Origin of the sequence: Streptococcus suis YS161, assembly GCF_002760245.1 — a bacterium.
In the GTDB taxonomy this organism is placed as follows: Bacteria; Bacillota; Bacilli; order Lactobacillales; family Streptococcaceae; genus Streptococcus; species Streptococcus suis_I.
Window position 1 is genome coordinate 1 of sequence record NZ_ASCA01000017.1, and the last position, 57,671, is coordinate 57,671.

The window sequence follows — 57,671 nt, forward strand, 5'->3', positions numbered from 1 at the left end:
TGATTGTTTTTTTATTCTAGTGTACAGGTAAATCCACGAATTCTCAACTGGGGGTCTTTACATATTGTCTATAAAAGAGTAAAACCAGCAAATCTACTGACTTGCTGGTTTTTATGCTTTAAAAAATTCTTCAATATCTGCCAGTTCTATGCCAATCATGGGGTCGATGGTTAGTAGGTTGTCTACAGTCAAAATGTATTCTGTGGGTTGGGGACTTGTTTTTTCTGGCTGGTCTTGATCAAGAAGGGAGAGTTGTTGGTTGTTTTCTTTGACTGCTTCAACCTGTTCTTTCCTGTCTGGCTGTGTAGAGGGCTGGGTTTGTGTGGTTGTAGCTGTTTTGCTTTCGTTGTTTTCAGTCAGGCTTTCCTTGCTATCCTGCTCTGCCATTTCTCCTTGGAAACGTGGGACCAGATAGGTTTTGCGGACGGTGCCGGCGTTTTTGACGGCGTAGTCGAAGGCGGAGATTTCGCCCAGGAGGATGAGCTTGCTCTTGGAGCGGGTGATGGCGGTGTAGACCAGATTGCGCTGGAGCATACGGTGGCTGGTGCGAGTGATAGGAAGGATAACGACCTGAAACTCGCTGCCTTGGGACTTGTGGATGGACATGGCATAGGCCAGGGTAATCTTGTACCATTCGTTTCGGGGATAGGTGACCTCGCTACCGTCGAAGTTGATGGTAATCTCGTCCTGCTTGGAGTCCGTATATTTGGCAGGTAGGAGGTCAGTGATGTAGCCCAAGTCGCCATTGAAGACATTGGCTTCGGCGTCGTTGACTAGATGAATGACCCGGTCGCCTTGGCGGAAGGCTTGCTCGTTATGGAGGAATTCTAACTCTCCCTCTTCCAGTGGATTGAGCAGGGCCTGGGTCATGGTGTTGAGTTGGTCAATACCTGCAGCACCACGGTACATGGGAGCGAGGATTTGAACTTCGTTTGCAGGAATGCCCGACTTGATGGCTGCGCCGACAATGCGTTCAATCAGGGCTGGAATTTGTTCGTTTTGCGCTTCAAAATAGGAGCGGTCAGCCTTTTTCTCACGGAAATCGCTCGGCAGAGCCCCTTTGCGAATCTGACTGGCTAGGGTAACAATGGTCGAATCATCGGATTGACGATAGATGCGTTCCAGAGTGATGCTGGGTAGCTTGTCAATTTTCAAGAGGTCAGCAAGTACTTGACCGGGGCTGACAGAAGGTAATTGCTCCGCATCGCCGACAATGAGAACTTGGGTTTGGGAGGAGATATTCTGGAAGAGTTGATTGGCCAACCAAGTATCTACCATAGAAAACTCATCCACGATGATAAAGTCGGCATCCAAATAATCATCTCGGTAGGATTCTTCCTGTCCTTCTACCAGACTGAGATGGCGGTGGATGGTGGCAGAAGGCAGACCTGTCAACTCATTCATCCGTCTGGCTGCTCGTCCAGTTGGGGCGGCAAGGAGGACAGGGCATTCCTCTCGGTTGCGTGTCAAATCAATCTTATGCAAGATGGCATAGACCGCGATAATACCGTTGATAACCGTTGTTTTTCCTGTTCCTGGTCCGCCTGTCAGAATGAAAAGAGGATTGGTGATGGCTTGGACGATGGCTTCTTTTTGAATGTCATCATAGGTTAGGGAGGACATGTTTTCTAGCTCTGCTATGGCAGCCTCAACGTCTGCGCGTGGGAAGGGCTTGAAGCCATTTTTTCCCATCAGGCGGGTCAAGTTTTTATGGATACCATGTTCGGCAAAGTAGAGGCTGTTGTCAAAAATCTTTGTGCCTTCTTGCTGTACCTTGTCGTCTGCAATCAGTCCCGTCAACTCGTGGGCAACCGCGGCAGGGTCCAGTTCTGTATGGCGGGATTTTTCCAGCAGTTCAAGGGTTGCTTCCAGCAAGTCTCTGGCCTCCACATAGGTATCGCCTGTTTCCATGGAGCGATGGATGAGGCTAAAGAGCATACCTGCCCGAAAGCGTTGGGGGGAATCGCTGGCAATTCCTAGATTTTCCGCAATCCTATCGGCAATGGTAAAGCCGAGCCCTTGGACATCTTCGACCAGTTGATAGGGATTTTCTTCAATAATCTGAAGTGTTTTTTCCTTATACTGGTCTTGGATTTGAAAGGCCAATTTATTGGGAATGCCATACTCAGCTAGTTTTGCCAAGATCAGCTCGGTGCCATAATTGAGGCGGAGTTTCTCCACAAATGCCTGCATGTTCTTGCTGGATAGGCCTGTGATTTGGGTTAGTTTTTCAGGTTCAGCTAAAATCTTATCAATGGTATCTTCGCCATAGAGTTCAACGATTTTTTCAGCTGTTTTGCGTCCAATTCCCTTGAAATGGTCACTGGAGAAATACTTGACAAGTCCGGCAGAAGTAGGCTTGCTGCGCTCGTAGCGGGTGATTTGCAGTTGCTGACCATACTTGGGATGGGTGACCAGATTGCCATAGAAACGATAGTCTTCTCCTTCAATGACATCGGCAATCGTTCCGGTCACAATAATTTCGTAGTCGTCATAGTCTGCGTCAGTTTCCTCGATTTCAAGGAGGAGGATTTTATAAAAATTGCTAGGATTTTCAAAAATAATCCGGTCAATGGTGCCGGTAACATACACTTCGTTCATAGAATTTAATTCCTAAAATAATGAAAAAGAAGTTTGGAACGGCTTGATCCAAACTTGTTTGTATTAATCAACAGTCCCAATACGGTTGAGAGGCCACATGCGAAAGACAACTTCTCCTTTGATGTTTTCACGGGAAAATGTTCCTACACTACGACTATCTAGTGAGACAAGGCGGTCATCTCCCATCAGGTAGTATTGTCCTTCTGGAACTGTCACGGTAAAGTCTACGTAACCATTGGCATCTTGTGTGAAAGCTTCAGCGGATTGGGCCACAGCTTGGAATTGTTTATTGTAAGAATAGACTTCTTGAAGTTTATCTTTCTGGAATGCAGCGAGATATTCATCTAAGTAAGGCTCGTCCACTTTTTGGTCGTTAACATAGAGGACATCGTTTTCGTAGCGAATGGTGTCACCTGGCATACCAATCACACGTTTGACAATCAGTTTTTCCTTGCCATCGCTGTCTGTCTCGCTGGCTACAACAATATCAAAGTGGTCGATAGAGGTCGTTTTTAGCATGATGAGTTTTTCTTGGTGTTGAAGCGTTGGGTCCATGGAATGGCCATCGACAGAGACAGGATTCCAGATAAAGTAACGACTGGCAAAAAAAGCTACCATAAACAGTAAAAAGATGCCCCATTCAGCTAAGAAGGCGACTAGTGGTGAGCGTTTTGTTTTTTGGATTGCTCCCATATTTTTTCCTCATTTCAATAATTTTTGTGCTTTTTGCGTATTAGCAAAGTGAAGTTTTGCAGTCTCATTGAGACCAGCCATGCCATGTCGTTTCAAGATACGGGCGGCAACATGATCTGATTTACTGCCTGCACCAGACGGCAGATTCATCCCAACTAGTTGACCAAGCTGGACAAGATTTTCTAAAAACATACTTCTTGCAATAATAGAAGATACTGCCACAGCCAGGTACTTGCCCTCAGCCTTTTCTTCTAGAGTGACGGGGTTGGCAAATTGGTTGGCTTCCTTTTTCAAGTATTTTTGATAATTTTGACTGGAAGTGAAGGCGTCAATGACAATCTTCTCAGGCTGGACACCCTTTTGCAAGAGTAGGAAAATAGCCTGATTGTGCAGGGCGACCTTGACAGACACCGCATTGTAGCCTTGCTCGATGACTTCGTTGTATTTTTTCGGTGACAATAGCAGAGCTTGGTGGAGGATTTTCTCTTTTAAGAGAGGAGCGATTTGGCAGATTTTTTGGTCTGTCATTTTTTTGGAATCATCGACACCAAGCGACTTGAGAAAGGCATGGTCTTCTGGGCGGACAAAACTAGCAACGACTGCCAAACCTCCAAAATAAGACCCGTTTCCAACCTCATCGGTACCAATCATGGGCAGGTTTTGACCAGGTATGGTCGTCTGTCCAGACTTTTCTGGCTCATAGCCCCAGAGCCCTGCTTCCTGCTCTGCCATTTCCCCCTGAAAAACGACTTTTCCAGAAGTGTAGATGGACAGGCTGGCACCGGTCAGTTTGAAAAATGCTTCTATGTAAGGATTTTTGCTGGTCTGCCGATAGCGGTCATAGTGAGCCATCATGGCTTGTTTTTGCTGAGCAGATACCTTTAGTACAACAGTGTTCATCTTCTTATTGTAACACAAATGCTAGTTAGAGTGTGCAGAAAAGGGTGGAATTTACTATAATGGTAGAAGAAAGTGAGGTAGACTATGGAAGTTCAAATGAAGTATAAATGGGCGACTCTGGGAACTGGTGTCATTGCCAACGAATTGGTTCAGGCCTTGCAGGCTATGGGAGGAAATCTTTATTCGGTGGCTAACCGTACCTATGACAAGGGTGTGGAATTTGCGCAAAAATATGGCATCGAGAAAGTTTATAGAGAAATCGATGAAGTGTTTGAGGATCCTGAAGTGGATATTATCTATATTTCTACACCTCACAATACCCATATCAATTATTTGAGAAAGGCCTTGAAGGCTGGAAAGCATGTCCTCTGTGAAAAGTCTATTACGCTTAATTCAGAAGAATTAGCAGAAGCCATTCAACTGGCAGAAGAAAATCAGGTCGTCTTGGCGGAGGCCATGACCATTTTCCACATGCCAATCTATCGACAGTTGAGTGAGGTCATTGCCAGTGGTAAGCTTGGAGATTTGAAGATGATTCAGATGAACTTTGGCAGCTACAAGGAATACGACATGACCAACCGCTTTTTCAATAAGAACTTGGCCGGCGGTGCCCTCTTGGATATTGGTGTCTACGCTCTGTCCTTTGTCCGTTGGTTTATGACAGAAAAGCCAAATCAGGTTTTATCCCAGGTTAAATTAGCTCCGACAGGTGTGGACGAGCAGGTAGGGATTTTGCTCAGCAATGATGCGGGTCAAATGGCGACCATCGCCCTGACCCTCCATGCCAAACAGCCAAAACGGGGTACTATTGCCTACGACAAGGGCTACATCGAACTTTACGAGTATCCTCGTGGTCAGAAGGCAGTCATTACCTATACTGAAGATGGTAGCCAAGAGGTAATCGAAGCGGGCGAGACAGCTAAGGCGCTATCTTATGAAGTGGCGGATATGGAAAAAGCTGTCGCAGGGATCGAAAACACCATGCACCTAGCATTTACCCAAGATGTCATGGACATCATGACCCAACTCCGCAAAGAATGGGGCTTGGTTTATCCAGAAGAAATGTAGAGAAAGGTTATTAGAATAAGAACTAAGGAACAAGTCATGGGTTGTTGGTGGTCTCCTACTTGTTCTTTTTTCTTAATGTGTCGGTTATGTGACAAGTATATGGATTTGATGACGAAAAATGTCTAAGATTACATAGTGGATACAGTTTATTTAAAAGCTCTCTAGGTGCTTGTATTTCAAATCGGATTCAGATATGATAGGATTATCAAATCAGAAAAGGAACAGAAAATGAAACGTAAAAGAATTACAAAGCCCAAGCATATGCGTCGCAAGAGAAAAACACCTATCATGAAAAACAATAAGAAGATGTTATACACATCTTCATTGGCTCTTTCCCTATTTAGTACAGGGATGATTTCGACAAATGTTTTAGCCATCGAATGGGCTCCGCGTACTGTTTCTGAAATTAGCCCAGAAATTGTACAAGAAGAAGGAAGGATGACCTATACTGTTCAGTATGGAGATACCTTATCTGCCATCGCCTTAGCTATGAATATTGATATGGATTTGCTGGCGAAAATAAATCAAATTGCAGATGTCAACTTGATTTTCCCTGATACGGTACTGACGACGACTGTTGACCAAAACAATCAAGTGACTCAGGTTGAGATTGAAGCTCCTGTTCAGGGAAACACAAATGAGACCGTTCAGGCAACTGTTGACCTAACAACCAATCAAGTAACGGTTGAGGATACGGTTGTTCCTTTGGATCAAATTTCATCAGTTACCGACTCAGCACCTGTAGAGGAAGTTGTAGAACAGCCTGTAGCAGAAGCACCTGTAGAGGAAGTTGTAGAGCAACCTGTAGTAGAAGCGCCTGTAGAGGAAGTTGTAGAACAGCCTGTAGTAGAAGCGCCTGTGGAGGAAGTTGTAGAGCAGCCTGTAGTAGAAGCACCCGTAGAGGAAGTTGTAGAACAGCCTGTAGCAGAAGCGCCTGTAGAGGAAGTTGTAGAGCAACCTGTGGTTGAGGCACCTGTAGAGGAAGTTGTAGAGCAGCCTGTAGCAGAAGCACCTGTAGAGGAAGTTGTAGAGCAGCCTGTAGCAGAAGCACCTGTAGAGGAAGTTGCAGAACAACCTGTAGTAGAAGCACCTGTAGAACAGCCTGTAGTTGAAACTCCACAAGTGACAGCCCTATCAACCACTACAACAAGTACAAGTGCTTATGATGTCGGTTTGCAACCTCAGGTAGCAGCCTTCCGCGCAGAAGTAGCTAATGCCTTCGGTATTACTTCTTTCTCAGGTTACCGTCCTGGTGATTCTGGCGACCATGGTAAGGGATTGGCAATTGACTTTATGGTGCCTGAGAGCTCAGCTCTAGGAGATCAAGTGGCAGCTTATGCAGTTGCAAACTTAGCTTCTAAAAATATCAACTACATCATTTGGAAACAGCGCTTCTATGCGCCGTATGACAGTATCTATGGTCCAGCCTATACATGGAATCTGATGCCAGACCGTGGTAGCATTACAGAAAACCATTATGATCATGTACACGTGTCATTTAATCCATAAAATAATTATAGCCAAACTCACGGTGAGCTTGGCTATTTTTGCGTGCTTATTAATTGGAAGGTATGGGATACAAGTTTCTTATCTTATCTCCAGAACTTGTCATAGCCCTTCTTCTCATCCATGTTAAAGGTGATGATAGTGCGGAGCAGGTCCCAGTTGACCTCTTGGTCTTCTCTGATTTTGAAGAGGTTGGAAGTCGCCTCGTAGCCCGCCTCCTTGATGTCCTTGGCAAAGGTTTCCATAGTAACCGTTTCAGGTGCAATGGAAATATGGGCCTTAGCAGCAGAGAATCCAATGATAAAAGTTCCGTCCATGATAAACATGGGTTGGTTCCATTTGATTTCTGTGGTTAGACTTGGAAATTCCTGCTGGATTTGGGCAAAGATTGCTTCGAGCTTGTCTTTCAAGACAGGATTGTTGACCTTGTTCAAAAATTCTTGGAGCATGAGTGGTTCCTTTCTTTTTTACAGGATAACATAGAAGAGTAAAATGGTGTAGAAACAATCAGCTTGCTTTTTTCCGATGAGCAATCATACTAAGAAGGATGACGATGAGATAGGCTAGACTTGCAATTGGAGAAACGTCAACTCCGTATTCGCCTCCGAACAAGCTGGTTTGATTATCAAAAAGAAGGATGGAAGTGGAGAGATTCCAAAGGGAGTGGACTAAAATACTGGATAGAATACTTCCTGTTTGCAAAGTAGCAAGCGAAAATAAACTTCCAACTAAGGTGCCAGCAATGAGTAATTGTAGGGCGGTGAGTGAGCTAACGGATCCGTTTAATAGGTGAACAAGTCCGAAAAATACGGACGGTCCCAGAATAGCGACTTTTCTTGAAAAAGATTGTTCTAGTAGATGCATCATGATACCACGGAAGCACATCTCTTCTACAATCGGAGCAGCGATAGCGCCCATAAAGATAGAGTTTACTAAATCGTCCGTCAAAGTCACTTTTCCACCTAGTAAATACAAAACGAGCAAGACAGTTAGTGGGAGAAAGATTGCAACGACTAACCAAAATTGACTTGGTTTAACGAGTGTTATCCGAAATTGTATTAGGCTCATTTCTAATCGACGAGATAGCCATTTGGCAAATAAATAATACAAGAAGATGTAGAGCCCTGCCATGAGTACAGTTGTAACAATATTGTCACCAAGTGCCAGTTGCGGAAGAAAGGCAATCAGGCCACTTGTCATCATAGCCCCAAACGCAAGTGTACAAAATCCGATACATGTTAGTTTAGTGAGTGGTTTCATTTATTTGTCCTCCAATTTTTGTAGAAAGGTCAAATGCGAGAGCAAGGATTTTATCGCTGATAATAGGGGCATTCATGCTTTCAAAAAGTTTTTTAAGAAGAGAATTTTTCGTAGAAAGTCGTCGGGAGAGAGTTCCGTAATTCGTAGGCCAATAATGAGGTTGAAATAGACAATCAGAAGTTCGGCAATTTCTTCAGGAAAATCAGTCGGAATACTTCCGTCTATCACACCTTCTTGTACGATTTCTCGGAATTTAGGAATGAGCAGTGCGTAGGATAGTTGGTATTGTTGAGCTAAAATGCTAGGGCTTTTCAGGGTAATCTGCGATGCCTGCAAGAAGGATAATTTTTCAATGTCAGAAAGAGAAGATGTGAGTGCATATTGGATTTTTTCAAGAGCGGACTCTCCTGGCCACTCTTTTGATAATAAATTCTCATCAGCATCTCCAATCAGAGCATCCAGAATGGCTCCTTTGGAGGGGAAGTGGTGATACACAACTCCCTTGGTCATGCCACCAAGCTGAGAAATAATATCAGTAAGACTGGTCTGATCATAGCCTTTTTCTAAAAATAATGCTCTTGCGACATCGAGGATGAGCTGTCTGCTTTCCTCAGGATATTTGTTTTTTGTCATACCTTTCCTTTTTTACATACCGACGGTATGTAAAAGTATATCAAAAAATTCCCTACTTTACAATAGGGAATAAATAGTAATTATTTCACCAAAATCGCCAGAGCCTGATAAGGCTTGAGAGTGATTTTCTTACCTAACTTGCTGTTAGGGTAGTTGCTGATGAGGACTTGTCCGTGGGCGTAGTCGTCTGCCAGGTCGAGCTTAACCTCTTCTGCGAAGAAATTGTTGAGGACTAGCAGTTTTTCACCGTTCAGCAAGCGTTCGAAGGCATAGACTTTCTGGCTGTCCTTGTAGGCAGCCTTGTAGTCTCCTTCTGAAATGAGAGGAAGTTCTTTCCGCAGGCGAATGAGTTCTTGGTAGAAGGTAAAGATTGGACCTGTTTTTTCCTGCTCAACGTTAATCGTTTGGTAGGATTTGCCAGCCTTCAGCCAAGGAGTTCCTGTTGAGAAGCCTGCATTGTCAGAAGCGTCCCATTGCATCGGGGTGCGGGAATTGTCACGGGACTTGGCCTGGATAATCTTGAAGGCCTGATCAGGCGTGTGTCCTTGGTCCAAGAGCATCTGATAGGCATTGATAGATTCCACGTCCACGTAGTCGTCCATACTGTCGTAGTCAGGGTCAATCATGCCGATTTCCTCGCCCATGTAGATGTAAGGCGTACCGCGGGACAGGTGGATAGAGGCTGCTAGCATGGTTGCTCCTTCGTTACGGAAATTCTCCACATCAACAAAGCGGTTGAGGGCTCGAGGCTGGTCGTGGTTGTTGTAGAAAAGGGCGTTCCAGCCATTTCCGACGGACATCTCTTCACCCCAAGTATGGAAGAGGTGTTTGAGTTCTTCAAAGTCAAAGTCCATGATGGTCCATTTTTGCCCGTCCTTGTAGTCCACTTTCAAGTGGTGGAAGTTGAAGGCCATGGACAATTCTTCCCGCTCAGGAGCTGTGTAGAGAATGCAGTTTTCAATGGTGGTGGCAGACATTTCCCCAACGGTCATGAAGCCTTTTTCTGCCCCAAAAGTGGCATTGTTCATCATCTTGAGGTAGTCGTGGGTAATTGGGCGGTCGGTATAAGCTGGCTTGCCGTCATTGATTGGGCAATCTTCGAGGACTTCGTCCTTACCAATCAGGTTGATAACGTCGAAGCGGAAGCCTTTGACACCCTTGTCTTTCCAGAAGTTGACCACCTTGAACAGTTCTTCACGGACATGAGGATTTCGCCAGTTGAGGTCGGCTTGGGTCACGTCAAAGAGGTGGAGGTAGTATTTCCCAGTATCTCCAAAAGGAGCCCAGGCATTGCCACCAAACTTGGACACCCAGTCAGTTGGCTGGTCACGTAGGATAAAGAAATCTTGGTAATATTTGTCGCCGGCTAGGGCCTTTTGGAACCATTCGTGGTCTGTCGAGCAGTGGTTGAGGACCATGTCTAGCATGAATTCGATGCCCAATTCTTTGCCGACAGCCACCATTTCTTCAAAGTCAGCCATGGTGCCAAAATCAGGATTGACGGCTGTATAGTCTGAAATGTCATAGCCGTTGTCTCGTTGAGGACTTGGGTAGAAAGGGTTGAGCCAAATCATATCAATGCCTAGCTCTTTTAGATATGGAAGTTTTTCAATAATTCCTCGTAAATCCCCTACACCATTTCCAGTTGTATCCTTGTAAGATTTTGGGTAGATTTGATAAACAACCTTCCGTCTGTCTATTGTCATTTTGCTCTCTCTTTCTTGATTTTTCCTTCTTGCATAAGCAATGATAGGAGGAGGCTGGGCAAAAAGCTTAACCTCGCTTCTCAGGGTTCGTGTCAACATCTCAGCGCAGTGGTTGATTGGCAGATTTGTTCGTGTTTTACACTCCAAATCTGACCATTACGACTGATGCGAACAGAGTTCGCTTCATTTCCAACCTCCAACAGTCACTACTCTGACTGTTGGAGCTATGCGGGGGTGGGAGTGAAACAGTCTGGGGATAGACTGTTTCAGCTCAACAACTTAAAACGAAAAATTGTTGACGAACTCTTTTTTTGACCAGTCGAGTTCTTTCCCGCTCCCCCTCCTAGAACATTAATTCTTTGTAACTGTCAGAATAGCTTCGCCTTGCGAGATGGCACGAGGAAGATTTCCGATAACTTGAGTGTCAAAGTCAGTTTGGTTGGTCACGATAACTGGTGTTTCAGCGGCGAGACCAGCAGCCTTAATGACATCGATGTCAAAGCTAATCAATTTATCACCAGCTTTTACCTTGTCGCCTTGTTTGACGTGAGCTGTGAAGCCTTTGCCTTCCAAACCGACAGTATCCATACCAATGTGCATAAGGAGCTCAACTCCGTTTGTAGCAGTGATACCAACAGCATGGTTAGTAGGGAAGAGGACAGATACTTCACCATCGACTGGAGCAACCAAGATACCTTCGCTCGGGTCAATAAGGACACCTTGGCCCATGACACCTGATGCAAATACAGGGTCAGTAGCTTGTGACAATTCTTTTGCTTGACCAGTTAGTGGGCTGATCAATTCGATAGCAGAACCAGTTTCAACGACGGTTTCAGCTGGAACTACAACTTCTTCAACAGTTTCTTCTTTTTTTGAAAATGCACCTGTACGTTTGAAAACAGCTGTCAAAATCATTGGGACAACAATCGCAACTACCATTGCTAGCAAGAATGGACCCCAGTACTTCGCCTTGATAGACAAGATACCTGGAAGACCACCGATACCGATAGAAGCAGCTTGGATGTTAAAGGTTACAGAAAGTAAGCCAGCGATACTTGAACCAATCATAGCCGCTACGAATGGGTAAACGTATTTTACGTTGACACCGAAGAGGGCTGGTTCAGTAACACCTAGGTAGGCAGAAATAGTTGCAGGAAGTGAAACTTGCGCTTCTTTTTCATTGTGACGGTTCATGAGGAAGTAAGCAAATACCGCAGAACCTTGAGCAATGTTAGAAAGAGCAATCATTGGCCAGAGACCAGTTCCACCAGCATCCGCAATCAATTGTGTATCGATGGCATTTGTCATGTGGTGAAGACCAGTGATTACGAACGGTGCATAAAGGGCACCGAATACCGCACCGAAGAGCCATTTCAATGGACCAGTCAAACCAGCTAATACAACTGTTGACAACCATTGCCCGATTGTCCAACCGATAGGACCAAGGACAGTGTGAGCCAAGATAATTGCTGGAAGAAGTGATAGGAATGGTACGAAAATCATTGAGACCACTTCTGGAATCACTTTACGCCAGAAGATTTCTAGGTAAGACAGTGCCAAACCAGCAAGAAGGGCAGGGATAACTTGTGCTTGATAACCGATACGGGCAATACTAAATGCACCGAAATTCCAAGACCAGTCGCTGGCAATGGTTGCTGCATCTGTACCAGGTACAGCATAAGCGTTGAGCAACTGTGGAGAAACCAAACAGATACCAAGGACGATACCAAGGATTTGAGAAGTTCCCATTTTACGAGATACGGACCAAGTGATACCTACTGGCAAGAAGTGGAAGATGGCTTCACCTGGCAACCAGAGGAAGTGATTGACACCATTCCAGAAAGGAGAAACCTGAACGATGGTGTTCCATACAGGGTTACCATCAGCATCGAAGACCAACTGCCCATCTTTCATAGCTTGTCCAAGCCATTCCATCTGAACACCTTCCAAGACGTTACGGAAACCGAGAATCAAACCGCCGACGATAAGGGCAGGAATGATTGGTGTGAAGATTTCCGCCAGCATGGTCATAACACGTTGGATAGCATTTTGGTTGCTTTTAGCTGCTGACTTGGCAGCTTCTTTTGATACGCCTTCGATACCAGACACAGCTGTGAAGTCATTGTAGAAGATTGGTACATCGTTACCGATGATAACTTGGAACTGACCTGCGTTGGTAAAGGTTCCTTTTACAGCAGGAATATCTTCGATGACTTTTACGTTTGCCTTTTTCTCATCCGCAAGAACAAAACGCATACGTGTCGCACAGTGTGTTACTGCATTAACATTTTCTTTTCCACCAATAGCGTCCAATAGCTGTTTGGCTTCTTTTTCAAATTTTCCCATATATTTTTCCTTCTAGACAGCTTATGGAATCTGTCACTCTATATTTTTTAGACATCTCCCAAAAGTATGTCTTTTTTGAAATTTGTACGGACAAATTTCTTTTGTGTTATCATTGTATCCGATTTCAAAAAATAATGCAAGCGTTTTTGCTTAGTTTTTTTAATTTTGAAATGAATTTTGTTATAATGTTGATAGTTGTATGTTATTTGACAGATGAATTTGCGAGGAAATGATGAAAAAATACCAAGAAATTTATAATGACTTAAAAGAAAAAATACGGACAAATGTTTATCCGGCAGAAAGCTCCCTACCGACAGAACAGCAGCTTCAGGAAATCTATGGTGTTAGTCGTGATACGGTTCGTAAGGCGTTGGCGATTTTGACTGAGGGAGGTTTGATTCAAAAAGTGCAAGGGCGTGGTTCAATGGTCCTTAAGCAAGAAATTCTCAATTTCCCAGTTTCAGGTTTAACTTCCTATCAGGAATTGACAAATGTTCTCCAGCTTTCTACCAAGACAGATGTTGTCAGCTTAGATATGATTACCGTTAATAGTAGCCTTTCGCACTTGACAGGCTTTGAGCCGTATAGCAAGGTGTGGAAAGTTGTCCGTACACGTTCGATTGACGGTAAGGTCTCCGTTGAGGATACAGATTATCTTGCTGTCGATGTCGTGCCAGAGTTGACAACTGCTATTGCTGAAAAATCCATCTACGAATACCTAGAAAATAAGTTAGGCCTTGACATTGCTTATGCACAGAAAGAGATTACGGTAGAGCCGACCAGTCGAGAAGAGCGAGATTTGATGCAGATTCAGGATGATTATCTGGTGTTGATAAAATCCAGGGTCTACTTAGGAGATACGCGACAATTTCAATACACTGAAAGTAAGCACAAGATTGATAAATTCCGCTTTGTAGATTTTGCTCGTAGAAAGCATTCTTTATAGGAGAGATTAGCCAAATCAAGTTTTTTACGCTATAATAGATAGAAGAAGAGGTAAGATATGGCAAACTTAAATCGATATAAATTTACATTTGGCGAGAAGCAATTAACCTTGACAACTGAGCATGACAATCTCTTTATGGAAGAGATTGAGCGTATTGCACAGGAAAAATACCAAGCCATCAAAGAAAAGATGCCGACGGCGGACCCTGAAACCCTCGCGCTTTTGTTGGCAATCAATGCTCTATCCGTTCAACTAACGCGCGAGATGGCATTTGAACAAAAGGAACAAGAACTTGCAAGCGTCAAAGAAAAGGTCTTGAAAAAGAATGTGACCTTGATTGACTTAGATGAGCTTGAGGACAAGGTATGATTTCATTAGCAATTATTCTCATTTTGGCATGGAGTTTCTACATTGGCTACAGCCGTGGTCTAGTTCTACAGGCCTTTTATAGCATGGGAAGTATTATTGCTCTGGTGGTTGCAACGGCTACTTATAAAAAATTGGCATCCTTCCTTTATCTCTGGGTGCCATTTGCCAATGCTACTCAGGGGAGCTCCAACTATTATTTTGATGAGAAATATCTCTTTGACCTAGATATGGTATTTTATGCGGGATTGGCCTTTCTTTTGATATACGTCTTGGTTTATGCTATTATGCGTTTCATAGGAATATTTGTCCATCTATTAGAGGCTTTTAATCCTGATACAAAAACGACCAATCTCATAAGTGGCGCCTTGGCTGTCTTGGTGACTTTTATTTCTCTTCAGATTGTCATGGTCTTGCTATCAACTATTCCGTTAGCGATGATTCAAGATAAATTGCACAGTAGTCTTCTTGCTAACATCATGATTCAGTACACACCATTCACTAGTAGCTTTTTAAAATCTCTCTGGTTGAGTAATATAGCAGGGTAAGGGAGACCTTATCCTTTTTTGACTAAGTAGGAATATATGAATAATAAAATTATTGAAACCCTTGAATTTCACAAGGTAAGACAAAAAATTGAGCCCTATCTCTTGACGGAACAGGGCTTTGAAGAATTACGACAGTTGGAGCCCATGGTGGAAGTCCACCGTATCCAACAGGCCTTTGACGAGTTGACAGATATAGCGCAGATTTTTGTGGAAAATCCCTATTTCAGTCTGGCTGCTACTAGTGACATCGGTCCAGCCATGCGTCGTTTGGAATTGGATACAGACCTCAATATCGCTGAATTATTAGCTGTTAAAAAGGTCTTGGAAGTTTCTAAATCTCTCTTGGATTTTTATGGAAATCTGGAAAATGTCAGTCTTAGCCAGCTGGATAAGCTCTTTGAGAAGATTGAGCTTTTTCCAGATTTACAGGGCTCCCTCCAGTCCATCAATGATGCTGGTTTTGTAGAGGATTTTGCCTCAGAAAAGCTAGCCCGTATTCGAAGAAAAATCCGTGAAGCTGAAGATCAAGTTCGTCAGGTCATGCAGGATATTTTGAAGACCAAAGGCGACATGCTGTCCGATAGCATTTTGGCAAGCCGTAATGGACGCAATGTCCTTCCTGTTAAAAATACCTATCGCAATAAGATTGCGGGGGTTGTCCATGACATTTCAGCTTCGGGTTCGACCGTTTATATTGAGCCGCGGGCAGTGGTGACCTTGAACGAAGAAATCAGTCACCTATGTGCAGAAGAACGCCATGAGCTCAACCGTATCTTGCAGGAATTGTCGGATATGCTCCGTCCGCATAGTGGTGTGATCCGTAACAATGCCTGGCTTATCGGGCATATTGATTTCGTCCGTGCTAAGCATCTCTTTGCGCGTGATCATCAAGCAGTTGTACCCAAACTATCTGAGAAGCAGGATATTGCCCTTCTCAACGTTCGCCATCCGCTGATTGCTGAGCCCGTTCCAAACGACCTCTATTTCGGTAGTCAGTTGACGGCTATCGTGATAACGGGTCCCAACACGGGTGGCAAGACTATTATGCTCAAGACCTTGGGATTGACCCATCTCATGGCTCAGTCTGGTTTGCCTATTTTGGCTGATAAGGGCAGTCGGGTAGCTATCTTCAAAGAAATTTTTGCGGACATTGGGGATGAACAGTCGATTGAGCAGAGTTTATCCACCTTCTCCAGTCACATGACTCACACGGTACAGATTTTGGCGGAGGCGGATCAAGATTCTCTGATTTTATTTGATGAGTTGGGGGCAGGTACCGATCCACAGGAGGGCGCGTCGCTGGCCATGGCTATTTTAGACGACCTTCGCCTACGGGGCATCAAGACCATGGCAACTACTCACTATCCGGAGCTCAAGGCTTACGGGATAGAAACCTCTGGTATTGAAAATGCCAGTATGGAATTTGATACCAACAGTCTACGCCCGACCTATAAGTTTATGCAGGGTGTTCCTGGTCGCTCCAATGCCTTTGAAATAGCAAGACGTTTGGGCTTGTCGGATATCATCATCCAGTCGGCTCAGTCATGGACGGATACGGACAGCGATGTCAACCGCATTATCGAGAAATTGGAAAGTCAGACGGTTGAAAGTCGTCAGCGTCTGGATAAGATTCGTGATGTGGAGCAAGAAAATTACAAGATGAACCGAGCCCTTCGCAAGCTCTATGACGAGCTCAATCGTGAGCGGGAAAATGAGCTCAACAAGGCACGTTTGGAGGCCAAGGAAATTGTAGATATGGCATTGGCAGAAAGCGAGGACATTCTTAAAAATCTCCATGCTGCAGCCAGTCTTAAGCCCCACCAGATTATTGAAGCCAAGGCAGAACTGAAAAAGTTGGCACCTGAAGTGGTAGATCTGTCTAAGAACAAAGTCTTGAAAAAAGCCAAAATTCAGCGGGAAGCCAAGGTGGGCGATGACATTATCGTTACAGCTTATGGACAACGTGGGACCTTGACCAATCAGCTTAAGGATGGGCGTTGGGAAGCTCAGGTTGGCTTGATTAAGATGACTTTGGCCAAAGATGAGTTTGAGTTAGTCAAGGCGGAAAAGGCAGAGCAGCCTAAGAAACGCCAGGTTCACACAGTCAAACGTGCCAATGTACGAGGACCAAAAGCCCGCTTAGATCTCCGTGGCAAACGCTACGAAGAGGCTATGATGGAGCTGGATGAATTTATCGACCAGGCCCTGCTCAATAACCTAGCCCAAGTCGATATTGTTCACGGTATTGGTACAGGGGTTATCCGAGAAGGGGTGACCAAGTACCTTCGCCGCAACAAGCAGGTCAAGGAATTCGGCTACGCCCCACAAAATGCAGGTGGCTCAGGCTGTACTATTGTGACCTTTAAGTGAAAAAGCAAAGCACTTGCAAGTAGCAGGTGCATTTGAATACAGTTGCAAAACTCAAAAAAATAGTAAAATAAAATGAGGAGGTTTATATGATTATCAGAAAATACCAGCCAGCCGATGAGAAGGGCTGGGTCTACTGTAAGGCACTCAGCTACCTCTTCTCTCCATTCTTTGATGATAGAGAAACAGAGAAGCCCGAACTAATGACAGACGTTTATGATTATCGTGTGGAGTGGGTGGCTGAAGTAGACGGACAAATTGTTGGTCTAATCGATATCGATATTTACACTGAGGAGTGCAGCCAGTCTTATATTTACGCACCAAGCAAGCGAACAGCCTATTTTACTAACCTAGCAGTTCACCCTGATTTTCAAGGGAAGGGCATTGCCCAGGCACTTTTTGAAAAAGCAGAGCAGGAATTGCGTGAACAGGCTGTCGAGAAATTAGCCATCTTTACCCGAGAGGGAGATGTAGCCAATCATTTGTATCAAAAATGGGGCGGGCAGCTAGTGTGTTCAGATTACCTAGTCATCGGTACACCCAAAGACACACCTTATGTCCGTTTTGGTGTAGACCTTTCCAATGCCAAATTGGCCTTTACAGATGAAGCAGGTCAGTCAGTTCCTTATTATTTAAGAGAGGGTGTCTATGTAGTCAGTGAAGAAGCTGGCTTGGAGCTCTTTGACATAGAAGATGTCTATCAAGAATTAACCTATGTGGTGGATTTAACAGAAAAAAGTTGAAACATTTTCAACTTTTTTCTTTTTTGTAAATGAATCTGGTACGTGATTCCCCCTCGTCCTCCTGCGGTCTAGTTTAGCTATACCCATTTTTTTACAACTGAAATTCTTATAGGTACGTTTATCTCATGCTTCATTCCGTAGCAAATATTCGCATTCTCTTTTCATTTGGTGTAGAATGTTGGTAGAAAACAGAAAAGGAGAAACCTATGGTACAAGTAGTAACAGATGCAAACTTTGAAGTTGAAACACAAGAAGGCGTAGTCCTTGTTGACTTTTGGGCACCTTGGTGTGGTCCATGCCGTATGCAGGCACCAATCTTAGAGCAATTAGCAGGCGAAGTGGACGAAGATGAATTGCGCATCTACAAAATGGATGTAGATGAAAATCCAAACACAGCTCGTCAGTTTGGCATCATGTCTATCCCAACTCTATTGTTCAAAAAAGACGGACAGGTTGTGAAACAGGTTGCCGGTGTTCACACCAAAGATCAAATCAAAGCAATCTTGGCAGAGATTGGTTAATTGAAAATGAAAGCAAGTGGTGGATTGACTACTTGTTTTTTTACAACTGTGAGTCATACAAAGATATCAGATTGTGAAGGTTGGCACAAGATGTTATAATAACCTTATCATTGTCATTTTAGAAAGGTTAGACATGTCAACTATTAGTTACAAACCATTAAATCTCTATCGTCAGTTTAAAACAGCAGCTAAAGAGTTTCCACATGTTGCTATTTATTTTGACAAACCCTACGCATCCTTCCCTGAATTAGGATTGGAAAATACCTATCAAACAGTTTTTGAGGCCATTCAAAAAAGAGCTGCCCAATTTGCAGCGGCAGGTATTGGTTATGGGGATAAGGTAATTCTGTATAAGAGCCCAGCTTTTGACACCTATTTGTTAGCAGTAGCGGTAACAGCCTTAGGGGCTGTTCCAGTTATGATTTCCTACCATCTGCCATCTTCGAATCTAGATGTGTTTGCGGAGCGATTGGAAACGTCTTTCATTGTATACGACCAAGAAACGGAAGAACGTGTAGCAGGAATGACTCGAACTGACCTGGTCACAAAGGTATTTTTGCCCCACGTCCTAGTGCAAGAAGCAGATACATTTGAAGAAAATCTCCTGCCAGAAGATGTCATTCAATACATGACTCATACTTCAGGAACGACAGGTGTTCCAAAACTAATCTGCCACACAGCACAGACCATGGGCTGGCGAGTAGCTTGGCAACAAACTATTTTTGACAAGATGACGGAGAGAGGCTTGCTGGCCTTCCATATCTCTCCTGTACATTCACGCTATAATATCGGCGTGTCGTCGGCGATTGGGCTTGGATTCCCCCTCTACCCACTTTCTTCTGCAAGAAAAGATGATGTTGAACGGGCGCTTGCTCTACATCGTCCAAGTGCCTTGGAAACCCATCCTAATAACTTTGTCCAATGGGCAAGACTGGCCAAGGAAAAACCAGAGGTCTTTAGCAGCATTCGTTATTACCATTCAACCTTTGATGCTATCAATATTGGTTCGCTTCGTGCCTTCTTGGAGGCTTCTAAAGAGCAAGATCCAGTCTTTATGCAGGTTTATGGTCAAAGTGAATGTGGTCCAATGATTCTACGTTACCATCGTTTGGAAAATCTAGGCACAGTTAGCGGACGAGATATGGGGATTGGTTTGGAAGGTTACACAGAAGCACGCATCACAGATGCCCAAGGGAATCCTCTCCCAGCTGGAGAAAACGGCCATATCCAGTTTCTGTCAAAAGGCCGTGCTGTGACCTACTATAAAGAAGATGCCCGTTTCCAAGATAATGTGTACGGTGCTTGGTGGGATAGTGGTGACTACGGCTGCATGACTCCAGAGGGGACACTTCTCCTAAAAGACCGTCAGGTTGACCTCATTGAGCACATCGACAGCAACCTTGCCTTGGAAGATTTATTGCTGGATAAATTGGACTTTTTATCAGAAGTCGTGATTATCCGCGATGTCAATGGTGCACCGCAGCCGATTATCGCTCTGGCAGAAGATGCTGAGATGAACTGGGAAGCTTGGTGGGCCATGGTTGCAGATCTTCCACTATTGAAAGAACCCATCTTGATGGCTTATGACGACATTCCACGTACTGCGACCATGAAGGTTCAACGCCTCAAAATGGAAGCAGAAATGAAAGAAAAAAATCTGTAAGGGTGACGAAACCACGCTTGCAGATAAGAAGGAGTTCACATGAAAGAAATCTACCTAGCAGGCGGTTGTTTCTGGGGGATGGAAGGCTACTTTTCCCAGATCGATGGTATTCTTGACACCAGCGTTGGCTATGCCAATGGACAGGTGGAGACGACCAATTATCAACTCCTCAAACAAACAGACCACGCAGAGACGCTCTATCTAGCTTATGATGAGACTCGTATCAATTTGCGGGAAATTCTCCTCTACTATTTCCGCGTCATTGATCCCTTCTCTGTTAATCAGCAGGGACCTGACAAGGGGCGCCAGTATCGGACTGGTATCTATTACACCGATGAAGCTGATTTTCCGACCATCGAGCAAGTCATGACGGAGCAGTCCCAGCTCTTTGGCGGACGCCCCCTAGCCGTTGAAGTGGAGCCACTCGCACATTACATCCCCGCTGAAGATTACCATCAGGATTATCTCAAGAAAAATCCCCAAGGGTACTGCCATATCGATCTTGGGCAGGCAAAAATCCCTCTGATTGATGTTGCAGACTACCAAAAGCCAGACCAGCAAGTCTTAAAAGACAGCTTGACCGACCTCCAGTATCAAGTTACTCAAGAAGCTGCGACGGAAAGACCCTTCGAAAATGAGTTTTGGAATAGCGACCAAGCTGGCATCTACGTCGATATTACGACTGGCGAGCCCCTCTTTCTCTCGACAGACAAATTCGACTCAGGCTGTGGCTGGCCCTCCTTTACCAAACCAATCAGCAAGGAAGTTGCGACTTATTTCCAAGATCTTTCCCACGGCATGAACCGTATTGAAGTCCGCAGTCGGGCTGGTCATGCTCATCTAGGTCATGTCTTTGATGACGGACCACGTGATAAAGGCGGTCTCCGTTACTGTATCAACTCAGCAGCCCTTCGTTTCATACCGAGAGAGGAAATGGAAGAAGCAGGATATGGCTTGTTTTTGGATTTGCTTAAATAAATTTAGGAACGTAGAAAGTCTATTCGCAAAGAATAGGCTTTTTGTGTCGAAATAGTATATTTAAATATATAATTTTGATATAATAATCTATATAGAGATTTTTCTTAAGGGATATATATGGAAAGGTTATGAAAATGATTCTTAGTAGACGTTTTAAAAATAGAAGAAAGGAACTTGGCTTTACTCAAAAGGAACTTGCAGAGGGAATTTGTGAGCAGAGTTTGATTAGTCGAGTTGAAAAATTAGGAGTTGCTCCTACATCGGATATATTATTTGCCTTATCACAACGCTTACAGGTGTCTATGGACTATTTTTTTGATGAAAGTGTATCAGATAAAGCACCTGATATTACGGTATTTAAACGATTGGTGGACAAAGCTCTGTTCACTCGTTCCTATGATCAACTGGCTTATCTTGTAGAGGTAGAGAAGCAGAAAGAAGCTGTTCATTCGCAGGAAAGCAGTGAATATTTAACTTATCTGGCTTGTATAGTGGACTTCCATCATTATCATAAGGAAGATACTGCAATTGTATGTATGGAAGAACTTAGTCATCGAATCAGTAAGAAATCTAGTTTTTATCTGGATGTATACAATAGCTTGGTTAATTTTTATGCCCTGACTTCTCGAGATGAGGATTTAGACGGTTTGTATGAGGGGATTTCAGAAAAGCTTAGCCACTTGGATATATCAAACACAGAGAGTTTTCATAAGTATATCAAGATTCGCTACAATCACGCTCACTATCTTTTTAAAAGGAAGAGGCAGTCACAGGCAATTGATGAATTGACAGACCTAATTGAAACATTGCGAGACAAGAAGAGTTGTTATCTTTTGGCAGATACGCTTTGTTTAATCGCAAATGTCGGAGAGGGATTTTTGTCAAAGGATGAAATTCTCTCCTACTATAGAGAAGCGGAATGTCTATTCAAATTTTTTGGTCCGCAAAATAGTTATCTTAGCTTGAAAGAATATCTATCAAAAGATATTTAATAATCAAGTATAGATTCTTTTATAAAAATAATTAAAAAAGGTTGAAAATCGACTGTTAATATGTTAAAATAAAAAAGCTATATCAACGAACGTTTGAAAACATGTTGATTTTGGTTACGGGTTCTAATGATAGGGAGGTGGTGGAGTCCACCTCCTTTTTGTGCAAATGGGGTTCGTTATGAAAAAAGTATTTACTTATTTATCTACTTTTAGCGTCTGTCTCTTCTGTATGTGGTTAGTGAGTCTGCAACTCGATTCTTTAATTTATCATTACTATCCATCGGTTTCCATATTAAGTCGAGGGGAAGAAGTGACCTATGAAGAAGTGTCGGATGCCCTGACAAATTTAGCTGAAAAGGAAAATAGTCTAATTGCTAAGACAATAACAGAAACAGATGATAGTGGGCGAACTACTACCAGTTATGATGTTTTTGGGAAGGGGGAGCTTCCACAGGGCTTGGTCAAAGCGGATAGGTTAGTAGCTAGTCAGGCCAACTTAGCTGAAAATTACTATGTTGTAAAAGGGAATCTGGACATCAAAGCGGTAGAAAACGTCTTACAGTCACTGGGATTGGTGGATAGCTATATTTATAGACCGACCCTATTAAACAGTTTAAGTCTATTTCTTGGTAGAGGAGCTCCGAGCTTAGGCCTTATTATCTTTATACTCACCAATATTGCATTGACAGTAGTTGGGCAGATTGTCTACTTGCGGTCAGCAGGGATAGAGATACTTTCAGGTGTGAGGAGTTGGCAGATTGCTAGTCGTTTTTTAAGAGTGGATGGAAGAGATATAGCATTGGCTACAGTAGGGGCGCTTGTTTTCGGACTGATTGCTATTTTAATTTTGGGTTGGCCAATGGTATACTATCGTTTTGTAGCAATCGGTATTGCCTTTTATGCTTGTTTGCTTTTTTTCCTATCTTTATCGACAAGTGTTGGATTCATGATTGCATTAAACATTTCTCAGTTACAAAAGCTAATTAAGGGATCCTTGCCTCTCAAGGCGATTTTTGCTATTTTACTAGTAGGTCAGTGTTTAGCGGTTTGTATCATCTCTATTGGTGCTAGTCGAACGTTGACATATGTTGGAGTTCTCCATACACTAACGATAGGAGAAAAGGCTTGGCAAGAAAGACAAGATGTTTTTAGTCTGTCTTTGAATCGTGAAGCATTCATAGCTGATGAAGCGATGGCCCAGCAACAAAGAATGGCTTGGTCTCATGTAATTTTAGAATCATATGCGAAAAATAATGTAATGTTAGTCCAGCACCATTTACGGCATAACACAATAAAAGAACATACCATCATTGAATCCAGCAAGGAAATTCCTCTAGAAAGGGTGCTGTATGTGACGTCGAATTATATACAATCAGAAGGTGGGCTGTACGATTTCAATCAGCTGGAAGAGATAAAGCAATTAGCTAAAGGAGAAATTGCATTATTATTACCAAAGAGTTTGCAAAATGATGCGAGTGTTTACCAAGCGTATTTTGAGGACATGGTAGGAAAATTGCTTGCGGATGGAGAAAGATCTATAAGTTTGCATTCAAACGTTTATTACATTTCAGACGAGAAGCGATGGTTCATTTACAATCATACTCCGATAAATTATGAGCAATTTTTACAGGCTCCGTTGATTGTTGTTCTATCACCTGAAAGTTTTGAAGAAACGTCCTATTTTTGGGAAAATGCGTTACCAGATTTTGTATTTTTCAAAGATAAGGAGATGCTGGAACAACTGTTGGACAAATACAATTTACAAAACACAATAGGTAGCTTGTTATCTAGCAAGCAACATTACAACACCCTGAGAAAAAATGTTCAACTTGAAATTCTTATGACCCTATCTCCGACAATCCTTGGAATATTCACTTCCATACTATTGTTCAATACGATGAATCTTCTATACTTTGAGACCTTCAAAAGAGAAATAGCTATCAAGCGGATAGCAGGGATGCGTTTTGTCGAATTGCATGGTTCTTATCTAGGAGAACAAGTCGGCTCCGCTCTTATTGGGATGGGTTTGGCAATGTTTATGACAAAGTCAGTTATTGTTAGCCTAGGAGTAGTTGTGACTTTGTTGATAAATAGTTGGATGTTACTGAACAATCAAGCGAAGAGGGAAGAAAAAATCCAGTTGAGTGTATTAAATGGCAGATAGTTAATGAGGTGAAGTTAGAATGAAAGGAAAATTTGTACTTGTATCGACTATCATTCTAGCCGTCTTTATGATTTGGTTGGGGGTCAGCCAAAAGGAGACTATGCTAGTTCATTATTATCCTTCTGTGACTACCTTGTCGGTATCTGAGGACGTGACTTACTCAGATGTACGACAGCGATTAGAGGACTATTCTCAACAGACGGATAGTATCATTGCCAGACGAGTGATTGAGCCAAGTACATCAGGCGGACGTACCTTTTCTTATGATAATTTTAGTCAAACTCCCCTACCAAGAGGACCAGAGGAATTTCAGGCATCAGAAAAAGTGGAGTCTGCACTTTTAACCAAATATTTTATTTTCCAAGGGAAAGCGACGGTAGAGGAGCTTCGGTCTCTTCTTGTTTCGCTTGGATTTGATGAAGTTCAGATTAGGAAGCCTTCGACTATTGCTACTTTACTCGCATTTCTGACCCAAGGAGGTCAATTCTTAGCCATACTGGTCTTTCTCATTACCTATATGGCTTTGGTCGTGATTGCTAATGTAAGGCAGTTGCGTACAGCAGGTATCCGTTTGATTGCAGGAGATTCACGTTGGCATTTATTTCTACTATCTCTACAAGAAAATGCGAAAGAGATAGCTCTAACTATCCCATTTGCGGTTCTTCCAGCAGTTGGACTGGCCTACCTCATTGGATTAGATGGCTATTCTGTTTACTATCTGGTCGCAGCCTTGGTGGGCTATCATTTCTTGCTTGGTTTGATTGTCCTTTTTTTCGCTACTACATTTACCTTGGGCATTCGGACCTATCACTTTTTACCCTTGTTAAAAGGGAAGATGCCCCTGCAAGGAATCCTGACCATTATGGTTATGGGACAAATGCTGGCTCTACTGGTGGTGTCATTTGGTGTGGCTCAAACCGTCTATTATTCAGGGATTTGGCAAGAATACCAAGCGGGTGCCCAGCAGTGGGAGAATGAAGGGGATTACTATAGTTTAGCTTGGAATATTTCTGCGGATGGTCGCTCAGGACTAAATTCGCCTGAAAATTGGTATCCTTTACTAAGGCAAGCTTTGGAGGAAGACGGCGCACTCTTTGTCAAAAGTAATTTGAATGCCTATTTAATGGGCTCCCAACTGGAAGATGGGACACGCCTTGATAGCTACCATCCAGCAGGAAACACCCTCTATGTTAGTCCAAATTATTTGCAGATACAGGATGTAAACTTAGCAGAAGGAGAAGTAGCGCTCCCTCTACAAGAAGGAGAATTTCAACTTCTGTTGCCTGAAAAATTGCGCCCTGAAAGCGATACTTATCTCCATCTTTACCAAGATTATATCAATCGTATGGTTAGACCTGCTAATCAAGCACGCTCAGCTACCATTAAGGGAAAAGTTGCCTATCTAAAAGATGGGCAGAAGCAGTTTATCTACAATCATCGTTCTGGTCAACATGTGCAATATCTGACAGACCCTATTTTAGTTGTGCTGGCACCGTCAAGTCTGGGAAAAGAATCTGCTGACTTTTGGTTGAATGAAGTAGATAGCAGTATCTTATTTAAAAATAGAGATAAACTGTTGCGCGAATTGAAGGCAAGAAATCTGTTTCAGTTTGTCAATGAAGTTAAAAGTAGTTCCTCCCTCTTTACGGAACTTTTAGATCGTATTCGGATAGAGACCATTTCAACATCTATGGGTGCCATTTTAGGGAGTGTGACATCAATTGTCCTGTTTAATACCATGAATCTTCTATACTTTGAAGAATTTAAACGTGAGATTTTCATCAAGGAAATTGTAGGGATGGGTTTCTTGGGAATCCATAAGAAATACCTAACGTTCCAACTGCTTTCCCTCTTGTTGGCTCTTGGAGCAAGCATGGTAGTAACAGGTCACATTTTTATAAGTAGCATCAGTTTTGCCTTGTTTATGGTCAATGCCCTCTGTTTATTGAGGTGGCAGGCGAGGAAAGAAGGAGCTTGGAATATCCGTATTTTGAAAGGAGCCTAGTATGTTTTCTATCCAATCAATTCAAAAGAAATTTGGGAAGCGCAGCTTGTTTTCTGATGTAACGCTAGACTTGCAGGCTGGAAAGGTCTATGCCTTGATAGGTGCCAGTGGTAGCGGAAAAACGACCTTGCTGAATATTTTAGCCAAGTTGGAGTCCTATGATGCAGGCGACATTCTCTACAAGGGAAAGGATTTGAAAAAGTTGAAGCCCCATCTCTTTTTTAGGGAGGAATTAGGCTATCTCTTTCAGAATTTTGGTCTTTTAGAAAGTCAGACAATCAGAGAAAATCTGGATTTGGGACTGATTGGTCAGAAATTGTCCAAAGACGAAAGGAAATCGAGGCAGGAAGCGGCACTTGATGCAGTGGGTTTGTCTTATCTGAACCTGTCCCAGCCTATCTATGAACTCTCAGGAGGGGAAGCCCAGCGGGTAGCTCTTGCTAAAGTCATTCTGAAAAATCCTCCATTGATTTTAGCAGATGAGCCGACGGCTGCCTTGGATCCTAAGAGCTCCCAAGAAATTATGGATATTTTGTTATCCTTGAAGAGCCCAGATCGGTTAATTGTGATTGCGACCCATAATCCTTTGATTTGGGAGCGAGCAGACCTTATCATAAAAATGGAAGACTTGTAAAAATTCATACTCTTCGAAAATCAAAATTATCCGTTGTCAACTTACCTTGATGAACTCCAGTTCTATCTTCGGCTTCGTTTCCTAGGCTACTTTTGATTTTCATTGAGTATCAGAAAATATTCTTGATTTTTTCGTGAAATTAGATTAAAATAAAACTAGATAAAACTGAATAATCGGTTGATATTGGGTAGAAGGGAAACTGACTGTTCAATGGACGGAACTCTGGAGAGACCATTTTGGCACCGAAGGGGCAAGGTAGTTCTGCTTGGAAAAGTGGACCTACTGAAACTCTCAGGTAAAAGGACAGAGCGTTGAAAAATAGGCTTTTTCTATATTTTCACGTTGATTCTAGAGGTTGAAGTGTTCAGCCTCTTTTTGTTTTTTCCGGCAGCTTTATCGGATTAGAAACGCTTAGGAGGAACTATGTTAGAACTATTTAAAGCTATCAACAATCTTGTTTGGGGACCGCCCCTCTTGTTACTATTGGTCGGAACGGGTGTTTATCTCACTCTTCGTTTGGGAGTATTTCAGATTGGCAAATTGCCGACGGCTTTTCGTCTGATTTTCTCCAGCGACCAGTCTGGTCAGGGAGATGTGTCCAGCTTTGCGGCCCTTTGTACAGCTTTGGCAGCGACAGTTGGTACAGGAAATATTGTCGGAGTTGCGACAGCTATTACTACAGGTGGTCCTGGGGCTCTTTTTTGGATGTGGGTTGCGGCCTTTTTCGGAATGGCAACTAAGTATGCGGAAGGCTTTTTGGCCATCAAATATAGAACCAAGGATGCCAACGGTCAAGCAGCAGGCGGGCCTATGCACTATATCACCTTGGGGATGGGCAAAAAATGGAAACCTCTAGCAGTCTTCTTTGCTATTTCAGGTGTTTTGGTTGCTCTTTTGGGAATCGGGACCTTCTCACAGGTAAATTCCATCACTGCTTCTTTGGAAACGAGTTTTGGATTAGCTCCCCAGTTGGTTAGCATTGTGACAGCTATTTCAATTGCTTTCTTTATCTTTGGTGGGATTGAAAAAATCTCTGACGTTTCGACCAAAGTTGTTCCTTTCATGGCGATTTTGTATATCTTAGCAAGTATTACTGTCTTGGCCGTGCATTGGGAACAACTCTTGCCAACCCTTGCCTTAGTTTTCAAATCTGCCTTCACTCCAGCAGCTGCGATGGGTGGTTTTGTAGGGGCAACGGTAAAAGAAGCCATTCAACGCGGAATTGCTCGCGGAGTCTTCTCCAATGAATCTGGTTTGGGTTCGGCGCCTATTGCGGCAGCTGCAGCCAAGTCGGATAACCCTGTGGAGCAGGGATTGATTTCTATGACAGGGACATTTATTGATACATTAATTATCTGTAGTTTAACTGGTTTGTCAATTTTGGTGACTGGTCAGTGGACAGTAGAAGGACTTGAAGGGGCACCACTGACGCAGGCAGCCTTTGCGACTGTTTTTGGCAGTACAGGATCTATTGCCTTGACGATTAGTTTGGTACTTTTTGCTTTTACAACTATTCTCGGATGGTCTTACTATGGTGAACGCTGTATCGAGTTTCTATTCGGTACCAAATCTATCTTGCCTTATCGTCTGTTATTTGTGGCAATGGTAGCCCTTGGTGGTTTCCTCAAGCTGGACTTGATTTGGACCATCGCAGATATTGTAAACGGCCTTATGGCCTTACCGAATTTGATTGCTCTGTTGGCTCTCTCTCCTGTTATCATCAAGGAGACACGCCAGTATTTTGCAAAGAGGAAATAAAAAATAAGTGCAAAGGATTTTATTCCTCTGCACTTTTAATTATTGGAAACTTTCATTTTTATAAAGAAAAGTTTTTAGATATTTTGACAATATTTTCAGGTTATATAGAAAGGAAATCAATTCTTATTCTTGTTATAATAAGGGAAAATATTGTATATTATTGAGGTGTTTGTATGAAAAAGACAAGCAAGTACGTTTTACTTTTATCAGCAGGATTATTGTTGGCACCAGTTGCTCTAAACCATATTGTAGATGTACCGACTGTATATGCAACTGAAACAGTTGCGAGTAAGGAACTTACGATTTCTGGCGGTCATTATGGGATGGGGGTTGCTATTGAACCATTCACTATGACGGTTAAGGTAGGGGATACAATTTCCATTGATGATATAAAGGCAAAGTTTAACATTACTGCTACTACCCAGTCATTTGAAATGACTGACAAGGAAGGTGCTCCGACAAAAAGGTGGAATCCAGGAACAACTAGCATTGTGGTTACTGAGGAATTGCTAGCGTATGATACTCTTAGTATCACATTTGCCTCATCTTTGTCTACTCCACAACCGGATCAGGGACATTTTGCCTATTATCTTAACTTGGTAGATGGTTCCATTATTAGACCCAACGAAATTAATCCAAAGGATTGGAATGGGGCGCCTCAGATTCCTGGTTACATTCACGTAGCTTTGTATGGTGAAGGGATGATGGGGAGAAGTGTCGGCATATGCTATTATGTACCAGAGGGAACGGACCTAGCTACTGTACGTAGGCTAATTGATGAAAAAGGGTTGGGGAATTTTGTTGTTAAGAACTTAGATAGCCTATTTTTAACAGAAGTGGCCCCTGTAGGAAATGAAAGCAGTCAGTCGAGCAATACTGGAAATACGGCTTTCGTTGAAACACCGGCATCTGACATAGGGATAAAGGCTCTCTTTAAAGCTACAGATTTCCCAGGTTATAGTGAGGAGCAGGTTTTGGCAGCTCAGGTGGCCTATACTCTTCATAAGATAGGTGGAGAAGCAATTAGCCCTCTTTTTGCAAGTGGGGTAAAAACAACCTTTTCTTCCAAAGAAGCTGGTAGCCAAGCGACAAGTTTTGTACCTAATGTTATATTGCCTAAAAAAACCTACTACATTGAATCGGGTCTTACTGGAATAATTACCTACTCCACTGTCATTACCTACTCAGATAATGGAGATGGGACGATAACGGTCTATTCAATTCCTGATAGCCTTGATCGGTTAGGTACAACTCTAGCAGAGCAAGAGGAAAAGCTGAATCGCTTGTTCAATGAAGGATGGGTTGTTTCTGTATTGAAACCAAGCAAGGAAGAGGTTCTCAGCAGGTTGCAACAAATGGTAGGTGGGGGTTCATCTACTTCAACTAACTCAACAAGTAGCGGTCAGAGTGAAAGCCAGTCTGGTCAGATACCATCAGGAACAGTATCTTCCGATTCAGAAAGCAAAAGAACAGGTGCTCAAGGAAAATCTACTGGCCAAACAAAGGCTACTGATAAGGCTACAGATAAAAAAGCAGATAAGAAGAACTTGCCGAAGACAGGTCAAGTGAACTCAGGGTTAGCTCTAGTAGGTCTAGCATTGTTACCAATGGTAGCATACTTCCATAAGAAACAAAAGAAGAATTAAAGTTGACGGTTTTCTAAGAAACAATAGGGAACTGAGGAGTTGCTGTCTGACTTTGCAAGGTGATAATTGTTAGTAAACTGGATTTGTCTGTCAGAAAAAAATAAGTGCAAAGGATTTTATTCCTCTGCACTTTTTTTCTGGCTTTGTGGTAGGAAATCCTGCCAAAATTCATTCCAGGGTTTGACAATGTAGGCATAGCCTGAAGACGGGAAGGTCCAGTCGATATTTTCAAAGTAGGCCATGGTGGCGTTAGGTTCGATACGGTCGATGTTAGAAATTTGTTTGTTGAAGCTACCGAAGTTTTTCAAGGTCAGGCAGAGTTTGCGTTTTTCATTGGTCCGAATACGGACAGTGACCTTGAAACGTTTTGCCGGAGAATGCAGGCGAAAACTGCCGAAACGGATGGGAAAGCTGGCAAAGTACTTGGTCTGCAAGTCAATGTGGTAGAGTTCAGAAGCAGGAAGATTTTCTACTAAGAGGCTACGTTTGTAAGGGAAGCGATGTTTTTCAATATCCAAGTCTTCGTCCAGAACCTGCACCCTATCGGAATAATCGATTTGGTTAATTTTTAGACTGATAAAGTGATTATTGCTTCGTAAGGCAGCTGTAGAGTAGAAGGTGTTTAGGATAAATCGGTCCTTGTGAGGATGGACAGGATTGGGATAGTGGGAGATGAACTGCCGTTTGACTAGGACTTTATATTCTTTTTTCTTCATATCGGGATGGATAATGATGTCCCGTTCGTAAGATTGGTAATAGCGTCCTTGTTGGATAGCTTCCTCTAAGTCCTGATTGAAGTGGAGGCTATCAAGGAGGGAGGTTTCTTCTTGTTGGCAGTTAAGGATATTGGGAACATGGATAAGGGAAAAGAGGATGGTTGATGCTATATAGTGGGCATATTTTTCCTGATCATAAAAAGAGTGTAATCTTTTTTCCTGTTCCAAAAATAGTTGGTTTTCAGAGTTGGGTACATTTGTTTGCTCACCAGCAACATCATATAATTTTTTAGCAATACTAATAGTCGATGTTTCTGTATATTGCATCATTCGCTGCGCAAATTTCTCTACGATTTGAGAAAAATCTTGTTGCGCCAGATAGTTCTTGAGTTTCTGAGGGATATTTTTCCTTCCGTTGAAATACTTAGAGCAATCCGAAGTGCTAACATAAAATTCCTCTTCTTCCTTGCCAGGGACTTCTAGAAATTGAAAGATACTGTTAACAATAGCTTCTTGCTTAACCCAGCCGACATTTTTCTTCTTTCTCTTATTGACAGTTAGTATAACCTGTAAAATTTCGCTAAAGTTTAGGTGTTTCATAACTTCACCTCAATATATATATATATATGCATGTATATATTATAACAAAAAATATTTCGGAAGTCATCTAATTATGTGCTTGGAAAGTTTCTTTTTTGATAAGGAAAGTTTATATCATAATTTATAAAAATTTCATTTCTGCAAAGCAAGGACAAAGCTTGTTTTAACTTATATAATAACAATTGAAATTAGTGATTAGCGTCAATAATAAAGGAGTGTTTTATATTAGATTGTTAGTCAATATTCTTAGATGCTAATAAGCATAAGAAATATACTAAAGTAATTTTAGAAGGAGAAGAATTATGCTGAAAGTAGCTGATTATGTTCACTTTAGTGATGGAAGACTTTCCTTTGTTGGTCGTGGAAATATTTGGGTACGTAATAATTTTGATTCCGGATCAATAGGAAACTTACTTCGTTATCTCTTGTTACATGCCCTACAAGATACTGCTCCTAACCAGTTGGAAGTGGTATGTTTTGATAATACACTATCAGGTTCATTTGCACCCTTTGCAAGTTTTACTTCTGGGGAAGTCAAATTATTAACCGTTTTGCATTCAGAGATGGATTTGGAAAAATATTTATTCCATCTTTTGGACTATATTCAGATGGTACAAAATACCCTTCAAGGGATGGCAGATAGTTTGTTAGAGTATAGGGAAATGTTACAAACTCCTGTGGAAAGTTATAAGCTAGTCTTTTTATATGTTGATTTTGAAATGCTAGACAATAGGATTCGCCATTTACTGTCGATTCTCATGAAGCGTTCAGTTCAAGCAGGGATTACGATTGTTGTGGTATCTTACTATGAAGATGAGTACTATCCAAATTATTTTGATTCTAATATTCAAAAATTAGAAGTATCTGGAAATACAGTAATTAATTTAAATACTAATTCTGTGTATTCATTCTTACCTATATCGGTTAATCATATTTTGGGAATCACGGAAGAGTTGGCGACTAAGTGTAAAAAAACAGCGTACCCAACAGTAGCTTTCGATTCACTCCATCCATCTACTAATTCTGGTTTTTGGAGAGAGAAATCAACAGAAGGTATTCGTTTTTATATTGGTAAAAATGGTTCTGAGATTACAGAAATCGTTATAGGCGATGATGTAAATCAACGTCATAATATTCTTGTTACAGGTGCGGTTGGACAAGGAAAGTCGAACTTACTTTCTGTAATAATTCATAGTATTTGTTATCATTATTCACCAGATGAAGTCCGGCTGATTCTTCTTGATTATAAGGAAGGGGTTACTCTAAAACCATACTCTAATTTGCATAAGGAAGATTACCTTCCTCATGCAGATGTTTTGGCATTAGAAAGTGATATAGAATTTGGAAGTGCTGTATTGATGCACTTGTATGCTGAATACAAAAGGAGGTTGAAATTATTCAAAAAGTACGATGTCCAAAATATTCAGAATTATAGGGAGAAAACAGGATTTGTATTACCGCGCTTAGTAGTGATTATTGATGAGTTTCAGTTGATGTTTGGAGATGATACAGTTCAGGCGGCTAAAATAGCAGATATGTTAGAAAAATCAGTGCGTCTATTTAGGGCGGCAGGGATACATTTTATTCTTTCTTCACAAAGCATAGGAGGAATTAGTGCCCTTATTGGGAAAACTACAAATATTTTCGGTCAAGTTCCAATTCGATTGGTTCATAAGAATTCTCTCAATGAATCTTATCAGAGTTTGTCATTGAATAATAATGCTGCAGTCTATTTGAGACCGCGGGAAGCAATTGTGAATTTAGACTATGGGGAGGTATCTCAAAATAGAAAATCTGTGATAGCATTTGCTGATGAGAGAATTTTAGCTCCACTAAGGAAAGAGTGGTGGAACTTGGCAAAGGCTAAGCATTCGCAACCGATGACATTTGAGGGAGAGCGTAGATATTACTATACAGATTCTGAAGTGAAAGTATTGTCATGTCAGGGAAGCATAGGTAAAATTGTTTCAGTGGATGATAGGGCGGCTAGTCTTGCATTCCCAAGCGAGAGTGGACGAAATTTACTTATATTAGGAGTGCCGGATCAGGAGAATAATACCGCACTAGGTATGGTTTTGGGGTTGTTACAGTCCTTGAAAGATTCCACTCCAGATTGTAAGTTTATTATCTGTGACCTTACAAGGAATGAGTATTTTTATAAAAAAGTAAACGCCACTGTTCCGAACGTAATATTTATTGAATCCAATAATTTACAAGACAAGGTCGAAGAAGTTTTGACAACTCATAGTGCAGGTAAATTGTTCATAGTTGGATTAGGACTTGATAAATGGACCTATACTAAGCAATTTAGTGCCAGTCCACCTTTGAGAAATTTAGTGGAAAATGGTCCGAATGCAGGTATTCATTTTATTGGTTGGTGGTTAAAAGAGTCTAAAATGAAAGAACATTGTATTGGCTTTGAAAGTAATGATATCTTTAATACAAAAATTTTTCTTAGAGTAGATGAGAGAGTGGTTCAGAGTCAGACATCTTCATTTATTCATTGGCAACCACAGGCGAATCGTGCCTTGTTATACGATGAAATTGATTATTCAGGAAAACAAGTGATTATTCCATTTTCGTTGGAGGGAGAATAGTATGCAAAGTATAGGTGAGATAAAAAAAGGAATTCTGAAATTGGCAGATGATTTTCAAGAAATCATACCCCTTAATCGAGATATTAACCAATCTTATAATCAGCTGCTGGGAGATTTAAGTTGGCTTGGAGAGGGCTCAAGTTCGGATGAGATAAAGAAAGTAATGGATGGCATTTCTAGGGCAAATGTAGAATTGGAACAACAGAAGCAAAATATGCTAACTGCTGTTATGCGAATGCAAAATATAGCCAATCGTTTATAGGAGCGTAGTTATGTCTATACAGAGTATTATTGATACAATTACTAAATTGGAAGATGATTTAGAGAAGAATATTGACCGTTATAATCGAATTTACGAAACAATTCGGCAAAGAGGGCATGCTATTCAAGCTTTACTAGAGGGTAATCGAGTGCAAGCGGAAATTGGTCAACAACTTCAAATTATTCTGACAAGTATTGAAAATTCAAAACAGATTGTACAAATCGAAACTACAGAATTATCCCAGTATAAGCAAAAATTGAGGAATTAACAATATGGTGAGAAGACTGAGGACAGTAATAAGTTATACTAAAATTCAATATAAACTATTGATTAGAAAGTTTTTGTCAGAGTCTCTCTCTGTACTTCAACAAGAATTATCAGCTATAAGTAGAGAACGGAGGGAATTGGAACTGTTGTTGGCAGGTAGTTCTTTTTCTGCTAGTCATAGGCTATTACACAGGATTACAGAGAGTGAAGGTGTATTAAGGGCTATTGTACAGTATCTTCAGTGTTCCTCCACAATGATAGATGATTTGGAAGAAACAGAAGAAAAGTGGGTAGAGGAGGATTGAGGTAATACGAGATGTCGGTTGAAGATTTGAATCGGAAATTACATATGATTAAAAGTGGTTTAGATCAACGAAATATTGTTCCAGAACAATTAGAATCTATGAGTAGGGTGATGGGGTTACTGTCTGTTTTTAATCGTGGAAGTACAGTTACAACTAATGTTGAAGCGGTACGGGATAACTTGAAAAAGTATACCATGTTAAGAGAGGAAATAAATAGAAGTTTGACGAACTGTATTAATAACAATAAAATATAGATAATCGAAAAATAAATTTATACTCTTCAAAAATCAAAATCAGATCTTGTTGACTTGATATGATGACTGAAATGATCCATTGGAGGTAGTCTGCTTTTGATTTCCATTGAGTATTATTATTGTTTTGCTTATCAAGATGTTATATGAACTGAAGTGTTATAGTAGCTTGTAATACTTAAAGTTATATCAAGGGGCGCTCGCTTGATTCTATCTTATTTGAGCCACATGAGCGTATTTGTGGCGGAGTGTTTATTATGGAGAATTTAATTAATTTTTATGACGAATTGAATATTGCACAGAGCCTATCTGTAGAACAAATTAAAAGGAAACTAGAAGAGAAGAAGAGTGTTGCTATCAGCCGTCTTCAACAAACTCCCGATATATCAAATAGAATCTTGGACTTGGTTAAGCAAGCGTTTGAAGTGTTTTCTTCAGAGACAACTAAAGCCAAATATGATGAGCTATTATTACAAGCACCTATAGTCGAAAAGAAAGTGGTGGATGAGGATAAAGTTAAATTCGATATGTGGCTAGAAAAGGCTGCGAACTATTATAACGAAAAACAATACGACCTGGCAGTAACAGCCATGCAAAAAGTTTTTGAGTTTCGGAAAGACGATACAGAGGTAGATAGTTTAATTTTAGCTGGATGGGTGTATAATGATGCTCACCATTATAAGGATTCTTTACGCTATGTAAATGAGGCACTTATTCTACGTCCTGAAAATCCTGCGATTTATCGAAGTAAGTATATTGCTATGTATAACTTAATATTTACTGGCGAGGAGGAAATGGATAAGATTACGGCAGCTTCCAAGGGAAATGAACTAGAAACATTATTGAAAAATTACCTACGTTATACCGAAGAGATAGGTATTGAATTTTTTATTGAAGAAGCTAAAGCTTTCATTTCTGGTCAGTATTTTTATAATTTATCTGGTTTTATAGATAGGACAGAAAGCGATTCATATTATCCTTTAAAATTAACAAATGATGATATGGCAAGAAAAGGGTATGGAATGGCATTGGAGGTTCCGGAATCGAGTAAAGGAAAGAACGTCATAGCTTGTCAATCAGCAGCCACTAGATATGCAAAAGCAAAGGGTGATCTCTCTAATGCTAAGTTAGTGGATTGGGGATTGTTGTTTAATAAATTCACTGGTATCGTGTTACTTTTACTTTGTGTATTTCTTAGAAGTTCTGGAATTTTTCTGAGTATCTGTATTGCAATAGGTTTGGCTTTTTACATTCATAGCGCCAACAGTTCTTATACACAAGCAAAAGAAGCAGAGGAATCTACTTGGAGAGAGATTGTTAAGCTCTATTCAGAGTGGAAAAAAATGTAGGAGTGAGGCATTGTCATTAAGCTAGCTATAGGTAGTTAATCCGAAGTGTTCTTCTAATCGAATACTTCGGATTTTTTGTAGTACGACGGACATGTCGCCCATCTGAGAGGGAAGTCTTCTAGGGACTCCTTATATCGGTGACCTTGATAGCAATTTCTAAGTCTGATGCTAGAAACCAAGATAGTGAAGGGATAACGAAATCGTAGCATTACGAATAGAAACGTGATATGAAGACGTATATAGCGGGTAAGATGGTTAAGAAGAAAAATCAAAACCAAACTATTTCTAAAGGTTGGGGAATAGTTTCGAAGTTGGAGCTAAAACGAATAGTTCGTTTCGGCATGTGGAGATAGAACATTTGTTCTAAGCTAGCATGGTTTGTTTTTGATTTTTGTTAAGTATAAGTTTATCAATTTATCAAATTTATCAATCTGAGAACTCTAAAGTTATTTTAGGAGTGGGTTATTGACACTATAACTTAAAGTTGTCATTTTCCTAATTCAAACTACTATACCTGTCGTCGTTCAGGCGGGAAGGCAGTTACTCGACGGATAAGATAAGCTATTTTTTAAAATTGATGAGCGCACCAAGGGGTGAGTCTGCCCTTTTTTAGAAAATAGGAACTGTTCTTCCTATTTCACCGAGTCTTAATGGTAATAAAACGTTAAAATCCTCAGAAATGATTGGGAGTGGTTCTCATTTCTGAGGATTTTTTGTTATGTAGGAGAATCTTGAAGAAGGTGTGAATGATTTAGGATTGAGTTTGTTTTCAGTTTTTCCCCATTTTTCTGCTATAATTATCTCATGAATGATTTTATTACCAAGTATTTGTCTCAATTTAATATTGAGGCCATTGTGACAGCAGGTCTAAATAAGGTTTTATCGCTTGTTTTACTCTTTGTTGCATTTTACATTATCAAGAAGATAGCCAAATCTTCTGTGAAAAAGGTTTTGGTTCCCTCCCTAAAGGTATCTACACAAGACATTGGTCGCCAGAAGACCATCAGTCGTCTGGTGGAAAGCATCCTAAATTACCTACTCTACTTTATCCTTATCTACTGTATTTTGAGTATCCTCGGTTTACCGGTGTCCAGTCTTCTTGCAGGAGCCGGGATTGCTGGGGTAGCTGTTGGGCTGGGCGCACAAGGTTTTCTCTCAGACTTGGTCAATGGATTCTTTATCTTAATTGAACGACAGTTTGACGTCGGAGATGTGGTTAAGTTAACCAACGGGCCCATTACCATTTCAGGAACCATCGTTAGCATGGGAATCCGAACAACACAAGTACGTGATGCAGATGGGACATTGCATTTTATTCCCAATCGCAACATTCTAGTGGTGTCCAATCAGTCAAGAGGGGACATGCGTGCTCAAATCGATATTCCGCTCAAATTTAATACCGATTTGGAACAAGTCTATCGCGCAATAGAAGAGGTCAATTTGAGAGAAATCAGCAATTTTGACCAGATTACAGGTGTGACTGTATTAGGTCCCCAAAACGCTATTTCGGGACAGTTTGTATTTCGTATTAATCTTTTCGTAGCCAACGGTCAACAGAACAAGATCTATCATCAATTCTTTGGTTTTTATCAAGATGCCCTGCGTCAAGCAGGAATAGATTTACCTTCAAGTGGGCCAACCGTTTTAAAATAAGGAGTTTATGATGCAAACAAAAGATTTTGTCGTTGAAAATGGGCAGATGTATTATAAGAAGAAACCCTTGCACAAACAGCCTCTCTTTTGGACAACCATTGCTGGTGCAGTCCTTTCTTTCATCCTAGGAGTAACCTGTTTTATTTTTATGATCGGTTTAAGCTTGTCAGGTACAAGTGATTCTTGGGATTCAGAGGGTTATTTCGATGATACGAAGACCTACACAGAATATCAAGTGGGAGATGCTGTTGATTTTTCAGATGGTCTTCATGTGACAGTAACGTCTATGGGCAAAGACGATAGCGTAGAACTAGTAGATAGCTACTATAGCACAGCTTATGTTGTTGAAATGGAAGTTGAAAATTCGACCGCAGAAGAACTCTATTTTGACGAATACTATTTCAGTCTCATGGATCCCGTTAGTCAGATTCCCTTTACTCTGGATTTGCGGACCTATGATGTGAATCTAGTTGAAAAGCTGAATCCAGGAGAGAAAGTACAAGTAAAACTTATCTACGGTATAGATAATGAAACAAACTTTGGTTTTACCTACGAAGATGCCATGTGGACGGAATTAGTCGCAGAAGGTATCTAATTGCTGTAGAAAAAGTTTTAAATACTGCACAATTTACGGGTTTACAACGCCCCTTGGTTCAGATTGTTCGGCTTGGTAATTGTACTATATCCGACCTATCTGTTATTTTTACATTTTAAAAAGGAGAACATGTTTATCCACTGTTCTCCTCTTCTTTTAATGAAAAATACCCCCAAAATTGGCACGTCAATTTTGGGGCATTTTTATTATAGCTTAGTAAACTAAAAGTAAGCTTATACCAAACCTTGGGTAATCATGCTATCCGCAATTTGTTCAAAGGCTGCGATGTTAGCACCTGCAAGGTAGTCTGTACCAAGGTCGTATTTTTCAGCAGTTTCTTTAGCGGTGTTGAAGATGTTTGCCATGATGTCTTTGAGACGACCATCTACTTCTTCACGAGTCCATGAAAGACGAAGGCTGTTTTGGCTCATTTCAAGGGCAGATACGGCTACACCACCAGCGTTGGCAGCTTTTGCAAGACCGTAAAGAACGCCGTTTTCTTTGTAAACTTTGATAGCATCAAGGTCAGATGGCATGTTGGCACCTTCAGCCACACAGTATACACCGTTTTTCACAAGGGCAGCAGCTTGCTCGCCGTTGATTTCGTTTTGAGTCGCACATGGAAGGGCAATATCAGCCTTGCCATCGTAGTTCCATACAGAACCTTCGAAGTACTTAGCAGTTGCTTTTTCTGCAGCGTATTCTGTCAAACGAGCGCGGCGTTTTTCTTTGATGTCCACCAAGAGGTCAAAGTCAATACCAGTTTCATCGATGATATATCCATTTGAGTCTGAAACAGAAATAACTTTTGCACCAAGTTCAGTCGCTTTTTGAACAGCATATTGGGCAACGTTACCAGAACCTGAGATAAGGACAGTTTGGTCTTTGAAGGATTTACCGTTTGCTGCCAACATATTGTCAGTAAAGTAAACCAAACCGTAACCAGTTGCTTCTGGGCGGATTAATGAACCACCGAAGCCAAGAGGTTTACCAGTCAAGACACCTGCATCAAACTGGCGGAGGCGTTTGTATTGACCGTACATGTAACCAATCTCACGACCACCGACACCGATGTCACCAGCAGGGACGTCAAGTGAAGGTCCGATGTGTTTTTGCAATTCAGTCATGAAGCTTTGGCAGAAGCGCATGATTTCAGCATCAGTTTTTCCTTTAGGATCAAAGTCTGAACCACCTTTACCACCGCCGATTGGAAGACCAGTCAAGACGTTTTTGAAGATTTGCTCAAAACCGAGGAACTTCAAGATGGATTGGTTTACAGTTGGGTGGAAGCGAAGACCGCCTTTATAAGGACCTACAGCTGAGTTGAACTGAACACGGTAGCCACGGTTGACTTGGACATTTCCATCTTTATCTGTCCATGGAACACGGAAGCTGATGATACGCTCAGGCTCAACAATACGGGCCAAGATGTTTTCTTTGATGTATTCTGGGTGTGCTTCAAAAACAGGCTCAAGTGTAGAGAAGAGCTCTTCTACAGCTTGGAGGAATTCTGTTTCATGTGGGTTGCGGGCTTTGACTGCTTCAAAAGAAGCTTGGATGTAAGCTTTGGCATTTGACATAGGGTCACCTGATTTCTTTTTTATTTATTAAATTGTCTGACAATTTAATTTATCTGATAATTATTATAGCACCATGATTTTTAAATGTAAAGAAAAAAATGCAAGAATTTTAAAAAAATTAATAAATTTTTATTAAAAAATCCGAACGTTAGTAGTAAATGAAGAAAATCCGTTTGTTTCTTATGATATAATCAAGAAAGAATGACCTATATGGAGGATAAGATGGTTTCAACAGCAACGACACTCGGTGGATTTACCTTTGATAATTGTTTGATGAATGCGGCAGGGGTTTGGTGCATGACCAAGGAAGAATTGGATGCGGTTAAGAACTCGAAGGCGGGTACTTTTGTGACAAAAACAGCAACCTTGGACTACCGCGCGGGTAATCCAGAACCACGTTATCAGAATGTTCCGCTTGGTTCTATCAATTCGATGGGCTTACCAAATCAGGGCTTGGCTTACTATTTGGATTATCTACTAGAATTGCAGGAAACGGAGCCAGAACGCACATTTGTTTTATCTTTAGTTGGAATGTCGCCTGATGAGACTCACGAGATTTTGAGAACTGTAGAAGCCAGTGATTTTAAGGGGCTGACAGAGTTAAATCTTTCTTGTCCCAATGTCCCTGGAAAACCGCAGATTGCCTATGATTTTGAAACGACAGAAACCATCTTGCAGGAGGTCTTCACTTACTTTACCAAACCACTCGGTATTAAGTTACCACCTTATTTCGATATTGTGCATTTTGACCAAGCAGCCGCTATCTTCAATCAATTCCCGCTCAAGTTTGTCAACTGTGTCAATTCGATTGGAAATGGTCTTTATATCAAGGATGAGTCAGTTGTCATCAAGCCTAAAAATGGTTTTGGTGGTATCGGTGGAGAGTATATCAAGCCGACTGCTCTTGCCAATGTCCACGCTTTTTGCCAACGTTTGAAACCGGAGATTCAGATTGTTGGGACTGGTGGCGTCTTGACAGGTCGGGATGCCTTCGAACACATTCTCTGTGGAGCTAGCATGGTTCAAGTTGGAACAACCCTGCAAAAGGAAGGTGTGGCAGCCTTTGAACGCATTACGGCTGAATTGCAGGCCATCATGGCTGAAAAAGGCTACGAGACCATTGAAGATTTTCGTGGCAAGCTACAGCACTTAGATGATTGAGAACATCTGTTGAAGACATAAAAAGAAGCTAACATTGTACTGTTCTCCCAGATAGTCTTTTAGGGAGTCACGAGGGGATAATGTTAGCTCTTTTTAAATGGTCTGTGAAGATCGGTTTGATAATCGTTTGAGGAATGGAATACATAGTCAGAAACATATATTTTTGGGATGGAATTCTGATTTTATTTAGATTTTTTAGCAAAAATGTCGTATACTAATATTAGAACCTCTATTTATAAGTGATGTACTTTTATGGAAGAAATATTTTTTTGAGGGACTACTGACTGTATTTTGAACAAAGGTTCTTAAGTAGGGAGTATGAGGGTAAAGGTATGGAGAAAAGAGCGAACTATATTCGCAGAAAACGATATGCGTCCTATCGGACAAAGATGCATTTGTTTTTTATTTGTGGCTTAGCGACTATTATCTTGGCGATTATTATTGTAAGCGAGCACCTAGTTCCTAGGCTGAATCAGGCATCAGAATCAATGCACTCAGATAATTCTGTTCGCATCATGGCTCATGGGGATTTGCTCTATCACCTTCCCATCCTTCGTGGGGCGGAGTTGGCAGACGGTCAGTATGATTTTTCGGAGAATTTTACCTATGTCAAGCCCTGGATCGAGCAGGCTGATCTGGCCATTGCTGACTTTGAAGGGACCATTTCCCCAGATTTTGAGCTAGCAGGTTACCCACTTTTTAATGCGCCTGCCATTGTCGCCAACAATATCCATGATGCAGGCTACGATTTGGTGGACTTAGCCCACAATCATATTTTGGACTCACATCTATCAGGGCTAATTTCCACTGTCAATACATTTAGAGATGCAGGTGTGGATACAGTCGGTGTCTACGCCGAAGGCAATCGGGCAACTGCACCACTCTACATTCGGGAAGTCAATGGTATCCGTATAGCTGTCCTAGCCTATGCTTACGGTTTCAATGGGATGGAGGCTTTGCTGAGTCAGGAGGAATATGATGCCTATTTATCGGATTTTGATCAAGAAAAGATGCGGGCAGAGATTGAGCGAGCTGAGAAAGAGGCAGATATTACCATCGTCATGCCTCAGACGGGTGTGGAATACCAGTTGGAGCCTACGGGGGAACAGACCAGTTTGTACCATCAAATGATTGATTGGGGAGCAGACATCGTTCTTGGTGGGCATCCGCATGTAGTCGAGCCCGCAGAGATTATTGAAAAAGATGGTCAGAGAAAATTGATTATCTATTCGATGGGAAATTTCCTGTCCAATCAGCGTATTGAAAGCATGGATGATACACCAAATTCCCAGTGGACCGAGCGGGGTGTCTTGATGGATATAAGGATTCAAAAAGAGAATGGGCAGACAAGTATTCAAACTGCTCAAGCCCATCCAACCTGGGTGAATCGTATCTCTCAGGGAACGTATTCACTGGATGGTTATGAGCGTTTTAGCTATCAGACCTATGTATTGGAAGACTGGGTCGCTGGTGGTCCCTACTATGGGCAATTGGATGCGGCTACTCAGGCACGGATAGAGGAGGCCTATCAGGAAATGAATGCATTTGTAGGATTAGAATGGTAAGGAGAAGACGATGGAAGTTGGATTGATTGCGACCGAAGTAAGAGTTCGGTAATTGATAAAACAGAATATAGAGAAAGCCTTGGAAGTAGTTGTTTCCAAGGCTTTTTATCTATCCTCAGCAGTAGATGGGTCAAAGGGAGAGGTTGAAGGGAAGGATGACTTCTCATTGAGACACCCTTGATTTGTAAATCGTTAAATTTTAGAGAAATATTCCCCTTATTTTTTATTTACCAGTTTATCAAAATGGCTAGTATAGTGTAATTTTAACTTGTCTTCTCCTAAAAGATTGAGCACTTGTATGGCTTGTTTCATTTTTTCAATTCCTTTACCTGATCGCTTAAATTCAAAGTAGCCAGTAGCATAAAGAAAAACAGTTTGTTCATAAAAGTTTAGTTCATTGTCTAATAATTTTTTTATCTCACTAATCAAATAGGAACAATTTGAAAATTTTTCCATATCTATGCTAAGAATGAAACAATTTATAGCTAGCTGAGTAACGATTTGCTTATTGGTTTTATTTAATGAAGAATAGATGTAATTATGTAGCATTTCTTTTGTTAATAGGAAGTAGGAGTCGTAATTAATTGTTCGCACACAGTTACCTAATAAAATGATTTCATAGTAACCCCAGTTTTCAATTTTAAAGAGATAGTCTGTTAGTTGAAGCAACTCTTCATCTGATGGAACAATGTTACTGTCTAGTGTATGTAGAATGGACTTTACCATAGTTCTCACATACGGATTTAAATTATATTTTGAAGAGTTTGAAAGTAATGAGGCTATATTATCTATATTTTGCGATGAATATTGTTTACGAATATACTGCATTAATTTAGCAAATGATTCTGTGTTGGTATAATCACTATCATGAAGAATAAGAAATTCATCTAGAGAAATGTTTAATTTGTCTAAAATATTGATAAGTCGAACACAAGATATTTCTGACTCTCCACGTTCAAAACGAGATATTTGTGATTTAGAAAGATGCTCATCTGCTAGAGAACATAGACTGATTTGTTTTCCTTGTCTTACTTTTCTCAAAGTTTTTCCAAGATGTAATTTCATCGGATTTCCCACTTTCCCAACAAAAAATTGAACTAGTTTTATTTATTGTACAATAAATAAAAACGGAAAGGAAGTCCAAGTATGAAGAAAATATCAAAACTTATCCCGATTTTGGTATTGATTATGGACATCATTATCATTGTTGGTGGGTAAATCGATTAGGTGTACACCTAATTCTTTAGGCATATGCCTAAGGTTACTTTTAAATCAGGACTAGAGAAAATAGAGCCTATAATTATTGGGTTAAGTTCTAATAATTTATTACCAAGTTCTTTTAAGTTAAATCATTTATATCGGAATATACAGCAATCGGATTATTATAATAGTGGAGCGGCAATTGCTGAATTTTTATTTAGTATTTATGGAAAAGATATGAAACAAGATGAGTTTAGGAAAATCATTGATTATATAAAAGAAAGAAGTAAGTGGAAAGATGCAGATTTTCAAACTTGGAGATTAGTTTTAAAAAGAGCATTGAGTTCGCCAGCAACAACTTTAGAAGAATTTATTATAAATGAAGAGGGGATAGAATGAATAAAAAGCGAACAATAAGTTTTTTTAGACAATTAATTAAAAGTATAGGAATTACTCAAGTTTGTATCTATGTAGGCATCATAGTCATTTTATTCTTATTGATAGGAATCCAGCCTTTTTTAATATCTGAACTTTTTTCATTTACTAAATCAACTATAGATTATACTTATCTATTCTTACTTTTATTATCATTTTTATCTGTATCATTTGTAGCGTTTCCGAAAAATTATATGTTGCAAAAAGTCAGAAAAGTTTCGAAATCTATTGTTTTTAAGGACATATCAGATAAAAGTTATTCTAAGTTCGTTGATATGAATTTAGGAGAAGTTCAAAATTTAGCATCTGAAATTTCATACTCAGCTAGATCGCTACAGTATGAAAGTATTAGTTTTATTTTAAATGTTATATTGATTATCTCTTTGTACGCATTTTCGCTTATAACCTATGATATTTTTATTGGTGGCGTTTATATATTATTTTGTAGTCTTTATCTATGGCTATCTATTGTATTTTCAAAAGATAATGTTCGCCTGATTCAAGATGCGTTGGATTCAACTAGTGAGACCAATTCCTTTTTTGTTGATTATTTTCAAAATGTAGAGGTAATTATTTCTACATTTAGACAATTTTTTGAAACTAAGAAATACGATACAATTTTAAGCGAAGAGCAAAAAACATATTTTAATCTACAAAAAAGGATAGATAGTCATCAGTTATTGTTACAGTTAATTCTATCAGTTATGACTGTTGTCATGATTGTATTAGTATTAAATAAAAGTAGTGATGGTAGTATGGCTTATATCCTAGTCTTAGTTTACTCATCTATTCATATGAACGGATTTGGCAAACAATTTTTATCTGTTTTAGAATCCCTAGATCGATTAGATTTAGCTTTAGATAAAATTGATTTTGGTAGATTAAATAAGGTATCTATATCACATGAGAATACAGATACAGATAGTTTGATTTCTTTAAAAAATGTTCAATTTTCCCATGGTGATAAGAAAATTTTTGATAATTTAACATTCAGCATTCGAAGAGGAAAATTTATTTTAATTAGAGGAAAAAATGGAACGGGAAAGTCAACTTTATTAAAGTTAGTAAAAGGGATGATTACTCCTGATTCTGGAAGCGTTACGCATTATTTATCTTCAGAACAAATAGGGTATTTATCACAAAAGATGACTTTATTTGATCGTACTTTGAAAGAGAACATGATATACCCTTTGGATAAGGTTGATGATGCCTTGTTAATGAACCTAATCGCAGAATTAAAAATGACAACTCTTATTCAAGATGTACATGGATGGTCTGAAAGAAAACCAGGTGATTTTGGGGATAAGTTGTCAGGTGGGGAAAAGCAAAAGATATTGATTGCCAGAGGTATAATCAATCAATATGAAGTTTTATTATTGGATGAAATAGATTCTGCTTTAGATTTAGAAATGCAGACTCAATTAATGACTATTTTAAAAAAATATTACCAAAATAAAACCGTCGTTATGGTAAGTCATAGGAAAATAGAAGAGTCGTTCTTTGATGATATAATTGATATTGAAACGATTAATTGAAATTAGAATAAACATTAGTTGTTCGAGTCAATTTTTTAGTGACTATAAGATTATTCATAGTGGTAATAAAATTATTCGATTGCATTGGTGAAGTTAATTCTCAATACTCACAGGTATGTCCCAAAAGAATAGTTAGATTTTATTGGGGTAGTGATATAGACCACGGAGTAACTTTGGATGAACTAAAAAATTTATTGATAACTAAAGATATTAAGAAATGTCGAAAAAATACACTTTACATTCTTCGGTAGCATTAAAAAGCCTCTCTTAATTTTTGGGGATTATGTTTCATGCTAACTGTGTGGTATAATAAAAGAAATTATACTAGGATTTAAGATGCACACCCTACATGGTTTTTGCACCCCCTTGAAAGGGAAAGGTTAGATTGTATGATAAAGTTGATTGCGACAGACATGGATGGGACCTTTTTAGATGGTCAGGGGAGTTTTGATAGAGAGCGATTTTCACGGGTTTTGGATCAACTAGATCAGAAAAAGATTCCTTTTGTTATCGCTAGTGGCAATGGAATAGGTAGATTACTACAATTATGCCAAGGATTTGAAAATCGACTGATTTTCGTGGCTGATAATGGTGCCCATGTCTATCATCAGGGTAAAACACTCATTCGTCGGGCTATTCAGCAAGTGGAAGTCGAAGCAATACTGCATTTTTTCAAAGGCCGTTGGGCGGATGTATGTCTGATGTTGTCGAATGATGATAATATTTATATGCAGGCTGGGGCAGGTATGCCATTTGCAGGGACGGATTTGCCAATAGAACCAGCTCAGATGGCTGCCTTCCAAAATCGTGTGATATATTTAGACGACCTCAGTGCCTATCCAGTTTCAGAGTCAATATACAAGGTTGGTCTCTGGGTTCCTGAAGCGCGTGTAGAATCGATAACGGAAGAGTTTAACCAGGCTTTTCAAGGTCAGCTGATGGCAGTGACCAGTGGCTATGGCTCGGTGGACATTTTGCCGGCGGGGATCCACAAGGCCTGGGGCCTGGAGCAGGTCTTACAGGACTTGGGAATACAGGCAGAGCAGGTCATGGCTTTTGGAGATTCGGACAATGATTTGGAACTCTTAGCCTATGCTGGGCATTCCTATGCCATGGAAAATGCAACAGACAAGGTCAAGGCAGTAGCCAAGTACCGAGCTCCCAGCCATCTGGAGGCAGGGGTCATGCAGGTCTTGGAAAATTGGTTGTCGGAAACCAAGGGAGAGTAAAAAATCCTTGAGTATTTTTATATATCCTCATGCTCTAGTATAAAAAACAAGGTCTCTCAAGCACTGAGAGCCTTGTTTTAATTTCCAACGCTGGTAAACTTGGTCATGCCGTAGCGGAAGAGTTTATAATTGATAGAAAATAGGACCACTACCACCAGTGGCAGAGCCAGTCCCCACATAGACAGGTCTAAGAAGTAGAGGGCTGGGAAATAAGCGGTAAAGGCGTAGGGGAAAACAAATATTAGCAGGATTTGAATGATTTTTGGATAAATATTGAGTGGGTATTGAGCCATTTGATTGAGGGAGAAAATCCCCATGGTCAGAGGGAAAGATTCAACAATCCAAAAGGCTAGGGCCGTGGGCCCTAATTGAATGGTCGCATAGAGTAGGCCGATACAAATGGCAATAAAGATTAGTAAGGCTAGTTTTCCAAGACTCCATTCCATGCCTAGCTCATTTGAAGCCTGAACAAGTGCAAGGGAACCGATAATGGTTGTTCCGATTCCTTGAGGTTGAATTCGTTCACAGATAAGCTGAAAAAGAGGATTGACAGGCATGAGGAGGAGGCGTTCAAATTCGCCTTGTCGGATGTAGCGACTGCCAAACATCCAAAGGTTGTCAAAGAATATCAGGTGAATGGATCGTCCGACGGTGGCTATTCCATAGATGAAAAGCATTTGACCGTAGTTAAAACCAGCGATTTCCCTGATATTTCCAAAAAGAATATTGAGGAAAATCAAGTAGACAATTTGTTCAATCAACGAGGAGAAAAGCCCGATGAAGAAGTCCACCCGAAAGGACATCTGGGCCATCATGTAGACCTTGATATTATAGAGATAGAGGCTGATATATTTCTTCATGTTAACCTCCAAAAATGACAATACGACGCTTGGCCTGAGACCAAAGAGCAGCGATGAAGAGAGCGAGGAATGGTATCCAGACAACTTGCAACCCCAAAGCCCTTAGATCGCTTTCCTGTCCCAATAAAATGGAAACTGGAACGTTAACCGCATAATTATAGGGAAGGAGTTTCAAAAAGTTTTCCACAGCCTGTGGATAGAAGCTGAGTGGCAATAGTGCCCCAGAGGCTAGATTGAAAAGTCCCATTCTCAGAAGCATGACTCCCCAGGCATTAACAGTAAAAAATGCCAAAAAACCGAATGCCATATCCAGTAGTTGAACGATAAACATACCGAGGATGGAGCTGACTAGAAAGAGCAAAATGGTCTGGCCATCAGGCAGGTAGAAATCTTGATGAACAAGCAAGATACCGATAAATACGATAGCAAACTTTATCAGTTCCAAGAGCTTATTTCCAAGGTCTTTGAAAAAGAGGGCTAGAATAAAGGAATAGGGTCTGAGAAATTCTCCAGCAATGCTTCCTTTTAAAATGCTATGGGACAAATCTTCTCCGAGTGAGAAAGAATTTAAACTGGCTAGTAGATTAGCAAAGATGATATATGTAGTAAAGGTTTGTAGGGTAAAGCCATTGACTTCTGGTTGAGTGAAGAAAATGGTTTTCCAGACATAGAGAGCTACCAAAATCTTCACTGCCAGTGAAACGAAAGTCGCTAGAAAGAAAGCCTTATACTGCATAGCATTCATCATGGTCAGGCGGGTCATGTAGAGATATTTACGCATGGATACCCTCCTCATAAATCTGACGGACCATGGTTTCAATTTCCAATTCCTTCATGGTGACATCCTCAATGGCATAATGATTGAAAACTTGCTCAATTACCTGGGCACTGGTCCAAAGCTTGCTTTGGTAGTGGATTTCAAAGTGAAAGTCATCCATTTGTTCAAATTTCCAGCCTTCTAGTTGCAAGTCTTTTTCAATCGGCTTTTCTGTGGAAAAGAGAATGGTTTTCACTGTGGAAAAGCGTTCTTTGAGGACGGTCAGAGAACCATCGTAGACTTTTTTTCCCTTATCAATGATAAAAATCCGTTCACAGAGGCTTTCGATGTCCTTCATATCGTGGGAGGTAATCAGAAAAGTGGTCTGGTATTGCTGGTTCATATAGCGGATGAAGGAGCGAATGGTCTCCTTGACGCTGGCATCCAAGCCGATGGTTGGTTCGTCCAAAAAAACAACGGCAGGCTGGTGGATAAAGATAGCCGCAAATTCACAGCGAACCCGTTGGCCGAGTGACAGATTACGGATTGGTTGCTTCATAATATCAGCCAAGTCCAATAAATCAATCAAGACAGCTAGTCTTTCCTTAAAAATCGCATCTGGGACATCATAAATTTTTGCGTGGAGAATAAAGGATTCCTGGACAGGTAAGTTCCAATCCAAGTGAGATTTTTGTCCAAAGAGAACGCCGATTTGCTTATTGACAGCCTTGCGGTTTTCTTGTGGGTTGAGCCCATTGATGCGGACGGAGCCTTGGTCTGGATAGAGAACACCAGTCAGCATTTTGATGGTGGTCGACTTACCGGAACCATTGGAGCCGATATAGCCGATGATTTCGCCTTTTTTGACCTGCAAGGAAATATCTTGGACGGCAGGAATTTTCTTTTTCTTGGGTTTGAAAAAGGCCTTAATCGAACCTTTGAGACCGACTTCCTTATCTATGATGGAATAGGTTTTTGATAGATGTTCAGCTTGAATCATTTTATCATCTCCTTTAAGAAAACGTTTGCACGATAAGACTATTATACCATATTTCTTAAGGGGGTGAAGGTAGAAAATAATGATTACGGTAACATTTTGATTAGAAAATCGGTCATATATTGAGGAGATTCTTGCTTTCCATTTTTTATCCAAACCTGCATGATACCGAAGAAGGCATGCGAAAAATAGATGCTGCTGTATTCTTTTTCAAGTGGAGATAAATCTTCTTTTCCCAAACGCTCAGCTAAATCGTTTGCGATCAATAATCTAACTTTATTGATAAGAAAATTTTGGATTTCTTGAGTTCCGTTATGAGTTAGTAGGGCTGAGAGTAATTTTTCACGATAGAGCAATTCGAAAATTTCTAAAAATGATGATTGGCGATTGCCATCATAACGGTCAAATTTTGCCTCTAATTTGTGAAAAAGTCCCTGTTGATAGGAGTCAATCAATTCATATTTATCCTTATAATGGGTATAAAAACTAGAGCGACTAATTCCTGCTGTTTGAGCGAGGTGGGTGGTTGTAATTTCGTTAAATCCTTGAGTTTCTAGGCAAGTCACCATTGCTTCTAAAATGGCTTGACGAGTTCGTTCTTTCCGATTATCTGTTCCCATTTTGCTCCTTTTATACATTTTTAGACACATTGTCCAAAAAAACGATTCATATTACTTGATTTTGAAAATGATACTTGTATAATATATTTTATCAGTTTTTGGACAGGATGTCTAAAGGAGGTTCTTATGTCGGAAAAAGTAAAGAATTTTTTCAAAAAACCAATGACCTTGATCACCATTCTCGGTGTTTCCTGTGTCCCAGCCTTATATAACATTAGTTTCCTAACCTCTATGTGGGACCCTTACGGCCGACTAGACCAGTTGCCTGTAGCAGTTGTCAATCAAGACCAGTCGGCGAGCTTTCAAGATAAAACCCTCACCATTGGTGATGATATGGTGGATAATATGAAAGAGAGCAAGAGCCTGGATTTCCACTTTGTATCAGAAAAAGATGCGGAAAAAGGTTTGGAAGAAGGGGACTATTACATGGTCATTACCCTACCAGAAGATTTATCAGAAAAAGCATCCAGTCTCTTGACGGATCAGCCTGAACCACTAACAATTTCTTACCAAACCTCTAAAGGTCACAGCTTTGTCGCTTCTAAGATGGGCGAATCAGCCATGGAAAAATTGAAAGCGTCTGTTTCAGAGACGATTACTGAAACATACACCTCGGCTGTTTTTGACAGCATGGGAGAGATTCAAAACGGCATGGTTGAGGCAGCAGATGGAAGTCAACAATTGACAGATGGAGCTAGTCAATTAGAAACCGGAAGTCAGACTCTATCATCAGGCTTATCTACCTTATCTTCATCAGGTCAATCACTGGTGACAGGAGCAAACCAATTGGCTACTGGAGTTGTGTCTTATACAGATGGAGTCAATCAGGCTGCTTCAGGAAGTCAAACACTTTCCAGTGGCTTAACAACCTACACAAATGGGGTAGCGAGTCTTGCTTCAGGTGCAGAGCAATTAAATGCCAATTCCTCTCAGCTCATCGCTGGGGTGGGACAATTGCAAACAGGAGCAAGTCAGGTCGAACAACTGGTAACAGGAGCCAATCAATTGCAGGCAGGCTTGGAGCAACTCGCTAGTTCAACTAGTTTGTCTGCTGAACAGTCTAGTCAGATACAGGCTTTATTGACAGGGCTTCCTCAGTTGCAAGCGGCCATCAACCAATTAAATGATAGCCTATCAAGTATGGGAGGAGTTGCAGTAGATACCTCTACTCTATCTAGCCTCTTGACAGAGATGGGGGCTCAGGCTCAAGGATTGTTGACTGCAGCCCAAGCTGATAAAACAGCCAGCATTGAAGCTTTGCAAGCAACGGCTACCTATCAAAACTTGACAGCTGATCAGCAAGCTGAATTGGTTGGAGCCCTCCAAAACTCACCTTCGGCAACAGCGACAGTAGCCAAAACGATTTTGGACCAATTGTCGCAACTCAGTCAAGCCTTATCAAGCTTACAAAGTCTTTCTGGCATGGCAACACAAATGAGCCAGCTGCAATCAGCTGTCGGTCAGATCAACACGGCTGCCAATCAAGCATTGCCAGGCGCCACAACAGCCATTGAAAACCTATCAAGTGGCTTGAGTCAGGTCAACACCGCCTTGAACCAACAAGTTCTACCAGGAACTCAAGCCTTGACGAGTGGTGTGAGTCAACTTCAAACGCAATTATCAAATGGAGCAAGTCAGCTCATGTCAGGAGTAACAGCCTATACCGCAGGTGTTGCCCAACTAGCAGAGGGTGGAGCCCAGTTGGTTGCAAACAACAGTAGCATCCAATCTGGAGGTGGCCAGTTAACATCAGGATTGGCAACCTTGGCTGCCAACTCCAGTCAACTTGTCAGCGGTTCAGGACAACTGGCTTCGGGTAGTCAGCGATTGATTTCTGGTGCAGAACAGTTGGTTAGTGGCGGTCAAACCTTGACAAGCGGTATTTCCAGTCTTCGTACAGGTAGTGAAACCCTGACGAATTCACTCAGCTCAGCCAGTCAACAACTATCAGTCGTCTCTGTAGAAGACAAAAATGCACAAGCAGTTTCTCAACCAGTCACCTTGGAGCACAGTGACAAAGATGATGTGAAAACCAACGGTGTCGGAATGGCTCCTTACATGGTGTCTGTTGCCCTAATGGTTGCAGCCTTATCAGCGAATGTTATTTTTGTCAAACACATTGATAATCGCTCCTACAAGAACCGTTGGGACTGGGCCAAAGGAAAACTCTTGCTCAATGGGACCATTGCCAGCCTAGCAGCATTGATTCTGTACGATGTTCTTCGCTTGATTGGAATCGAACCGGCTCATCCAATGGCAACCTTGGGATTAATCCTCTTAGCCTCATGGACCTTCATGGCCCTCGTTACAGCCCTGGTAGGCTGGAACAATCGTTTCGGATCCTTCGCCAGTTTAATTCTCTTGTTACTACAGCTTGGCTCAAGCGCAGGTACCTATCCAATTGAACTCAGCCCACGCTTCTTCCAAGTCATTCAGCCCTATCTTCCAATGACCTATTCTGTGTCAGGTCTTCGTCAAACCATTTCTATGATTGGAAATAGTAGTCATCAAGTTTGGATACTGAGCCTCTTCTTAGTAGGCTTCATGGGACTAGGTCTTTTGATTTATAATCAGAATAATGAATAATTAGAAAACCAACTGCTCCATGTGAACAGTTGGTTTTTGGTTGATGTGGTTATTTTGGTGTCCCTAAATTGATTGTCGCATTGGTGGCTTCAATGGTCAGTTTGTTCTTGCTACCTTTGTTTTCTAGGGTTAGGGTCTGTAGATCGTTTTCTGTCTTGACAGGGAATTTGGTGTACTTATCGCTAGTGAAAATGCCGATTTCCCCGAGTCGCTCTTGTAAGTAAGGGTCTTGGTTAACCATCTCTCCCAAATCCTCCCCATCTTCATAGTAGTAACCTTGGGCTTCTACTAACTTTTTCTTGTCGATCTGGTTAGTGATGAGCAAGTTGCTATCTGCCAGGCTCTTGTCCGTCACATCCAAAAATGTCGTAGAGGAGTAGGTATCGGACGGGGTGAAGCGATTGTCGCCAAGAAGAGTCGTTTGTCTGCTATCCAGCTGGCTATAGCCCTCGATGGTCACATTTTCCAAACTGGTTTCAGATAGGCGGACACTGCTTTCCTGGAGGTTGATGTGCATATCTTTTAGAGTGGATTGTGTTGCTTGGAAGTAGCCTGCTTCAATCTGGCCGCTGTCAATGGTCACCTTGTCAAAATCGACACCACCTGAAAGGTCAATTTCTTTGATATGGACATTTTCAATCACGAAACTAGCAGACTTATAGAAGTGATCTCCCTCTAATTTATTCAGTGTCTTCCCTTTAGGCACTTCAATGGTGACTGAGAAGACATTGATGCGACGTTGGGCCAACCTTTCTCCCAGATACTGCATGATTCCCTCAATGGCAAATTTTAGTTCCTGTGCAGAGAGGGTTAAGACGCCGTCTTTCTCACTGAGTTTTAGAGGGGTTTGGATATTGTTGTCGGAGTTGGCATAGGTCACATGGTAGTTGCTATCGCTAGACTCCTTGATATAGACGCTGTGGGGGATAAAGTCAATTTTAATGGTATTCAAATCTGTGAAGGTCTTATGGACTTCCGTTGGAGCAGCAACCTCTTCTAAGCGGGTTATACCTCCTGTAAAAAATCCAATTCCAGCTAGAATTAAGCCTGCAATCAGGCTGACAAAGCCGATAATAATGGCGATGGTAAGTTTCTTTTTCATGCTCGTTTACCTCGTTTCAAGATCCATTTGAAGCAAGCCTTGACCAGTCGCCAAGACCAGTAGGCAAAAAATCCAGTCAAGATGTAGATGAGAATAGCTCCGCCAATCAAAGACAAACCTGAGCCAAACCCCATGAGGAAGATATTGAAACCTTCTGACATAAGGCTAAAGGCTTCCCAAATCAGATAGCCACCGCTGGTGAGAAGTCCGACACCCAAAATAAAGGCACCGACAATGAGGGCCAAGATGAGCGCCACCAATCCCAATAGACTAGCTAGGAGAATGAGCAAAAGTGGAATGGCGATAGGCAGGGAAATGACAGCTAGGATAGCCAACCAGAGCGTTCGTTTTGTTTGGCTAAAATTACGGAAGTAGCGACCGAGGAAAAAGGCGCCGAGGATAAGAGTCGCAAACAGAGGAATGACTCCGATAAACTCTCCCATGATAAAGAGTAGGAAGAAAGAGAAGAGACCTGTCATACTTAAGGCTCCCAGACCAACCCAGAGTTTCCAGTTGAGTTGAATAGGTTCTTGTTGATCCTTCTCCTCCTGGATTTGCTTGTTGAGCATGTTGTTAATGAGTTCGCTGGCAGCTTCTTTTGGTGAACCAAGTTCTTCTATAATTTCTGTTTCATGCTCTGGTCCAGCCTCGTCAAAATACTCATTAAAGAAGCTGATGGCTTCAAAGTATTCTTTGTGGGGCAGTTTTTTGAGATGTTTTTCTAACTGCTCCATGTATTCAGTTCTTGTCATGGCGGACGCTCCCTTCTATGATGCCGTTTATCGTGTTTGTATAGGTATCCCAGTCATCTTTGAGTCGGACCAATTCTTCGTGACCTAACTGAGTTAGACTATAATACTTGCGCATACGACCCTGATATTCTTGGGAATAAGTAGTCAAAAAGTCATTTTGCTCCAATCGTTTTAGGATGGGATAGAGGGCGGACTCCTTGATGTTGGCAATTAATTTGATGGTCTGACAGATTTCATAACCATAAGAATCATCGGATTCCAAAATAGCCATGATGAGAAATTCTGTCAGCACTGCGGGGACTGGAAAATGCATAGGACACTCCTTTCCTTGATGCTTGTGTAGGTAGGTTTAGATTTGACATATATTTGATTTTTGTTATATATCAAAACTTGTTATATATAAAATATACACCTACAAAAATAAATTGTCAAGTGATTATGTGCAAAATAAATAAAATAGCTTAAGACAAATTTTTAATGTGTAAACGTTTTATAGCCTTGAAAAATATTTTCAGAGTAGTAAACTTAATAATAGTACTAACATTAAGGGATTTTCTGGACTAAAAGAGAATGACCTCAGATGGATTAGTAGTATTTAAGGTGGTGTAAAGATGAAACTATATGTTCAGTTTATGATTATTCTAGTATTTTCATTTTTAGGGGAAGCTATTTCGACTATTTTTCATCTTCCTATTCCGGGAAGTATTATTGGCTTAATCCTCCTATTTTTAGCCCTAGAGTTCAAATTGATTCGTCTTCGCCACATTCATACGGTTGGAAATTTTTTGCTGGCTAATATGACCATTCTTTTTTTGCCTGCAGCGGTGGGCATTATGGAGAGATTTGATGCAATTAAAGATTATTTACTTCCTATTATCATCGTCATTTTAGGCGCCATTTTTTTAAATATCTTAGTAATTGGTTTTGTTGTTCAATTTGTGAAGCAAAAGTTTGAAGGTGACTACATTGATACGGAGGGAATTCATGACTGAACTTTTTTCAAATCCTATTTTTGGTATTATGTTATCAATTGCAGCATATTTAATTGGAATGCTGATCTATCGGAGATTTCCTCATCCAATCACAAACCCACTGTTGGTAGCTACAGGATTGATTATTGTCTTTTTAAAAATGACAGGTATTTCCTATAAGGAATATTATGCAGGAGGTTCCTATCTAAATATGCTTATTGTGCCTTCAACAGTAGCTCTGGGTATTCCTTTGTATCGTTCTTTCCATCTAATGAAACATCACATTCGAAGTATTCTTTTGGGAATTTTTGTTGCCTGTATTGTCAATACTGTCTTTACTGCCCTAATTGCAAAATGGTTTGGAATGGATTTTTTTCTAGCAATCTCTCTTTTTCCAAAATCAGTCACCACTGCTATGGCTGTTGGTATTACTGATAAAATGCAAGGAATAGCAACTGTTACTCTTGTAGTCGTTGTTGCAACAGGAATTCTGACAAGTGTTCTTGGTCCGGTCTTTTTAAAGCTACTAAAAATTGAAGATCCGGTAGCTGTTGGTCTTGCTTTGGGAGGAACAGGACATGCCATTGGAACGGGTACAGCGATAAAATATGGGCATACGCAAGGGGCGATGGCTGGCTTAGCTATTGGGATTACAGGTATCATGTATGTGGTGATTAGTCCTATAGTTGCGCAGATTATCTTACAATAAAAAAACTACGATTGGAATTCCAACCGTAGTTTTTTAGTCTACATAAAGTTTGGATTGATGATTCAACCAACTATAAAGAAGTCCGATAAAGAGACCGCCCCCCACGTAGTTTCCTAATCCAGAAAAGAGGAAATTGCTTAGTACACTTAATAGAGTCATTCCCTCAACTGGTCCACCATTTGCAAAAAAGGCCAGGGAGAAGAGTGAAAAGTTCGCAATGACGTGCTCATATCCCAAGAAAGCAAAGATAAAGATGATGAAAATAACGGAAATGAGACGCCCAGCATCATCTTTGATGCGTAAGAAGGTAAATACGCCGATATTCACGACAATATTAGCAAAAATTCCTTCAATAAATTGAGTCAAAGGTGTTTTTTCTAGTTTTGTCACTGTCGCTTCAAATAGGTAGCTATGAGCATCAACGTGTTGATAAGGTAGAGTCAGTGAAACCAAGTAACAAACAAGGACAGCACCGACAAAGTTAAAGAAGATACAGGTTGCCAACATCTTGAGGGCTGTTTTAGTAGGAATCATTTTTCGATGGCTGGCTACTGTCATATACATCATGTTGGATGTTCCTAGTTCGGCATTCATATATAAAATCATGAGTAGCCCCCAACCAAACATCAATCCATAGCTAAATTTTCCGAGTCCTTCTGCAATATGGTTGAGTTTGTCTGCTGTATAAAGAGAAATGACAATCCCCAATCCTAAATAAAGACTGGCTAGTATCGATCGTACAGCGTAGGCAGAAAAACTGTGTTCAAACAAATCTGCTTTTTTCTGGATACTCTTTTCAAGTGTATACATTAATGTCTCTTGGTTAGCTCCCATCCTAATCTCCTTACTGAATTTACTACTTTTTTGAGTAAACGTTTTCTTTTTGTCGAATGGCTTTACTTTGTTTATTATACTTGATAAAATGGTTGTTGTCCAAAAAAATTTAACTTTTGAAAGGAAATATAAGAAAAAT

51 protein-coding genes and 1 riboswitch are annotated in these 57,671 nt (G+C 40.9%); of the genes, 32 read left to right on the forward strand and 19 right to left on the reverse strand.

What is annotated here, in order from left to right:
- Positions 1-111 precede the first annotated feature (111 nt).
- The 3 genes from recD2 to rnhC all read right to left on the reverse strand — a co-directional run bounded on the left by recD2 (position 112) and on the right by rnhC (position 4,194).
- Positions 112-2,601, reverse strand: a complete 2,490-nt coding sequence (recD2, locus tag SST111_RS02830; RefSeq protein ID WP_099809948.1) for an SF1B family DNA helicase RecD2 — start codon at positions 2,599-2,601, stop codon at positions 112-114.
- Positions 2,602-2,664: 63 nt separating this feature from the next.
- A complete protein-coding gene (gene lepB / locus SST111_RS02835; RefSeq protein ID WP_099809949.1) occupies positions 2,665-3,294 on the reverse strand; it encodes a signal peptidase I in 630 nt (209 codons plus the stop codon).
- 9 nt (positions 3,295-3,303) lie between these two features.
- Entirely contained in the window at positions 3,304-4,194 is an 891-nt protein-coding gene (gene rnhC, locus SST111_RS02840) for a ribonuclease HIII (protein WP_099809950.1), read from the reverse strand.
- 84 nt (positions 4,195-4,278) lie between these two features.
- On the opposite strand from rnhC, the gene SST111_RS02845 reads away from it, so the two are divergent.
- Together SST111_RS02845 and SST111_RS02850 are read left to right on the forward strand one after the other, a co-directional pair.
- The gene (locus SST111_RS02845; protein WP_099809951.1) at positions 4,279-5,262 is read left to right on the forward strand and encodes a Gfo/Idh/MocA family protein; all 984 of its coding nucleotides are present in this window, start codon (positions 4,279-4,281) and stop codon (positions 5,260-5,262) included.
- A 288-nt stretch (positions 5,263-5,550) separates the two neighbouring features.
- Positions 5,551-6,771 carry a LysM peptidoglycan-binding domain-containing protein gene (locus tag SST111_RS02850; RefSeq protein WP_099809987.1) on the forward strand — a complete coding sequence of 407 codons (1,221 nt, stop codon included), beginning with the start codon at positions 5,551-5,553 and terminating at the stop codon, positions 6,769-6,771.
- Between the two features lie 83 nt (positions 6,772-6,854).
- On the opposite strand, the gene SST111_RS02855 is transcribed toward SST111_RS02850, so the two are convergent.
- From SST111_RS02855 to treP, 5 genes are all read right to left on the reverse strand, one after another.
- Positions 6,855-7,217 (reverse strand): iron chaperone, encoded by a 363-nt coding sequence (locus tag SST111_RS02855; RefSeq protein WP_099809952.1) that lies wholly within the window; start codon positions 7,215-7,217, stop codon positions 6,855-6,857.
- A gap of 58 nt (positions 7,218-7,275) precedes the next feature.
- Positions 7,276-8,028, reverse strand: coding sequence for a CPBP family intramembrane glutamic endopeptidase (locus SST111_RS02860; RefSeq protein WP_099809953.1), 753 nt, complete (start codon positions 8,026-8,028; stop codon positions 7,276-7,278).
- A 72-nt stretch (positions 8,029-8,100) separates the two neighbouring features.
- On the reverse strand, positions 8,101-8,661 hold the full coding sequence (locus SST111_RS02865) for a TetR/AcrR family transcriptional regulator (protein ID WP_099809954.1): 561 nt from the start codon (positions 8,659-8,661) through the stop codon (positions 8,101-8,103).
- An 80-nt stretch (positions 8,662-8,741) separates the two neighbouring features.
- Positions 8,742-10,367, reverse strand: coding sequence for an alpha,alpha-phosphotrehalase (treC, locus tag SST111_RS02870; protein ID WP_099809988.1), 1,626 nt, complete (start codon positions 10,365-10,367; stop codon positions 8,742-8,744).
- 351 nt (positions 10,368-10,718) lie between these two features.
- A complete protein-coding gene (gene treP, locus SST111_RS02880; protein ID WP_099809955.1) occupies positions 10,719-12,713 on the reverse strand; it encodes a PTS system trehalose-specific EIIBC component in 1,995 nt (664 codons plus the stop codon).
- A 232-nt stretch (positions 12,714-12,945) separates the two neighbouring features.
- Between treP and treR the strand changes: the two genes are divergently transcribed.
- The 14 genes from treR (at position 12,946) to SST111_RS02950 (ending at position 30,044) form a co-directional block, all read left to right on the forward strand.
- The gene (gene treR, locus SST111_RS02885; protein ID WP_099809956.1) at positions 12,946-13,659 is read left to right on the forward strand and encodes a trehalose operon repressor; all 714 of its coding nucleotides are present in this window, start codon (positions 12,946-12,948) and stop codon (positions 13,657-13,659) included.
- 57 nt (positions 13,660-13,716) lie between these two features.
- Positions 13,717-14,028 carry a hypothetical protein gene (locus SST111_RS02890; RefSeq protein ID WP_002935948.1) on the forward strand — a complete coding sequence of 104 codons (312 nt, stop codon included), beginning with the start codon at positions 13,717-13,719 and terminating at the stop codon, positions 14,026-14,028.
- Entirely contained in the window at positions 14,025-14,573 is a 549-nt protein-coding gene (locus SST111_RS02895; RefSeq protein ID WP_099809957.1) for a CvpA family protein, read from the forward strand. Before SST111_RS02890 ends, SST111_RS02895 begins: the two co-directional genes overlap by 4 nt.
- A 36-nt stretch (positions 14,574-14,609) precedes the next feature.
- On the forward strand, positions 14,610-16,943 hold the full coding sequence (locus SST111_RS02900) for an endonuclease MutS2 (protein WP_099809958.1): 2,334 nt from the start codon (positions 14,610-14,612) through the stop codon (positions 16,941-16,943).
- 86 nt (positions 16,944-17,029) lie between these two features.
- Positions 17,030-17,683: a GNAT family N-acetyltransferase gene (locus SST111_RS02905; protein WP_099809959.1), complete on the forward strand. Its 654-nt coding sequence runs from the start codon at positions 17,030-17,032 to the stop codon at positions 17,681-17,683.
- A gap of 206 nt (positions 17,684-17,889) precedes the next feature.
- Positions 17,890-18,204 carry a thioredoxin gene (gene trxA / locus SST111_RS02910; protein WP_053864554.1) on the forward strand — a complete coding sequence of 105 codons (315 nt, stop codon included), beginning with the start codon at positions 17,890-17,892 and terminating at the stop codon, positions 18,202-18,204.
- A gap of 133 nt (positions 18,205-18,337) precedes the next feature.
- Positions 18,338-19,867 carry an AMP-binding protein gene (locus tag SST111_RS02915; protein WP_099809960.1) on the forward strand — a complete coding sequence of 510 codons (1,530 nt, stop codon included), beginning with the start codon at positions 18,338-18,340 and terminating at the stop codon, positions 19,865-19,867.
- Between the two features lie 39 nt (positions 19,868-19,906).
- Complete coding sequence (msrB, locus tag SST111_RS02920; RefSeq protein WP_029943672.1) at positions 19,907-20,845, forward strand: peptide-methionine (R)-S-oxide reductase MsrB; 939 nt, start codon at positions 19,907-19,909, stop codon at positions 20,843-20,845.
- Positions 20,846-20,979: 134 nt separating this feature from the next.
- Positions 20,980-21,837 carry a helix-turn-helix domain-containing protein gene (locus SST111_RS02925; protein ID WP_099809989.1) on the forward strand — a complete coding sequence of 286 codons (858 nt, stop codon included), beginning with the start codon at positions 20,980-20,982 and terminating at the stop codon, positions 21,835-21,837.
- Positions 21,838-22,015: 178 nt separating this feature from the next.
- Positions 22,016-24,001, forward strand: coding sequence for a DUF1430 domain-containing protein (locus tag SST111_RS02930; RefSeq protein WP_099809990.1), 1,986 nt, complete (start codon positions 22,016-22,018; stop codon positions 23,999-24,001).
- 19 nt (positions 24,002-24,020) lie between these two features.
- On the forward strand, positions 24,021-26,006 hold the full coding sequence (locus SST111_RS02935) for a DUF1430 domain-containing protein (RefSeq protein WP_099809961.1): 1,986 nt from the start codon (positions 24,021-24,023) through the stop codon (positions 26,004-26,006).
- 1 nt (position 26,007) lies between these two features.
- Entirely contained in the window at positions 26,008-26,640 is a 633-nt protein-coding gene (locus tag SST111_RS02940; RefSeq protein WP_024388927.1) for an ABC transporter ATP-binding protein, read from the forward strand.
- A 212-nt stretch (positions 26,641-26,852) separates the two neighbouring features.
- Positions 26,853-26,957, forward strand: a riboswitch (glycine riboswitch).
- Between the two features lie 106 nt (positions 26,958-27,063).
- Complete coding sequence (locus SST111_RS02945) at positions 27,064-28,398, forward strand: alanine/glycine:cation symporter family protein (protein WP_099809962.1); 1,335 nt, start codon at positions 27,064-27,066, stop codon at positions 28,396-28,398.
- 173 nt (positions 28,399-28,571) lie between these two features.
- Positions 28,572-30,044: an LPXTG cell wall anchor domain-containing protein gene (locus SST111_RS02950; RefSeq protein ID WP_099809963.1), complete on the forward strand. Its 1,473-nt coding sequence runs from the start codon at positions 28,572-28,574 to the stop codon at positions 30,042-30,044.
- A gap of 116 nt (positions 30,045-30,160) precedes the next feature.
- On the opposite strand, the gene SST111_RS02955 is transcribed toward SST111_RS02950, so the two are convergent.
- Complete coding sequence (locus SST111_RS02955; RefSeq protein ID WP_099809964.1) at positions 30,161-31,360, reverse strand: hypothetical protein; 1,200 nt, start codon at positions 31,358-31,360, stop codon at positions 30,161-30,163.
- A gap of 302 nt (positions 31,361-31,662) precedes the next feature.
- On the opposite strand from SST111_RS02955, the gene SST111_RS02960 reads away from it, so the two are divergent.
- From SST111_RS02960 to SST111_RS02995, 7 genes are all read left to right on the forward strand, one after another.
- Complete coding sequence (locus tag SST111_RS02960) at positions 31,663-33,957, forward strand: FtsK/SpoIIIE domain-containing protein (protein ID WP_099809965.1); 2,295 nt, start codon at positions 31,663-31,665, stop codon at positions 33,955-33,957.
- 1 nt (position 33,958) lies between these two features.
- Positions 33,959-34,219 (forward strand): hypothetical protein, encoded by a 261-nt coding sequence (locus SST111_RS02965; protein WP_099809966.1) that lies wholly within the window; start codon positions 33,959-33,961, stop codon positions 34,217-34,219.
- A gap of 10 nt (positions 34,220-34,229) precedes the next feature.
- On the forward strand, positions 34,230-34,487 hold the full coding sequence (locus SST111_RS02970) for a hypothetical protein (protein WP_099809967.1): 258 nt from the start codon (positions 34,230-34,232) through the stop codon (positions 34,485-34,487).
- 315 nt (positions 34,488-34,802) lie between these two features.
- Positions 34,803-35,045 carry a hypothetical protein gene (locus SST111_RS02980; protein WP_099809969.1) on the forward strand — a complete coding sequence of 81 codons (243 nt, stop codon included), beginning with the start codon at positions 34,803-34,805 and terminating at the stop codon, positions 35,043-35,045.
- 254 nt (positions 35,046-35,299) lie between these two features.
- On the forward strand, positions 35,300-36,391 hold the full coding sequence (locus SST111_RS02985; RefSeq protein WP_099809970.1) for a tetratricopeptide repeat protein: 1,092 nt from the start codon (positions 35,300-35,302) through the stop codon (positions 36,389-36,391).
- An 804-nt stretch (positions 36,392-37,195) separates the two neighbouring features.
- Entirely contained in the window at positions 37,196-38,044 is an 849-nt protein-coding gene (locus tag SST111_RS02990) for a mechanosensitive ion channel family protein (protein WP_099809971.1), read from the forward strand.
- 10 nt (positions 38,045-38,054) lie between these two features.
- Entirely contained in the window at positions 38,055-38,639 is a 585-nt protein-coding gene (locus SST111_RS02995) for a DUF4352 domain-containing protein (protein WP_180274020.1), read from the forward strand.
- Between the two features lie 233 nt (positions 38,640-38,872).
- Here the strand turns inward: SST111_RS02995 and gdhA are convergent, their stop codons facing one another.
- Positions 38,873-40,219, reverse strand: a complete 1,347-nt coding sequence (gene gdhA, locus SST111_RS03005) for an NADP-specific glutamate dehydrogenase (protein WP_099809972.1) — start codon at positions 40,217-40,219, stop codon at positions 38,873-38,875.
- A gap of 222 nt (positions 40,220-40,441) precedes the next feature.
- Here gdhA and SST111_RS03010 point away from each other — a divergent pair, with 222 nt between their 5' ends.
- Both SST111_RS03010 and SST111_RS03015 read left to right on the forward strand, forming a co-directional pair.
- Positions 40,442-41,380 (forward strand): dihydroorotate oxidase, encoded by a 939-nt coding sequence (locus SST111_RS03010; protein WP_099809973.1) that lies wholly within the window; start codon positions 40,442-40,444, stop codon positions 41,378-41,380.
- A gap of 332 nt (positions 41,381-41,712) precedes the next feature.
- Positions 41,713-42,945 (forward strand): CapA family protein, encoded by a 1,233-nt coding sequence (locus SST111_RS03015; protein WP_099809974.1) that lies wholly within the window; start codon positions 41,713-41,715, stop codon positions 42,943-42,945.
- Positions 42,946-43,161: 216 nt separating this feature from the next.
- On the opposite strand, the gene SST111_RS03020 is transcribed toward SST111_RS03015, so the two are convergent.
- Positions 43,162-44,010, reverse strand: a complete 849-nt coding sequence (locus SST111_RS03020; protein WP_044754818.1) for a helix-turn-helix domain-containing protein — start codon at positions 44,008-44,010, stop codon at positions 43,162-43,164.
- A gap of 81 nt (positions 44,011-44,091) precedes the next feature.
- Here SST111_RS03020 and SST111_RS12615 point away from each other — a divergent pair, with 81 nt between their 5' ends.
- The 4 genes from SST111_RS12615 to SST111_RS03035 all read left to right on the forward strand — a co-directional run bounded on the left by SST111_RS12615 (position 44,092) and on the right by SST111_RS03035 (position 47,344).
- Entirely contained in the window at positions 44,092-44,163 is a 72-nt protein-coding gene (locus tag SST111_RS12615; protein ID WP_133057281.1) for an SHP2/SHP3 family peptide pheromone, read from the forward strand.
- 33 nt (positions 44,164-44,196) lie between these two features.
- Positions 44,197-44,544: a hypothetical protein gene (locus SST111_RS03025; RefSeq protein WP_044776101.1), complete on the forward strand. Its 348-nt coding sequence runs from the start codon at positions 44,197-44,199 to the stop codon at positions 44,542-44,544.
- The gene (locus tag SST111_RS03030; RefSeq protein ID WP_099809975.1) at positions 44,541-46,115 is read left to right on the forward strand and encodes an ATP-binding cassette domain-containing protein; all 1,575 of its coding nucleotides are present in this window, start codon (positions 44,541-44,543) and stop codon (positions 46,113-46,115) included. Before SST111_RS03025 ends, SST111_RS03030 begins: the two co-directional genes overlap by 4 nt.
- Positions 46,116-46,504: 389 nt before the next feature.
- Positions 46,505-47,344, forward strand: a complete 840-nt coding sequence (locus SST111_RS03035; RefSeq protein WP_099809976.1) for a Cof-type HAD-IIB family hydrolase — start codon at positions 46,505-46,507, stop codon at positions 47,342-47,344.
- 77 nt (positions 47,345-47,421) lie between these two features.
- Here the strand turns inward: SST111_RS03035 and SST111_RS03040 are convergent, their stop codons facing one another.
- The 4 genes from SST111_RS03040 to SST111_RS03055 all read right to left on the reverse strand — a co-directional run bounded on the left by SST111_RS03040 (position 47,422) and on the right by SST111_RS03055 (position 50,578).
- On the reverse strand, positions 47,422-48,204 hold the full coding sequence (locus SST111_RS03040; RefSeq protein WP_099809977.1) for an ABC transporter permease: 783 nt from the start codon (positions 48,202-48,204) through the stop codon (positions 47,422-47,424).
- 1 nt (position 48,205) lies between these two features.
- Positions 48,206-48,985 (reverse strand): ABC transporter permease, encoded by a 780-nt coding sequence (locus SST111_RS03045; RefSeq protein WP_099809978.1) that lies wholly within the window; start codon positions 48,983-48,985, stop codon positions 48,206-48,208.
- The gene (locus tag SST111_RS03050) at positions 48,978-49,961 is read right to left on the reverse strand and encodes an ABC transporter ATP-binding protein (RefSeq protein WP_099809979.1); all 984 of its coding nucleotides are present in this window, start codon (positions 49,959-49,961) and stop codon (positions 48,978-48,980) included. The genes SST111_RS03045 and SST111_RS03050 overlap by 8 nt, the downstream gene beginning before the upstream one ends.
- A gap of 83 nt (positions 49,962-50,044) precedes the next feature.
- Positions 50,045-50,578 carry a TetR/AcrR family transcriptional regulator gene (locus SST111_RS03055; RefSeq protein ID WP_099809980.1) on the reverse strand — a complete coding sequence of 178 codons (534 nt, stop codon included), beginning with the start codon at positions 50,576-50,578 and terminating at the stop codon, positions 50,045-50,047.
- 126 nt (positions 50,579-50,704) lie between these two features.
- Here SST111_RS03055 and SST111_RS03060 point away from each other — a divergent pair, with 126 nt between their 5' ends.
- Positions 50,705-53,164, forward strand: coding sequence for a YhgE/Pip domain-containing protein (locus SST111_RS03060; RefSeq protein WP_099809981.1), 2,460 nt, complete (start codon positions 50,705-50,707; stop codon positions 53,162-53,164).
- 49 nt (positions 53,165-53,213) lie between these two features.
- Here SST111_RS03060 and SST111_RS03065 read toward each other — a convergent pair whose 3' ends face one another.
- Genes SST111_RS03065 through SST111_RS03075 form a run of 3 tightly spaced genes read right to left on the reverse strand, consistent with a single transcriptional unit; the run spans position 53,214 to position 55,331 of the window.
- Positions 53,214-54,266, reverse strand: coding sequence for a DUF4097 family beta strand repeat-containing protein (locus tag SST111_RS03065; protein WP_099809982.1), 1,053 nt, complete (start codon positions 54,264-54,266; stop codon positions 53,214-53,216).
- Positions 54,263-55,018, reverse strand: a complete 756-nt coding sequence (locus tag SST111_RS03070; protein ID WP_044684873.1) for a DUF1700 domain-containing protein — start codon at positions 55,016-55,018, stop codon at positions 54,263-54,265. The genes SST111_RS03065 and SST111_RS03070 overlap by 4 nt, the downstream gene beginning before the upstream one ends.
- Positions 55,005-55,331, reverse strand: a complete 327-nt coding sequence (locus SST111_RS03075) for a PadR family transcriptional regulator (protein WP_002937550.1) — start codon at positions 55,329-55,331, stop codon at positions 55,005-55,007. Before SST111_RS03075 ends, SST111_RS03070 begins: the two co-directional genes overlap by 14 nt.
- Positions 55,332-55,629: 298 nt before the next feature.
- Between SST111_RS03075 and SST111_RS03080 the strand changes: the two genes are divergently transcribed.
- Together SST111_RS03080 and SST111_RS03085 are read left to right on the forward strand one after the other, a co-directional pair.
- The gene (locus tag SST111_RS03080; RefSeq protein WP_002941098.1) at positions 55,630-56,010 is read left to right on the forward strand and encodes a CidA/LrgA family protein; all 381 of its coding nucleotides are present in this window, start codon (positions 55,630-55,632) and stop codon (positions 56,008-56,010) included.
- Complete coding sequence (locus SST111_RS03085) at positions 56,003-56,698, forward strand: LrgB family protein (RefSeq protein WP_180274021.1); 696 nt, start codon at positions 56,003-56,005, stop codon at positions 56,696-56,698. Before SST111_RS03080 ends, SST111_RS03085 begins: the two co-directional genes overlap by 8 nt.
- Before the next feature lie 33 nt (positions 56,699-56,731).
- On the opposite strand, the gene SST111_RS03090 is transcribed toward SST111_RS03085, so the two are convergent.
- Positions 56,732-57,532, reverse strand: a complete 801-nt coding sequence (locus SST111_RS03090) for a formate/nitrite transporter family protein (protein WP_099809984.1) — start codon at positions 57,530-57,532, stop codon at positions 56,732-56,734.
- Positions 57,533-57,671: the final 139 nt, after the last annotated feature.

Excerpts from the sequence above, each read along its gene's own strand:
- recD2 (WP_099809948.1), bottom strand. The coding sequence starts at position 2,601 with ATGAACGAAGTGTATGTTACCGGCACCATTGACCGGATTATTTTTGAA.
- lepB (WP_099809949.1), bottom strand. The coding sequence starts at position 3,294 with ATGGGAGCAATCCAAAAAACAAAACGCTCACCACTAGTCGCCTTCTTA.
- rnhC (WP_099809950.1), bottom strand. The coding sequence starts at position 4,194 with ATGAACACTGTTGTACTAAAGGTATCTGCTCAGCAAAAACAAGCCATG.
- SST111_RS02845 (WP_099809951.1), top strand. The coding sequence starts at position 4,279 with ATGGAAGTTCAAATGAAGTATAAATGGGCGACTCTGGGAACTGGTGTC.
- SST111_RS02850 (WP_099809987.1), top strand. The coding sequence starts at position 5,551 with ATGAAAAACAATAAGAAGATGTTATACACATCTTCATTGGCTCTTTCC.
- SST111_RS02855 (WP_099809952.1), bottom strand. The coding sequence starts at position 7,217 with ATGCTCCAAGAATTTTTGAACAAGGTCAACAATCCTGTCTTGAAAGAC.
- SST111_RS02860 (WP_099809953.1), bottom strand. The coding sequence starts at position 8,028 with ATGAAACCACTCACTAAACTAACATGTATCGGATTTTGTACACTTGCG.
- SST111_RS02865 (WP_099809954.1), bottom strand. The coding sequence starts at position 8,661 with ATGACAAAAAACAAATATCCTGAGGAAAGCAGACAGCTCATCCTCGAT.
- treC (WP_099809988.1), bottom strand. The coding sequence starts at position 10,367 with ATGACAATAGACAGACGGAAGGTTGTTTATCAAATCTACCCAAAATCT.
- treP (WP_099809955.1), bottom strand. The coding sequence starts at position 12,713 with ATGGGAAAATTTGAAAAAGAAGCCAAACAGCTATTGGACGCTATTGGT.
- treR (WP_099809956.1), top strand. The coding sequence starts at position 12,946 with ATGAAAAAATACCAAGAAATTTATAATGACTTAAAAGAAAAAATACGG.
- SST111_RS02890 (WP_002935948.1), top strand. The coding sequence starts at position 13,717 with ATGGCAAACTTAAATCGATATAAATTTACATTTGGCGAGAAGCAATTA.
- SST111_RS02895 (WP_099809957.1), top strand. The coding sequence starts at position 14,025 with ATGATTTCATTAGCAATTATTCTCATTTTGGCATGGAGTTTCTACATT.
- SST111_RS02900 (WP_099809958.1), top strand. The coding sequence starts at position 14,610 with ATGAATAATAAAATTATTGAAACCCTTGAATTTCACAAGGTAAGACAA.
- SST111_RS02905 (WP_099809959.1), top strand. The coding sequence starts at position 17,030 with ATGATTATCAGAAAATACCAGCCAGCCGATGAGAAGGGCTGGGTCTAC.
- trxA (WP_053864554.1), top strand. The coding sequence starts at position 17,890 with ATGGTACAAGTAGTAACAGATGCAAACTTTGAAGTTGAAACACAAGAA.
- SST111_RS02915 (WP_099809960.1), top strand. The coding sequence starts at position 18,338 with ATGTCAACTATTAGTTACAAACCATTAAATCTCTATCGTCAGTTTAAA.
- msrB (WP_029943672.1), top strand. The coding sequence starts at position 19,907 with ATGAAAGAAATCTACCTAGCAGGCGGTTGTTTCTGGGGGATGGAAGGC.
- SST111_RS02925 (WP_099809989.1), top strand. The coding sequence starts at position 20,980 with ATGATTCTTAGTAGACGTTTTAAAAATAGAAGAAAGGAACTTGGCTTT.
- SST111_RS02930 (WP_099809990.1), top strand. The coding sequence starts at position 22,016 with ATGAAAAAAGTATTTACTTATTTATCTACTTTTAGCGTCTGTCTCTTC.
- SST111_RS02935 (WP_099809961.1), top strand. The coding sequence starts at position 24,021 with ATGAAAGGAAAATTTGTACTTGTATCGACTATCATTCTAGCCGTCTTT.
- SST111_RS02940 (WP_024388927.1), top strand. The coding sequence starts at position 26,008 with ATGTTTTCTATCCAATCAATTCAAAAGAAATTTGGGAAGCGCAGCTTG.
- SST111_RS02945 (WP_099809962.1), top strand. The coding sequence starts at position 27,064 with ATGTTAGAACTATTTAAAGCTATCAACAATCTTGTTTGGGGACCGCCC.
- SST111_RS02950 (WP_099809963.1), top strand. The coding sequence starts at position 28,572 with ATGAAAAAGACAAGCAAGTACGTTTTACTTTTATCAGCAGGATTATTG.
- SST111_RS02955 (WP_099809964.1), bottom strand. The coding sequence starts at position 31,360 with ATGAAACACCTAAACTTTAGCGAAATTTTACAGGTTATACTAACTGTC.
- SST111_RS02960 (WP_099809965.1), top strand. The coding sequence starts at position 31,663 with ATGCTGAAAGTAGCTGATTATGTTCACTTTAGTGATGGAAGACTTTCC.
- SST111_RS02965 (WP_099809966.1), top strand. The coding sequence starts at position 33,959 with ATGCAAAGTATAGGTGAGATAAAAAAAGGAATTCTGAAATTGGCAGAT.
- SST111_RS02970 (WP_099809967.1), top strand. The coding sequence starts at position 34,230 with ATGTCTATACAGAGTATTATTGATACAATTACTAAATTGGAAGATGAT.
- SST111_RS02980 (WP_099809969.1), top strand. The coding sequence starts at position 34,803 with ATGTCGGTTGAAGATTTGAATCGGAAATTACATATGATTAAAAGTGGT.
- SST111_RS02985 (WP_099809970.1), top strand. The coding sequence starts at position 35,300 with ATGGAGAATTTAATTAATTTTTATGACGAATTGAATATTGCACAGAGC.
- SST111_RS02990 (WP_099809971.1), top strand. The coding sequence starts at position 37,196 with ATGAATGATTTTATTACCAAGTATTTGTCTCAATTTAATATTGAGGCC.
- SST111_RS02995 (WP_180274020.1), top strand. The coding sequence starts at position 38,055 with ATGCAAACAAAAGATTTTGTCGTTGAAAATGGGCAGATGTATTATAAG.
- gdhA (WP_099809972.1), bottom strand. The coding sequence starts at position 40,219 with ATGTCAAATGCCAAAGCTTACATCCAAGCTTCTTTTGAAGCAGTCAAA.
- SST111_RS03010 (WP_099809973.1), top strand. The coding sequence starts at position 40,442 with ATGGTTTCAACAGCAACGACACTCGGTGGATTTACCTTTGATAATTGT.
- SST111_RS03015 (WP_099809974.1), top strand. The coding sequence starts at position 41,713 with ATGGAGAAAAGAGCGAACTATATTCGCAGAAAACGATATGCGTCCTAT.
- SST111_RS03020 (WP_044754818.1), bottom strand. The coding sequence starts at position 44,010 with ATGAAATTACATCTTGGAAAAACTTTGAGAAAAGTAAGACAAGGAAAA.
- SST111_RS03025 (WP_044776101.1), top strand. The coding sequence starts at position 44,197 with ATGCCTAAGGTTACTTTTAAATCAGGACTAGAGAAAATAGAGCCTATA.
- SST111_RS03030 (WP_099809975.1), top strand. The coding sequence starts at position 44,541 with ATGAATAAAAAGCGAACAATAAGTTTTTTTAGACAATTAATTAAAAGT.
- SST111_RS03035 (WP_099809976.1), top strand. The coding sequence starts at position 46,505 with ATGATAAAGTTGATTGCGACAGACATGGATGGGACCTTTTTAGATGGT.
- SST111_RS03040 (WP_099809977.1), bottom strand. The coding sequence starts at position 48,204 with ATGAAGAAATATATCAGCCTCTATCTCTATAATATCAAGGTCTACATG.
- SST111_RS03045 (WP_099809978.1), bottom strand. The coding sequence starts at position 48,985 with ATGCGTAAATATCTCTACATGACCCGCCTGACCATGATGAATGCTATG.
- SST111_RS03050 (WP_099809979.1), bottom strand. The coding sequence starts at position 49,961 with ATGATTCAAGCTGAACATCTATCAAAAACCTATTCCATCATAGATAAG.
- SST111_RS03055 (WP_099809980.1), bottom strand. The coding sequence starts at position 50,578 with ATGGGAACAGATAATCGGAAAGAACGAACTCGTCAAGCCATTTTAGAA.
- SST111_RS03060 (WP_099809981.1), top strand. The coding sequence starts at position 50,705 with ATGTCGGAAAAAGTAAAGAATTTTTTCAAAAAACCAATGACCTTGATC.
- SST111_RS03065 (WP_099809982.1), bottom strand. The coding sequence starts at position 54,266 with ATGAAAAAGAAACTTACCATCGCCATTATTATCGGCTTTGTCAGCCTG.
- SST111_RS03070 (WP_044684873.1), bottom strand. The coding sequence starts at position 55,018 with ATGACAAGAACTGAATACATGGAGCAGTTAGAAAAACATCTCAAAAAA.
- SST111_RS03075 (WP_002937550.1), bottom strand. The coding sequence starts at position 55,331 with ATGCATTTTCCAGTCCCCGCAGTGCTGACAGAATTTCTCATCATGGCT.
- SST111_RS03080 (WP_002941098.1), top strand. The coding sequence starts at position 55,630 with ATGAAACTATATGTTCAGTTTATGATTATTCTAGTATTTTCATTTTTA.
- SST111_RS03085 (WP_180274021.1), top strand. The coding sequence starts at position 56,003 with ATGACTGAACTTTTTTCAAATCCTATTTTTGGTATTATGTTATCAATT.
- SST111_RS03090 (WP_099809984.1), bottom strand. The coding sequence starts at position 57,532 with ATGGGAGCTAACCAAGAGACATTAATGTATACACTTGAAAAGAGTATC.